This is a genomic window from Streptomyces sp. NPDC001663, assembly GCF_042893105.1.
Lineage (GTDB): Bacteria > Actinomycetota > Actinomycetes > Streptomycetales > Streptomycetaceae > Streptomyces.
On sequence record NZ_JBIAUR010000032.1, the window covers coordinates 1 to 57,671 of the forward strand.

Sequence of the window (57,671 nt, forward strand, 5' to 3'; positions counted from 1 at the left end):
ACCTCGCGCACCAAATGATCCGCCGCGGCGCACACAAGAACATCCAAGCCCTGGAAGCCGACATCCGTGCCTGGGTCAAGGACTGGAACGAAGACTCCAAGCCGTTCATCTGGACCAAGACAGCCGAAGAGATCCTCGACTCCCTCGCCCGCTTCTGCCGACGGATCTCTGGCGCAGGACACTAGCCGGGCGACGGGGGTAGTCGCCCACGGAGCGGGCGGGCCGCCGCGAGTCAGCCGGCCGCCGGGTACAACAGGGCACCGGAAGCCAGCCGCTGCGGGAGCCGGTCAGCAGCGGGAAGGCAGCTGACCGCCGGGGCCCGCCCGTCGTGACGGACCGCTCGCCCCAGGTCTCAGCTAACCCGCTGCTTCGTCTTCGGGCGGTCGACCTCGGGCTCGGGCTCGGGTTTTGCCTCGGCGTCGGCCTTCTCCAGGAACGATTCGGCGTCGGCGACGGCCTCTCGGGCCGGCAGGGTCTTGAAGACCCAGGTGCGGTAGGACCAGAAGCGGAACAGCGTGCCGAGGCCGATGCCGACGACCTTGAAGATGTTGCGCTCCAGCGAGCTGTCCCAGCCGAAGCCGTAGATCGCGGCGAACAGGATGCCGTTCTCGATCACCAGGCCCACCGCACTGAAGGCCAGGAACAGACTGAGCTCCTTCGTACGGGCACTCTTGTCGCGGTCCCGGTACGTGAAGTAGCGGAAGCCCAGATAGTTGACGCCGATCGCAACGACCGTGGCGATGACGTTGGCGCGCACCGCCTGCAGGCTGGTCAGATGCCACAGCAGGTTGGAGACGCCGAAGTTCACGACAGTGCCGAGCGCACCCACCGCACCGAACTTGGCGATCTCGTGCGCGAGCCTTCGAAGCCCCGAGGAACCACGTCCCATGGTTGTGAAGGCCCCCGTCCGGGTAGGTACCGACGTCGTTTATCGGTTTCGTCAACTCAGCCATGCTAACCACCCCCCTGCGCAAACGCCTGTGGATGAGCTCACAGGTCGGAAACAGGTCGGGAAGAGCGTGGAAAGAGGGGCGAAAGAGGGGAAAGGTCCGGGAAGGGGAGGGTAAGAACCCCAGAAAACGGCCGGAAATCGGTCGCCCCGGCGCGGCCGATACCCTAGGGGCGTGACGTTCCCGGTAGTCGGCATGGTCGGCGGGGGCCAGCTCGCTCGTATGACACACGAGGCAGGCATCCCGCTCGGCATCAGGTTCAAGCTCCTCAGTGACACCCCTCAGGATTCCGCGGCGCAGGTCGTCAGCGATGTCGTCATAGGCGACTATCGCGACCTCGACACGCTGCGCGAGTTCGCGAGGGGCTGCGACGTGATCACCTTCGATCACGAACACGTACCCACCGAGCACCTCAGGGCTCTGGAGGCGGACGGCATCCCCGTGCGCCCCGGCCCCGACGCGCTCGTGCACGCCCAGGACAAGGGCGTGATGCGCGCGAGGCTCGACGCGATCGGCGTGCCGTGCCCACGGCACCGCATCGTGACCGACCCGGCGGACGTGGCCGCCTTCGCGGCCGAAGGCCTTCCCGAAGGCGCCGAGGGAGACGGCTTCCCCGTCGTCCTCAAGACGGTCCGCGGCGGCTACGACGGCAAGGGCGTGTGGGTCGTCGACTCCGTGGCGGAGGCCGAGGACCCGTTCCGCGCGGGCGTCCCGGTGCTCGCAGAGGAGAAGGTCGACTACGTACGGGAACTTGCGGCGAACGTCGTCCGCTCCCCGCACGGCCAGGCGGTCGCGTACCCCGTCGTCGAGTCCCAGCAGGTCAACGGTGTGTGCGACACCGTGATCGCGCCCGCGCCCGACCTCGACGAGCCCCTCGCCCTGCAGGCCGAGGAGATGGCGCTGCGCATCGCCAAGGAACTGGACGTCGTCGGCCACCTCGCCGTCGAGCTGTTCCAGACCCGCGACGGCCGCATCCTCGTCAACGAGCTCGCGATGCGCCCGCACAACTCCGGCCACTGGACCCAGGACGGCGCGATCACCAGCCAGTTCGCCAACCACGTCCGCGCCGTCCTCGACCTCCCGCTCGGCGACCCGCGCCCCCGCGCCAGGTGGACCGTGATGGTCAACGTCCTCGGCGGCGACTACCCGGACATGTACTCCGCGTACCTGCACTGCATGGCCCGCGACCCCCAGCTCAAGATCCACATGTACGGCAAGGACGTGAAGCCCGGCCGCAAGGTCGGCCACGTCAACACCTACGGCGACGACCTGGACGACGTCCTCGAGCGCGCACGTCACGCAGCCGGCTACCTGAGAGGCACGATCACCGAATGAGCACCGCTGCCGGCCCCGTCGTGGGCATCGTCATGGGTTCCGACTCCGACTGGCCCGTGATGGAGGCCGCCGCCCAGGCCCTCGACGAGTTCGAGATCGACTACGAGGTCGACGTCGTCTCCGCGCACCGCATGCCGCGCGAGATGATCGCGTACGGCGAACAGGCCGCCGAGCGCGGTCTGAAGGTGATCATCGCGGGTGCCGGCGGCGCCGCCCACCTGCCGGGCATGCTCGCCTCCGTGACCCCGCTTCCGGTCATCGGCGTCCCGGTGCCGCTGAAGTACCTGGACGGCATGGACTCCCTGCTGTCGATCGTGCAGATGCCGGCCGGGGTGCCCGTCGCGACCGTGTCCGTCGCCGGTGCCCGCAACGCGGGCCTGCTCGCGGCCCGCATCCTCGCCACCCAGGACGAGGAACTCCTCGGCCGTATGCGGGAGTTCCAGCAGGAGCTGAACGACCAGGCCACCGAGAAGGGCAAGCGCCTGCGCGCCAAGGTCGAGGGCGCGAACGGCTTCGGCTTCGGCTCGGGGAAGTGACGGCGATGACCTCCGCCTCACTGGAGGCAGCCCGGGAGCTCCTGCGCGAGTTCCCGGTCGTCGACGGGCACAACGACCTGCCCTGGGCCCTGCGCAAGCAGGTCCGCTACGACCTCGACGCCCGCGACATCGCCGTACACCAGAACGCACATCTGCACACCGACATCCCGCGCCTGCGTGAGGGCGGCGTCGGCGCGCAGTACTGGTCGGTGTACGTGCGCTCCGACCTCCCGGACGCGGTGCCGGCGACGCTCGAACAGATCGACTGCGTACGGCAGTTGCTGGCGCGGTATCCGGCGGACCTGGCGCCCGCGCTGACGGCTGCCGACATGGAGTCGGCGCGCCGGGACGGCCGTATCGCCTCGCTCATGGGCGCGGAGGGCGGCCATTCCATCGCCGACTCCCTCGGCACGCTGCGGGGTTTGTACGCGCTCGGCGTCCGCTACATGACGCTCACCCACAACGACAACGTGGCGTGGGCGGACTCGGCGACGGACGAGCCGAACGTCGGCGGCCTGTCGGCCTTCGGCCGCGAGGTCGTCCGGGAGATGAACCGGCTCGGCATGCTGGTGGACCTCTCGCACGTGGCGGCGACGACGATGCGGGACGCGATGGACGCGACGAGCGCCCCGGTGGTCTTCTCGCACTCCTCGTCCCGGGCCGTCTGCGACCATCCCCGCAACATCCCGGACGACGTCCTCGAACGGCTCCCCGGCAACGGCGGCGTCGCGATGGTGACGTTCGTGCCGAAGTTCGTGCTCCAGGCGGCGGTGGACTGGACGGCCGAGGCCGACGAGAACATGCGCGCGCACGGCTTCCACCACCTCGACACCACCGCCGAGGCGATGAAGGTCCATCGCGCCTTCGAGGAGCGCACCCCGCGCCCCGTCGCCACGGTCTCGACGGTCGCCGACCACCTGGACCACATGCGCGAGGTCGCGGGCATCGACCACCTCGGCATCGGCGGCGACTACGACGGCACGGCCTTCACGCCCGACGGCCTGGGCGACGTCTCCGGCTACCCGAACCTGATCGCGGAGCTGCTGGACCGCGGCTGGTCGAAGCCCGACCTGGCCAAGCTGACCTGGCAGAACTCGGTACGGGTGCTGGGTGCCGCCGAGGACGTGGCACGGGGCCTTCAGGCGACCCGCCCGCCGTCCAACGCGACGATCGAGGAACTCGACGGCGAGAGCGAGTGAGCTTCGAGGGCGGGGTGGTCGGTGCAGCCGTCCGCCCCGCACGATCGCCGACCTGGTCCCCCCCGTCCGAGACGCCCTGGACGCGGCCCGGGGTCGCTGAACCGGCGGACCCCCGAACGCCGCACCCACCAGGAAGCCCCCTCGGCTCCGTGCGACGGTGACCGTACCCCCGGACGATCCCGACGTACGGAGCCAGCCATGGCAGACCTCCAGGACGAACGGCCCACCCGGACCGAGGTCAGCAAGCACGACGCCCTGCCCGTCTCGGAGCCGGACGCCGTCCCCCTGGAGCGCGCCCACGCCATCCTCGACGCGTATCCCGTCGCCGACGGGCACAGCGGACCGCCGTGGGCGTTGCGGAGCCTGCCCTGGTACGACCTGGAGCTCGGCGAGGGCGCCCTCGACACGGACGTGCCCCGGCTGCGCGAGAGCCATGTTGGCGCGCTGTTCTGGTCGCTGCACCTGCCGGAGGGCATCGACGGGCTCCGGGCCGTGGGTGCGACGCTGGAGCAGCTCGACCTCGTGAACACCGTCGTGCACGCCCATCCCGAGGGCCTGCGCCTCGTCCACACCGCCGGGCAGGCCACCGACGCCCGCAACTGCAGCCGCGTCGCCGTCCTGCTCGGCCCCGCCCAGGCCGCCGCCCTCGGCGACTCCCTCGGCATCCTGCGCGCCCTGCACACGCTCGGCCTGCGCGTCCTGACCCTGTCCGGCACGTCCTGGGCGGGCGAGAGCGGGCTGACCCGGTTCGGTGAGGAGGTCGTACGGGAGATGAACCGGCTCGGCGTCCTGGCCGATCTCTCCGGCGCCGCCGCGGCCACCGTCCGCCGCACGTTCGTGGTCTCCAAGGCGCCGGTCCTGTTCACCCGCTCCGCCGCCCGCGCCCTGCGCGCCCACCCGGCCAACCTCCCCGACGAACTGCTCGCCGAGCTCGGCGCCGCCAAGGGCCTGTGCATGGTGCCGCTCACCACCGAGCAGACCGGGCCGTCCGTCCGAGACGTCGCCGACCATCTGGACCACGTCCGCGAGGTGGCGGGACCGGAGTGCGTGGGGCTGTCCGGCACGTACGATGCCGACACCGCGCACCCCCAGGACCCGGGCGACGCCTCCCGTTATCCGCACCTCATCGCCGAACTCCTGCACCGCGGCTGGTCCGAGTCCGACATCACCCTGCTGACCTGGGGAAACGTCCAGCGCGTCCTGCGCAGCGCCGACTTCACGGCCCGCGCCACCCAGCAGCGCCGCGAGCCCTCGACGGCGAAGATCGCCGACCTGGACGGGTGACCAGGCCCTTCAGACGCGGTCGGCGGGCTCGACCCGGCAGAGGCAGAACGGATGCCCCGCGGGATCGGCGTACACCTGGAAGTCCTTCTTCTCCCGGTCCTCCAGGTCCAGCGGCCGCGCACCCAGCGCCAGCACCTTCTCGTGCGCCGCGTCGATCTCCGCCCAGGTCGCCCCGGCGTCGAAGTCGATGTGGAACTGCTGCGAGTTGCGGTCCGAGCGCGGCCACTCGGGCGGCGTGAGGTCCTCGGCCAGTTGGAAGGCGAGCCGCGGCCCGCCCGGGATCTGCAGGACCACCCAGTCGTCGTCCTCCTTCTCGGGAGTGCCGCCCGCGACACCGGCGTAGAAGCGGGCGAGCGCGCTCGGATCGGGGCAGTCGAGTACGACGGATCGGAAACGTGCCACAGTCACGACGGGTCCTCCCGGTTCAGCAGGCACAGAGGCAGAACGGGTGCCCCGCCGGGTCCGCGTACACACGCCAGCCGCGCGAGCGGTCCTCCGCGTCCAGCGGCTTAGCGCCGAGCGCCAGCGCGCCCGCCTCGGCCGCGTCCAGGTCCTCGACGGTCAGGTCCAGGTGGAACTGCTGCGAGTGGTCCGGGGCCGGCCACTGCGGGGCCACGAACCCGGGCGCGGCCTGGAAGGCGAGCGACTGACCGCCGGGCACCTTCAGGTCGACCCACTCGCCCTCGCCCTCCACCGCGCCGCCGAGCAGTTCGGCGTAGAAACCGGCCAGTGCGCGCGGGTCGGGACAGTCCAGGACGACCACGCCCAGCTTTGCGAGAGCCATGACTCCTCCTTGAGTTCTCGAAACCGACGTTACCCGTAGAGTCGAGTAACCGGTAACGGTTACTGCATGCTCCCGTATTGGAGGTAACGTCGCAAGGGAAATTCGGGAGGTGGCGTGCAGCCATGAGTGAGAGATCGGCGGCGCCGGGAGGCCTGGCCCTGCTGGAGTCCCTGGTCAACACCCTGAACATCGAGTCGGGCGCCGACGCGCTCGACACGGCGGACGGCCGCGCTCTCCTCGGACTCACGGAGGAGGAGGTGCCGGAAGCGCGCGAACTGCGTGAGTCACTGCGCGCGGTGCTGCTCGCCCACGCCGGTCACCCGCCGCACGCCACGGTGACGCCCCTGGGCGACCTGCTGGCCGCCGCGCCCCTGCAGGTGACGATCGACGCCGGGGACGGCTCGGCCGCCCTCGCCCCCGCAGACGTACGCCCGCTGCACTCCCGGGTCGCCGCCGCCGTCGCCGAGGCCCTGGTCGCCGGCACCTGGCTCAGGCTGAAGGCCTGCGAGGCCGAGACCTGCCACTGGGCGTACTACGACCGCAGCCCGGCCGGCCGCGGCCGCTGGTGCTCGATGCAGGTGTGCGGGGCGCGCGCCAAGATGCGCCGGTACCGGGCGAAGTAGTTCAGAAGGAGTTCACCGGCCGCGCCACAGCCCGGTGGTGCAGAATGCAACAAGACGCCGGTTCGGCCGACTGAGCCTCGGCCGAACCGGCGTCGTTCGCGTCTACGCGGTGGGGCGGCCCATCGCCCGGTACGTCCATCCGGCCTTGCGCCACAGCGCGGGGTCGAGCGCGTTGCGCCCGTCGAGGATCACCCGGGCCGCCGCGACCTCGCCCAGCGCCGCCGGGTCCAGCTCGCGGAACTCCCGCCACTCGGTGAGGTGCAGGACGACGTCGGCGCCCCGCACCGCGTCCAGCGCGGTGTCGGCGTAGCCGAGCGTCGGGAAGACCTTGCGGGCGTTGTCCAGGCCCTTCGGGTCGTAGACGGTGACCTGGCCGCCCTGGAGGTGGATCTGCCCGGCGACGTTCAGCGCGGGGGAGTCCCGCACGTCGTCCGAGTCGGGCTTGAACGTGGCGCCGAGCACCGCGACCCGCTTGCCCAGGAAGGGACCGCCCCCGAGCACCTGCCGGGCCAGCTCCACCATCTGCCCGCGCTGGCGCATGTTGATCGAGTCGATCTCGCGCAGGAAGGTCAGCGCCTGGTCGGCACCGAGCTCACCGGCCCGCGCCATGAACGCCCGGATGTCCTTGGGCAGACAGCCGCCGCCGAACCCGATGCCGGCCCGCAGGAACTTCTTCCCGATCCGGTCGTCGTGGCCGATCGCCTCGGCGAGCTTGGCGACGTCACCGCCCGAGGCCTCGCACATCTCCGCCATCGCGTTGATGAAGGAGATCTTGGTGGCGAGGAAGGAGTTGGCCGAGGTCTTCACCAGCTCGGAGGTCGGGAAGTCCGTGACGATGAACGGCGTCCCCTCGCTGATCGGCGTCGCGTACACCTCCCGCAGCAGCTTCTCGGCCCGCTCGCTGCGCACACCGGCGACGATCCGGTCCGGGTGCAACGTGTCCTGCACCGCGAACCCCTCGCGCAGGAACTCCGGGTTCCAGGCCAGCTCGGCGTCCTCGCCCGCCGGCGCGTTCGCGGCGAGGAAGGCGGCGAGGCGGTCGGCCGAGCCGACGGGCACCGTGGACTTGCCGACGACGAGGGCCGGACCCGTCAGATGCGGGGCCAGGGAGGCGAAGGCCGCGTCGACGTACGACATGTCGCAGGCGTACTCGCCGTGCTTCTGCGGGGTGTTGATGCACAGGAAGTGGACGTCGCCGAACGCCCCGACCTCGGCATAGTCCATGGTGAAGCGAAGCCGCCCGGTGGACCCCTCGAACCCGGCGACATGCTTGCGCAGCAGCTCCTCGAGACCGGGCTCGAACATCGGGGCCTCGGCCCGCTCCAGCTTCTCGATCTTCTCCCGTACGACGTCGAGAGCGAGCACCTCGAAGCCCAGCTCGGCCATGGCCGCGGCGTGTGTGGCGCCGAGGTAGCCGGTGCCGATCACGGTGATCTTGAGGCTCATGGGTGCTCCAGACGGGTACGGAGTTTGCTGCGCTGCCCGAGCATATCCGGGGCGTTCGAAGGGCTTCCCACGGGCAACTCACGGGCAGCCTGCCCGTTGTCGCCAAGCTCACGTATCACTCCCGTGAGCCGCCCCCTAAAATTTGAGTTACTTAACGGTAATTAGCGCCATCACCACAGTGCGTCAGAAGCGTCCTTGGAGCGTGAGAAACCTTGGCCGGATCGGCTGACTTCGACCTGTACCGCCCGTCCGAGGAGCACGACATGCTCCGCGACGCCATCCGTTCCCTGTCCGAGGCGAAGATCGCGCCCTACGCCGCCGCGGTGGACGAGGAGGCCCGCTTCCCGCAGGAGGCCCTGGAGGCGCTGGTCGCGAACGACCTGCACGCCGTGCACGTACCCGAGGAGTACGGCGGCGCGGGCGCGGACGCCCTTGCCACCGTGATCGTGATCGAGGAAGTGGCGCGCGCCTGCGTCTCCTCGTCGCTGATCCCGGCCGTGAACAAGCTGGGTTCGCTGCCCGTGATCCTCTCGGGCTCCGAGGACCTGAAGAAGAAGTACATGACACCGCTCGCCAAGGGCGACGCGATGTTCTCGTACTGCCTCTCCGAGCCGGACGCCGGCTCCGACGCGGCCGGCATGAAGACCAAGGCGGTCCGCGACGGCGACCACTGGATCCTCAACGGCGTGAAGCGCTGGATCACCAACGCGGGCGTCTCCGAGTACTACACGGTCATGGCCGTGACCGACCCGACCAAGCGCTCGAAGGGCATCTCCGCCTTCGTCGTCGAGAAGTCGGACGAGGGCGTCTCCTTCGGCGCCCCCGAGAAGAAGCTCGGCATCAAGGGCTCCCCGACCCGCGAGGTCTACTTCGACAACGTCCGCATCCCCGCCGACCGCATGATCGGCGAGGAGGGTACGGGCTTCGCCACGGCGATGAAGACCCTGGACCACACCCGCATCACCATCGCCGCCCAGGCGCTCGGTGTCGCCCAGGGCGCCCTCGACTACGCCAAGGGCTATGTCCAGGAGCGCAAGCAGTTCGGCAAGCCGATCGCCGACTTCCAGGGCATCCAGTTCATGCTCGCCGACATGGCCATGAAGGTCTCGGCCGCCCGCGCGCTGACGTACCAGGCCGCGGCGGCCTCGGAGCGCGGCGACAAGGACCTGACCTTCCAGGGCGCGGCGGCGAAGTGCTTCGCCTCGGACGTGGCGATGGAGGTCACCACGGACGCGGTGCAGCTGCTCGGCGGTTACGGCTACACCCGGGACTACCCGGTGGAGCGCATGATGCGCGACGCGAAGATCACGCAGATCTACGAGGGCACGAACCAGGTCCAGCGCATAGTCATGGCCCGCAACCTGCCGTAGCCGCGGCTTACCGATCGGCCTAGTGACGGCGGAGCCCCCGGAGTGATTCCGGGGGCTTTTGTCGCTTTGACGGTGGGTGGTTCGTAGCGGATTGTTCGTGTCCGCCCGATGGCGCCGGACTGCGGGCGGGCGTAGGACGGAAGGGCACGGGGCCCGCCCCGGACCCCTGAAGTCTCCCAGGAGGAGCCATGACCCAGACCGGACCCATGAGCGCCATGAGCAAGGAGATGCAGGACTGCGTCGAGGCCTGCATGTCGTGCCACAGCATCTGCGAGGAGACCATGAGCTCCTGCATGCAGATGGGCGGCCAGGCCCAGATGCAGATCATGCGCGCTCTCATCGACTGCTCCGAGATGACCCGTATGTGCGCGGACATGATGATGCGCCGCTCGCCCATGTCCGCCGAGATGTGCGCGATGTGCGCCAAGGCCTGCGACATGTGCGCCGAGGCGTGTATGTCCATGCCGGACGACCCCCAGATGATGCGCTGTGCGGAGGCGTGTCGTCGCTGCGCCGAGATGTGCCGCACGATGGCGGGCGCCACGATGTGACGACCGCGTGACCGCTTTCAGGGGCACCCCGCCGGGTGCCCCTGATCCGTGTCGGGCAGTCTGACCCCCATGACCGACTCCGATCCGCTGCCCGAATTCCCTTACCACCCGGACCCGTTGGCCACGGGATGCGTCATGGCCTCCGATGCGCTGTGCGTCTGCTGCGGGCGCCGACGGGGCTACGTCTACACCGGGCCCGTGTACGCCGTGGACGACGGCCTCGACGACGCCCTCTGCCCGTGGTGCCTGGCGGACGGCAGTGCCGCCGAGCGCTACGAGGCGCAGTTCACGGAGGTCGAGGGCCGGGTGCCGATGGAGATCGTGCGCGCGGTCGAGCAGCGCACCCCCGGCTTCGCCGGCTGGCAGCAGGAACGGTGGCTCACACACTGCGACGACGCGGCCGTCTTCCTCGGCCGCGCGGGAGCCCGCGAACTCCGGCCGTACCCCGACGCGTTGGAGCACCTCGCCGAGGAGTTCGACGAGACCTTCCTCACGGCCCTCGACGCCGACGACCAGCCCACCGCCTACCTCTTCCGCTGCCGGCACTGCGCCCGCCACCTGGCCTACGCGGACTTCACATGACCGGCGCGACCGAGGCCTTCGACGCGGCCGAGCGGGAGATGTGGGACGGACAGGCCGAGGCGTACGCGGGGAGCTTCGCGCGGCTGTGTGCCCACCCGGTGGAGGCGCTGCTGGACGCCGCCGGGGTGACGGCGGGGGCGTACGTCCTCGACGTCGGGACCGGGACCGGGGCGGCGGCGCTGGCGGCGCACGGGCGTGGGGCGCGAGTGGTGGCCGTGGACGCCGACGCGGGCATGGTCGAGGCGGCGAGGGCGCGAGGGGTCGACGCGCGGATCGCCGTACTGCCCGAACTGCCCTTCCCGGACGGCGAGTTCGGTGCCGTCGCCGGGAACTTCGTCCTCAACCACGTCGGCCGGCCACGTGCCGCACTGGCGGAGGTGCAGCGGGTACTGCGGCCTGGCGGGCGCGTCGCCCTGACCCTGTGGGGCGGGCGGAACGCCGGGATGGAGCTGCTGGGGCGGGCCTGCGAGGACGCGGGGGCCGTGCCGCCGGAGTGGCTGCCGCGGCTCGATCCCGGCGAGGACTTCGACCGTACGGCCGAGGGCGTGGCCCGGCTGCTCGCCGACGCCGGTCTCGCCGAGGCCCGGTGCGTCGGGGTCGGCTGGGAGCACCGCGCCGGAGTCGAGGAGTGGTGGAGCGGGGCCGCCGCCGGGATCGGCAACGTCGGGCGCGTCATCACCTCGCAGGCCCCCGCAACCGTCGTACGGATCAAGCAGGCCTACGAGCGCCTCAGTGCCGAATTCGCGGATGGCCAGGGGCAGTTGGTGCTGCCCTGTACCGCCTTGCTGGCCTCCGCGCGCGTCAGGTGAACAGCGGCTGCAGCGCCCGTTCCAGGTCCGCCGCCTCGTGGAAGTGCACCGCCTGCATGCCCAGCGCGGCCGCCGCCTCGGCGTTCTCCTCGCTGTCGTCGACGAACAGGCAGCGCTCGGGGCGGGCGCCGGCCGACTCCGCCGCCAGCCGGTAGATGCGCGGGTCCGGCTTGGCGAGGCCCACACGGGCGCTGTTGACGACGTCGTCCGCGAGATCGGCCAGGCCGAGCGTGGCGAGGTCGTCCTCCAGGCGGAGCGTGGCGTTGCTGACGAGGACCACCGGAACCCGGGTGCGGGCGCGGCGCAGCAGGGACACCACCGCCTCGTCGGCGGCGAACGGCGACTCCAGCAGGGCCGTGCCCAGCTCCCACGCCGTCGACTCCTCGGGCACGAGTCCGGACAGGCCCTCCGCGATCGACCGCACCCACTCCTGCTGGTCGATCCGCCCCAGCACCATCGGCTCGACCCGCTCCGGCGCGAAGGCGACCTTCGTGGTCGTGCCCTCGGCCAGCCCGGCGGCCCGCTCCAAGGCGTGCAGCCCGGAGGGGTCGTAGTGGCGGATCACGTTGTCCACGTCGCAGAGCACCGCGTCGAACGGTGCTCTGCCGGGCTGCTCACTCACTCGAGACCGTGACCTTCTGGTCGTTGTTCAGCTCGTTCACCAGCGTCTTCACCTTCGCCTTGTCCCAGACGAGGTTGCCGCCGGAGGAGCCGGAGATCGGCATGTTCATCGAGGTGCCGTCGCCGCCGCTGACGCCCTTCATCGCCCAGAACATGGACGCCAGGTCCCACAGGCTCATGTCCTTGTCGACCGTCAGCGAGTCCAGGCCGGCGCTCATCGTCGGGTACAGCTTGAAGGGGTTCAGGACCGTCGACGGGGTCGCCACCTGGTGGGCCAGCGCGGAGAGGAACTTCTGCTGGTTCTTCGTGCGCTGCAGGTCGCTCGCCGCGAAGGCGTGCCGGGTACGGACGAAGGCCAGCGCCTGCTCGCCGTTGAGCGTCTGCTTGCCCGCCTTGAAGTCGGCGCCCGAGTACTTGTCCTTGAACGCCTTGTCGATGGTGATGTCGACACCGCCGACCGCGTCCACGATGTTCGCGAAGCCGGCGAAGCCGATCTCCACGTAGTGGTCGATGTGCAGACCCATGTTGGCCTCGACCGTGCGCACGAGGAGCGTCGGGCCGTCCTCCGCGTAGGCCGCGTTCAGCTTCGTCTGCCGGCCGGTGCTCTGGTAGGTCTTGCCGGAGGTGGAGCCCTTGTACGTCGGTATCGTCACGTTCGAGTCGCGGGGCAGGGAGATCAGCGTGTCGCCGTTGTCGCCGACGTGCAGGATCATCATCGAGTCGGTCCGCTTGCCCTCCGCGGACCCCGTGTGCAGGTCCTTCTTCTGCTCGGAGGACAGCCCGGCCCGGCTGTCGGAGCCGACGATCAGGTAGTTGGTGCCGTCGCCCGCCTCCGGCCGGTCGATGACCGTGGACAGGTCGACGTCGCGGTGCAGCTTGGAGTCGGCCCAGAAGTAGGTCGCCACGGACGTCACGACCAGCACCGTCACCAGCGTGATCGCCGTCCACTTGATACGGCGCCGCCAGTTCGGCCGCGGCCGCAGGTCGCCGCCCGGGCCACCGTTCCCGCCGTTCCCGCCGCCGTACACCTGGCCGGTGTTGTAGCCGTCGTAGCCGTTGTCGGGCGCGGCGTCGTCGCCGTATCCGCCGCCGTACCCCTGGCCGTCGACGTAGTTCGGTTGCTGGGGAACCCGCCCGCCGTACGGCGGCGCGGACTGGCCGGAGCCCCCGTACGCGCCCGAGGAGGGCCGGCGGACCTGCCGCATCGCGCGCGCACCTTCAGGTGCGCCGGCGCTGCCGCGTCCGTACCGGTTGCGGTTGTCGTCGGACCATGCCTCGGGCCAGTCATTCATGGGCCCCAGTGTGCAGGGCGCGACTACGTCCATTACAAGGGTCGTAGGAAAATCAGGGCACTGCTGTTGCGAACCCAACACAAAGTCCGCAGATGTCGCCTCGGCATAAGGTGGAGGCCATGACAGACCAGGCCCCCGCCGCGGAATCGGACACTCCGGATATCCCCGGCAAGCCCACCTCGGCGTCCCGGACCACGCTCAGCCACATCATGACCCACAACGACACCAACCTCTTGGGCACGGTCCACGGCGGCGTGATCATGAAGCTGGTGGACGACGCCGCGGGCGCGGTGGCCGGCCGGCACAGCGGCGGACCCGCGGTCACGGCGTCCATGGACGAGATGGCGTTCCTGGAGCCGGTCCGTGTCGGCGACCTCGTGCATGTGAAGGCGCAGGTCAACTGGACCGGCCGGACGTCGATGGAGGTCGGGGTCCGGGTGCTGGCCGAGCGGTGGAACGAGTCGACCCCGCCCACCCAGGTCGGCTCGGCGTACCTGGTCTTCGCGGCCGTCGACGCCGACGGCAGGCCGCGCCCCGTGCCGCCGGTCCTGCCCGAGACGGAGAAGGACAAGCGCCGCTACCAGGAGGCCCAGATCCGCCGCACCCACCGGCTGGCGAGGCGGCGGGCGATCATGGAACTGCGGGAGAAGCGGGCCGCCGAGGGCCTCGACGACTGACCCGCACCGCTACTGCTGCTGCGGGCACGTCACCTGGTCCCCGGTCACCACCCCGGGCTCGCCCTGGTCCGGGTCCTCCGCCCGTACCTTCTGCACCTGCTTGAAGTCGGCGCCCGCGATCACCTTCAGCGTCGGCCCGAGGCCCTTCACCGGCCGGGTCTCGCTGCCGGGCAGCGCGGCGGCCAGCGACTTCGCCGAGCGGTCCCAGCGGGGGTCGTACTCGACGACCGTCCGCTTCACCGTGCGGTCGGCCGCGGGCGCCGGCATCCGGGTCGTCAGGAAGCCCGTCGCCGCCAGCGCAGCGTCCACGCGCTTGGCGAGCCCGTCCGTGCGCGTGCCGTTCTCGACCTGGACGTGGATCTGCCGAGGGTCCACGTCGACCTGCACCGTCTCGGGACGGCCGTGCCGCACGGCCAGCGGCTTGTCGTCGCGCAGGGACCGGAAGAGCTGGTCGGCCTTGGCGGTGTCCCATTTCACGGTCGAGCCGATGTCCTTGACCGGGTATCCCATCTGCCCGATGGGCACCGTCGTGAACTCCGAGGACGAGGGGGAGAAGTTGCGCATCGCCCGGCCCAGGTCCAGCAGTTCGTCGGTACCGAAGCCCTTGTCGGCGCGGACCGAGCCCAGCACCGCCCGCGTCACGTCCCGGAACTTCATCGGGTTCAGCAGGATCCCGGAGGAGGTGGCCCGCTCGATGAGCGCCGCCAGGAAGCGCTGCTGACGCTTCATACGGCCGAGGTCGGAGGCCCCGTCGAGGTGGCGGGCGCGCACGTACTGGAGGGCCTGGCCGCCCATCAGGGTGCGGGTGCCTGCGGGCAGGTCGAGTCCGGTGTACGAGTCCTTCAGGGGTACGGCGGTGCAGACCGCGACCCCGCCCAGCACGTCCACCGTCTTCATGAAGCTGGTGAAGTCGACCTCCAGATAGTGGTCGATCTTGACGTGGGTCGTGTCCTCGACGATCTGCACCGTGAGGTTCGGGCCGCCCTCCGCGTATGCCGCGTTGAGCTTGATGGGGTGGCCGGGCTGCTTCTTCCCGGTGGCCTCGTCGACGCGCTCGGGCGTCATGACGTACGAGTCGCGCGGCAGGCTCACCACGCTCGCCCGCTCCCGGTCCGCCGAGATGTGCACGATCATCATCGTGTCCGTGCAGTGGCAGGGGGCGCCGCCCAGGTGGTAGCGGTGCCGTTCCTGCCGGCTGATCTTGTCGCGGCCGTCCGTGCCGACCAGCAGGACGTTCATGCCGTGTCCGGCCTGCGGACGGTTCTTCATGTCCTTGAAGGGATCCACCCGCGCGATGTCCGCGTCGAGGCTGGAGACCACCGCGTGCCCGATCCCGGCGGAGGCGAGGACGACGACGGAGAGGGTCGTCACGGCCCGCATCGCCCAGCGCGGCCTCTTCCGCCGTACGGGGGGCCGCGGCGTGCGCTGCTGCGGGGTGCGCACGGGCTGGGGGCGGCGCTGCGGGCGGGCCGGGGCGGCGGACCGGGGCTGCGTGGGCAAGAGGGACACCTCCGGGCGGCGGCCGTACGTGGGATCGTGAGCACCGTAGGCCCATACGATCTGTGGCCCGGGCCACCGCCCCGGCGGGGCGCAAAGCTGTCCCCCGTTCGCGGTAACGTGAGCCCTCTATGAACGCCAATCCCGACGTGCAGCTCCCCGCCGTGTCTGTGATCATGCCGGTCCTCAACGAGGAGCGGCATCTGCGCGGAGCCGTCCAAGCGATCCTCGCGCAGGAGTACGCCGGCGAGATGGAGGTCGTGATCGCCCTCGGTCCGTCCACGGACCGTACGGACGAGATCGCCGCCGAGCTCGTGGCCGAAGACCCGCGCGTCCACACCGTCCCGAACCCGACCGGTCGCACGCCGGCCGCGCTGAACGCCGCGATCAAGGCCTCCCGCCATCCGATCGTCGTGCGCGTCGACGGCCACGGCATGCTCTCGCCGAACTACATCACCACCGCCGTACGGCTCCTGGAGGAGACCGGCGCGCAGAACGTCGGCGGCATTATGCACGCCGAGGGCGAGAACGACTGGGAGCACGCGGTCGCCGCCGCGATGACCTCGAAGATCGGGGTCGGCAACGCGGTCTTCCACACGGGAGGCGCCGCCGGTGAGGCGGAGACCGTGTACCTGGGTGTGTTCCGGCGTGCGGCGCTGGAGCAGCAGGGCGGGTACAACGAGGAGTTCATCCGCGCCCAGGACTGGGAGCTGAACTTCCGCATCCGCGAGGCCGGCGGGCTGATCTGGTTCTCGCCGGAGCTGAAGGTGTCGTACCGTCCGCGCCCGAGCGTGAAGGCGCTGGCCAAGCAGTACAAGGACTACGGCCGCTGGCGGCACGTCGTCGCGCGCTACCACGAGGGCTCCATCAACCTGCGCTACCTCGCGCCGCCGACGGCGTTCCTGGCGATAGCGGCGGGCATCGTCCTCGGTGCCTTGGTCACCCCGTGGGGCTTCGTGATCCCCGGTGGCTATCTCGCGGCCATCGCCCTCGGCTCGGTGCCGGCCGGCAAGGGGCTGCCGTTGAAGGCGCGGCTGCAGATCCCCGTCGCCCTCGCCACCATGCACATGTGCTGGGGCTGGGGCTTTCTCACCAGCCCGAAGTCGCTGGCGAAGAGGGTCATCGCGTCCCGGCGCCCCGCGGTGCTCGCCTCCAACTGAGCACCGCAGGGCCTCCGTCGACCCGTCCCGACCCGGACTACCAGGTGTAGTCCGGGTCGACGTGCATGCACGCCTTGGTGTTCGCGCCGTTGAGCGCGCTCGCCGACTCCGGTGTCGTGTCGTCTTCGTCCGCCGCGGTGTACTTGGTGCCGGAGCGCCAGTCCGCGCCCACGATCAGCGTGACGCCGCTCACGTCCGTGGACTTCTCCACCTGGCTCGTCGGGATGCCGAGGGCCTTGGCGACCCGCTGGGCGTCGCCCTCCAGGTCGGCGCTCGGGTAGCGGATGACCGTCTCGTCCTCGCTGAGCAGGGTCGAGGAGTCCGCCTTGGCCTCGTCGAAGCCCTTGCCGACGAGCAGTTGGGCGACGGCGCTCGCCCGCCCGCTCACCGGGGCGAGTGTGCTGCTCTTGGTGCCGTTCTGCACCTGCACCGCGATCTTGTCGTCCGCGGCGGCCGGGTCCGAGGACGTCGTGGTCTTCTTCGACTTCTTCTTGTCCTTGCCGTCCAGCGCGATGTCCTCACGGACCAGCCGGAACAGCTTCGACGCGTCGGTCGGCTTGGGCAGCACCCGGTTGCCGTCCGAGGAGTACACCCACGGCATCGTCGTCATGGTGATGCGCTTGGTGGGGACCTTCTTCAGTTCCTTGCTCAGGTCGTAGAGCTTCGTCACGGTCCCGAGCCCGTCGTCCACCGTCAGCGCCTTCGTGGCCGTCTCGGCGAGGCTGCGCAGCTTGCCCGGGTTGCTGAGGGTGGCGTTCTCGCGCAGCTGGCGGACCATCGAGTTCATGTACATGTGCTGCGCCTTGGTGCGCGCGATGTCGCTGCCGTCCTCGAAGCCGTAGCGCGTGCGCAGCCACTGCAGGGCCTGCTTGCCCTTGATCGAGGTGGTGCCCTTCTTCAGCTTCAGGCCCGAGCCGTGGCCGGATGAGGTGTGCGAGTAGATGTTGGCGTCCACGCACACCGGGACCCCGCCGATCGCGTCCGCCATGGACACCACGCCGGAGAAGTCGACCATCATGAAGTGGTCGACGTGGATGTCGGTCAGCTTCTCCCAGGTCGCCACCGTGCAGCCGGGGCCGCCGCGCTCCAGCGAGGCGTTGGTCATGGTGGAGGTGCTCGCCGCGTACGTCTTGCCGCTGTCGGGGTCCGTGCATTTGGGGATGGAGACCAGGGTGTCGCGCGGCATGCTGACGACCGACATGTTGGTGCGGTCGGCGGAGACGTGCAGCAGCATCTGCACGTCCGCGCGCGGGGCGGTGTTGTACGTGTCCTTCGCGCCGCCGAGCTTCTGGTTCTCCGCGGAGTCGCGGGCGTCGGAGCCGATCAGCAGGATGTTCAGCGGGGTCTGCCCGGCGGCGTTGGCCTTCGACTTGGCCGCGCGGTCCTTCTTGTCCCCGATGTTGAGGTCGTCCTTCTTGAGGTTGTCGTTGAGGTGCTGGTAGTAGAGGTAGCCGGCGCCCGCGGTGCCGACTATGACCAACGCCAGGATCGTCGCCGACCAGCGCAGTATCCGGCGTCTGCGGCGCTTGCGATCGCCGCCCTGACCGCCGCGTCTTCGTCGGCCCCCACCACTGCCGCGCCGCTGCTCCGGCACTCTCTCGCTGCCCTGCGGAGTGAGGGACATCGTGTCCTCGACCGCGGGAATGCTGCTCCGCGCCAACTCCCTGTCCTTTCAAACCCTTGCGCTCCGGGCTTTGGGACGTGAGCGCGCCTCATCATTCTGCAGCCACTTAGGAGTCAGCTGTGGGTCACCATGTGAAACCCGGATTAACGTGCATGCAGGCCTCGTCGTCCGCTCCGTTGAGGGCCTCGGCGGACTTCGGGGTCTTGTCGTCCTCCTTCGGCGCCCGGTACGCCGTACCCTCCCGCCAGTCGGCGCCCACGACGAGCGTGACGCCCGAGACGGCCGTCGACCGCTTCACCGAACTCAGTGGAATCCCGAGCGACTTGGCGACCGCCTGGGCATCGCCCTCCAGCTCGGCGCTGGGGTAGCGGACGATCGTCTTGGGCTCGCTCAGGACCACGCTCTGGTCGGCGGCGGCCTTGGCGAAGCCCTTGTCCAGGAGCAGTCCGGCCACCGTGCTCGCCCGCCCGCGGGCCGGGGCGAGGGTGTCGGTACGGGTGCCGTTCTGCACCTGGACCCCGATCTCACCGACGGGGGCGGCGGGGTCGTCCGAGCCCTTCTCCTCCGTCCTGCCGGCCCTCTTCTTGTCCTTGCCGTCCAGGGCGATGTCCTCGCGCACCAGCCGGAAGAGCTGCTCGGCGTCCTCCGTGGGCTCGACGCGGGCGCCCACGTACCGGTTCGGCATAGTGGTCATGGTGATCCGCTTCGGCTCCACCTTCCGCAGATCGTTGCCGAGGTCGTAGAGCTTCTTCACGGTGTCGAGGCCGGGGTCGACGGTGAGGGCCTCGGTGGCCCGCTCGGCGAGCGTGCGCAGCTTGCCCGGGTTGCTCAGGGTGGCGTTCTCGCGCAGCTCGCGGACCATCGAGTTCATGTACATGTGCTGTGCCTTGGCGCGGGCGAGGTCGCTGCCGTCCTCGAAGCCGTAACGGGTGCGCAGCCACTGCAGGGCCTGCTTGCCCTTGACCGGGTGCGTGCCCTCCTGAAGCTTCAGCCCGGAGCCGTGGCCCAGCCTGTCCCGGGAGAGGATGTTGGCGTCCACGCACACCGGGACCCCGCCGATCGCGTCCGCCATGGACACCACGCCGGAGAAGTCGACCATCATGAAGTGGTCGATGTGGATCCCGGTGAGCTCCTGCCAGGTGGCGACCGTGCAGCCGGGACCCCCGTGCCCGAGGCTCTGGTTCGTCATCACCCGCCCGTCGCTCGCCGCATACACCTTGTCGTCGTCGGGGTCGGTGCACTTCGGAATCCGTACGAGGGTGTCGCGCGGCATGCTGACGACCGACATGTTGGAGCGGTCGGCCGACAGGTGCACCAGCATCTGGACGTCCGCCAGCGGCGCGGAGCCGAAGGTCTCCTTCGCGCCGCCGAGTTGCTGGTTCTCCTTGGTGTCCCGGGCGTCGGAGCCGATCAGCAGGATGTTCAGCGGGGTCTGGCCCGCGGCGTTCGGCGTCGGTGCGGCGACCTTGTTGTCGCCCAGGTTCAGGTCGTCGTGCCGGATGTTGGCGTTGAGGTGCCGGTAGTAGAGGTAACCGGCACCCGCCGTGCCCAGTATCAGGACGGCCAGCGTGGTCGCAGTCCACCTCAGCAGGCGATGCTTGCGCGGCGCCCGGCGTGCGCCGTGCCGCGCGTCGCCGCCGTCGGCCGCCTGCGCCGGCTCCGCCTCCCGCACACTGTTCTGCGCCACTTCCCGTCCTCCCACCCCCTGGCGCGCCATGGAAGAGGCCCGCCGCACGTCATGGAGACATACGACGGGCCCATGAGGTTGCCCAACGGCCCGCGCTTCCAAGCGACGGGCGCGTCACGTCACTTGGCGCACTCGACCTTGTCCGCCGTGGTCTTGCTGTCGACCGCCGGTGCCGTCGACGAGGAGGTGAGCTTCTCCCCGGCCCCCTTGAAGTCCTTGCCCAGGGTGAGCGTCATCGTCGGCAGCCCCTGGGCGTTGGTCACGCTCTTGCCGGGCTTCAGCGCGGAGCCGGACAGGCCCATGATGTCCGCTAGCCTGCGCGCCTGGTCGGCCTGGTCGGGGGCGTACTCGAGCGTCGTCCTGGCGAGCGCCGCGTCCGCGTTGCCGGCGTTCTCGGACTTCAGTACGCCCGCCTCGTTCTGCAGGTACTGCAGCTCCGCCTGCGCGCTGCCCGCGGCCGCACCGCCGTTGAGGATCCGCACCCGCACCTCGGAGGCGGCTGACTTGGTGCCCTTGAGCCGGGCGGCCTGAGCGTCCTTCGCCGCCTTCTGCTTCTTCTTCACCTCGGTGAAGGAGACGTCGTTCTTGATCGCGTCGAAGACCGCGGGGGCCTTGGAGTCGTTCAGGACGACGGTGACCTTGACCTTCTCGGCGGGGTTGTCGACGACCGGGACGGTGGTGAAGGTCAGGTTCTTGGTGTTGAGCTTGCCCAGCTCCAGACCGAGGTCCTTCAGCTTGCCGATGCTGTCGAGCTTGGAGTCGACGGTCAGCGCCTTGGTGCCGGCCTCGGCCAGCTTCACCATCTTCGTCGGGTCACTGAGGGTGGAGTTCGACTTCAGCTTGCGCATCAGCGCGCTGAGGAAGTTCTGCTGCAACGTGATCCGGCTCAGGTCACCGCCCAGACCGACCGAGTGCCGGGTACGGACGAAGGCGAGCGCGTTCTCACCCGTGAGGTGGCGCATGCCCTTCTTCAGGTTGAGGTGCGAGTCGGGGTCGTCGATGTCCTTGCCGAGGCAGACGTCGACCCCGCCGACCGCGTCGGTCAGTGTCTTGACCGCGTTGAAGTCGGCGACCATGAAGTTGTCCGGCTTGATGCCGGTGAGCTCGGTGACGGTGCGCGCGGTGCAGCTGGGCGTGCGTTCGCCCTGGCCGAGGCTGGTGTTGAAGCGGACATCGGACGTGCCCTTGATGACCTTGGTCGTGCCGTCGGCCTGGGTCGTGGGGCAGTCCGGGATGTCGGTGATCAGGTCGCGCGGGATGCTCAGCGCGGTCGCGTTGGAGCGGTCCTTGGAGACGTGCAGCAGGATCGTCGTGTCCGCGTGCCCGACGCTGCCGGAGTCGCCGTAGCCCTCGTTGCCCTTGCCGGTGCGCTTGTCCGTGCCGATCAGCAGGATGTTGATCGCCTTGTCCTTGCTGAAGCCGCCGGTGCTCGCTCCGTCGTCCGAGACGGAGGTGATGTTGTCGTTGAGGTGCTTGATGTAGAGGTAGGCACCTCCCGCCGCGGCGACCAGGACGAAGGCCATGGTCCCGCCGGTCCACAGCACGACCTTCTTGGCCCTGCCCTTCTTCTGCACGGGCCGGCGACCGCGCCGCCCCGGCAGCGGCTCCTCGGGCGCGCCCCGGCGCCGGCGCTGCGGCGGGACCGGAGCCGTCCGGCCCGGCGCATCCGTACGGCTGCGCGCGGTGCCGGCGCGGGAGCCCGTGTTGCGGGGGCCGGATCTGCGCGGCCCGGGTACCGGCGACTGCGGTGCGGAAGGAGTCAGTCGCAGCTCGTATTCGCCGGTGTTCGGGTTGAGTACCCACTGGTCTGCGGGGTCGGTACTCTCCGCCCGCCCACGGCCTTGTACGTCCACGGTTGTATGAGTCCTCCGTCAAGGGCTGGATCGCCCACACTAACCGCACAGTTCGGCATCGAGTGGTGTCGACGAAGAATCCCGCACCCCTACAACCGGTCAATTCACCCTATTTCCTTGACGGTTCGCTACCAGCGGTAGGGCTTGTACACGTCCATGCACTGACCGCTGTCCGAGCCGTTGATGGCGTCGGCATTCCCGGGCAGGTCACCGGCCTTGGGCTTGGACTGCTTCGGATACGTGGTGCCCGTACGCCAGTCCGCTCCCACGACGACCGTGACACCGGACACGTCGGTGGACCGCTTCACCGAACTCAGCGGAATTCCCAGCGACTTCGCTATGCGCTGGGCGTCGCCCTCCAACTCGGCGCTCGGATAGCGCACGACCGTCCGGTCCTCGGAGAGTCCCGCCGTCACGTCCTTGGACGCCTTCGAGAAGCCCTTCTGCAGCAATTCCTCGGAGACGACGCCCGCGCGTCCGCTCACCGGGGCGAGCGTGGAGGTCCCGGTGGCGTTCTGCACGACGACACCGATCTGGTCGTCCGCCGCCGACGGGGCCTTGGTGGCCTCCTTCTCGGCGGTCGTCTTCTTCGCCCCCGACGCCTTGCCCTTGTTGTCGAGGGACACGTCGTCGCGGACCATCTCCCAGAGCTTGTCGGCGTTGGCGGGGTCCGGCACCACGTGGTCGGCGTTCCTCGGGTCCGTGACGTTCGGCATGGTCACCGAGGTGATGCGGTCCGTCGGCACCGACTTGAGCTGCATGCCCAGGTCGTACAGCTTCTTGACGGTGCCGATCTCCTCGGAGACCTTCAGGGACTTGGTGGCCGCCTCGGCCAGGTCCGTCAGCCGCCCGGTGTCGGTGAAGACGTTCTGCTTCTTCAGCGTGCGGATCATCGAGTTCAGGTACATGTGCTGCGCCCTGGCCCGCATCAGGTCACTGCCCCAGGCGTGCCGGGTGCGCAGCCACTGCAGGGCCTGCTTGCCCTCGACCGTGTGCGTGCCGGCCGTCAGCTTCAGGCCGGAGCCGCCGGGTACCGCGGCCGTCGGGTGGTCCCACACGTTCTGCCGCACACAGACGTCGACGCCGCCGATGGCGTCGGCCATCCGCACCACACCCGAGAAGTCGATCGTCATCCAGTGGTCGATGTAGACCCCGGTGAGGTTCTCCCAGGTGGCCAGCGTGCAGCCGGCGCCGCCGCGGGCCAGCGTGGTGTTGATGATGTCGGTGGTCGCCGGGTACACCTTGCCGGTGTCCGGGTCCGTGCACTTGGGGATGTCGACCCTGGTGTCGCGCGGGATGCTCACCATCGCGGCGCTCTTGCGGTCCGCGGACAGGTGGATGAGCATCTGCACGTCGCCGAGCGGCGGGCTGCCCCGGTCGTACTTGGCGCCGCCGAGCTTCACGTTCTCGTCGGAGTTACGGCTGTCCGAGCCGATCAGCAGGATGTTCAGCGGCGTCTGCCCGGCCGCGTTGGCCTTGGTCTTCTGCGCCTTGGCGTCGCCGCTGCTGCGCTCGCCCTTCTGGATGTTGCCGTTCAGGTGCTGGTAGTACAGGTATCCGGCGCCGGCCGTCCCGAGTATCAGCACCGACAGGGTGGTCGCCGACCAGCGCAGCACCCGGCGCCCGCGCCGGGGACCCTTGCGGCGGCGCCCGTGCCCGCCGCCCGGCGTCCCGCGTCTGCCGGAGCCGTCACCGTCCTGAGCGGCCTCGGGGCCGCCGTCCCCCCACCCCAGGTCACGGGAGTGCCGGACGCCCCCTCGCGCCCCCTCCTCGTGCACACTGCTCTGCGTCATTCCCCGTCCTCCCACCCCTCGCACCAATCAAACGGACCTGCCGTGCGCCCTGTTAGACGCACAACAGGCCCGTCAGGTCACTTGGCGCACTCGACCTTGTCGGCCGTGGTCTTGTCCACGTCCGGCGCCTTGGTCGCTGCGGAGTACGAATTCCCCGCCCCCGGGAAGTCCTTGCCCAGGGTCAGCGTTATCGCCGGCAGGCCCTGATCGTTGGTCACGCTCTTGCCGGGCTTCAGCTGCGAGCCGGACAGACCGAGGATGGCTGCCAGCCGTCGTGCCTGGTCGGCCTGGTCCGGGGCGTACTCGAGCGTGGTCTTCGCCTGCGTGGCGGGCGCGTTGCCGGCGTTCTCCGACTTCAGTACGCCCGCGTCGTTCTGCAGGTAGTTCAGCTCGGCCTGCGCGCTGCCGGCGACCGCGCCGCCGTTGAGGATCCGCACCCGCACCTCGGAGGCGGCGGACTTGGTGCCCTTGAGCCGGGCGGCGACCGCGGCGGCCTCCTTCTTCTTTTTCTCCTTGACCGCGGTGAAGGAGACGTCGTTCTTGATCGCGTCGAAGACCGGCTGCGCCGTGTTCGGGTTGAGGACGACGGTCGCGTGCACCTTCTCGGCCGGGTTGTCGATCACCGGCACGGTGGTGAACGTCAGGTTCTTCGGGTTGAGCTTGCCCATCTCCAGACCGAGGTCCTTCAGCTTGCCGATGCTGTCGAGGTTGGAGTCGACGGTCAGCGCCTTGGTGCCGGCCTCGGCGATCTTCACCATCTTCGTCGGGTCGGTGAGGGTGGAGTTGGACTTCAGCTTTCGCATCAGCGCGCTGAGGAACTGCTGCTGCAGCGTGATCCGGCTCAGGTCGCCGCCGAAGCCGACCGCGTGCCGGGTGCGCACGAAGGCGAGGGCCGTCTCGCCCGCGATGTGCTGCATGCCCTTCTTCAGATTGAGGTGCGAGTCCGGGTCGTTGATGTCCTTGCCCAGGCAGACGTCGACACCGCCCACGGCGGTGGTCAGCGTCTTGACCGCGTTGAAGTCGGCGACCATGAAGTCGTCCGGCTTGATCCCGGTGAGTTCGGTGACGGTGCGCGCGGTGCAGCTGGGCGTGCGGTCGTCCTGGCCGAGGCTGGTGTTGAAACGGACGTTGCTCGTACCGGCGATGACCTTCTCGCTGCCGTCGGCCTGCTGGGTCGGGCAGTCCGGGATGTCGGTGATCAGGTCGCGCGGGATGCTCAGCGCGGTCGCGTTCGACCGGTCCTTGGAGAGGTGCAGCAGGATGGTCGTGTCCGCGTGCCCGACGCTGCCGGAGTCGCCGTACTTCGTGTTGCCCTTGCCGGTGCGCTTGTCCGTGCCGATCAACAGGATGTTGATCGCCTTGTCCTTGTCGAAGCCGCCGGTGCTCGCGCCGTCGTCCGAGACGGCCGTGATGTTGTCGTTGAGGTGCTTGATGTAGAGGTAGGCGCCGCCGGCCGCGGCCACCAGGACGAAGGCCATGGTCCCGCCGGTCCACAGCAGGACCTTCTTGGCCTTGCCCTTCTTCTTGACCGGCCGGCGACCGCGCCGTCCCGGCAGCGGCTCCTCGGGCACACCCCGGCGTCGGCGCTGCGGCGGGACCTGACGTCCTGGCGCCTCCGGAACGGCCGTACGGCTGCGTACCGCGCCGGCATTACCGCGGGGAGTGGATCTGCGCGGCCCCGGCACCGCCGATTGCGGTGCGGAAGGGGTCAGTCGCAATTCGTATTCGCCGGTGTTCGGATTGAGCACCCATTGGTCTGCGGGATCGATGTCGTTCGCCCGCCCACGGCTTTGCGCGTCCACGGTTGTCCGATTCCTCCGTCGGGGCGCGCGCCTTCCCCCCTCAAGGCGCTCGGGTCTCGGTCACACAGTGCAAGACGCCAGGACGGACCTCGCGGATGGATGCACCGGATCGCTCACACTAACCGCCCTGTTCAGCGCCGAGGTGCGACGGTGACAAATTCCACGTCACCCCGCGGGGTAATTCGTCCTTTTTCTCGGACATAAGTGCGGTGATTTGGCAAGCGCTTTACTCGCACGTGTCTTCGGCGGCGGTGCTGCCCCGGAACGTGGGGGCGGGAGAAGTGGAGTTCGAGGGCTCGTCGCCCCGCTTTCCGCGGGACTTTCCGTCATCGCGCTCGTACTCCCAGTAGTCGTACGACCCAGTCAAATTGCCGCTCTTTGTGGCGGAATCCCGGGGAACTTCCTCGGCGACCGCCAGCGGCGCATCCCTGCGCAACCGTTCGAACAGCTTCTCCGCCTCGGGTTCCACGAGCTGGTCGCGATTGGCGTTGTAGACGTACGACTCCCGCGGAACCGTCAGGAACTGCACGCGTTCCGTGGGGATGTCACGCAGCCCGCGCACAAGTTGGTACAGGCCGCGCAGGCTCGCCAGATCCGGGTCGGTGGTGAGAGAGGACGTGGCCGCGTCCAGCACCGGGTAGAGCTTCACCGGATTCAGCAGTACGTCGTTGCTCTGCACCTTGTTGACCAGTGCCCCGAGGAACCGCTGCTGGCGGTCCATCCGGTCGGTGTCGCTGCCGTCGCCGAGCGTCTTGCGGGCGCGGACGTAGCCGAGGGCCTGCTCGCCGTCGAGCGTGACCCGGCCCGCGGGCAGCTTCAGCTTCGCGGCCTTGTCGTCGATCGGGCTGCGCAGGCACACCTGGACGCCGTCGACCGCGTCGACCATCTCCTTGAAGCCGTGGAAGTCGACGACGACGTGGTGGTCGACCCGGATGTCCGTGAGCTTCTCGACGGTCCGGATGGTGCAGCCCGAACCGCCCATCTGGAAGGCGTAGTTGAACATCGCGAACATCGGCTCGGAGCGGCTTCCGTCGGCGCGCAGACACGCGGGGACGTCCACCATCAGGTCGCGCGGCAGGGAGATCGCGGTGGCGGTGCGCCGGTCCGCGGCCAGGTGCAGCAGGATCGTCGTGTCGGACCGCTCGGTGCCGGAGTCCCGCCCGTAGTCGTCGTTGTCGTCCCCGGACCGTGTGTCCGATCCGATCAGCAGGATGTTCTGCGCGCCCTTGACGAGCGAGGTGGGCCGCTCCTTCTCGTACCGCGCGAGCTCGGCGGCAGCGGCCTCGTCGGGGGTGATGTTCGCGTCCAGCTTGGCGTACAGCACCCAACCCGTTCCGACGGCCGCGACGAGCCCCAGGGCGATCACCAGCCCCCCACCCCGGACCCACCGCCGCCGACGCCGCCGAGCCAGCCCCTTACCGCTCGCAGACGCCCCCGCCCCGCGCCCGGGCATGCCTACGTTGTCGGTCACGTGCGGCTCCACCCCTCATGGCGTACGGACGTACTCGTCCTACGACGATGCCTCGGAGGGGGTGGTGGAGGCGGCCGTTACTGGCCCATGTGGGTGACTGCAAGGCGTTCAACGGCGCACAGCCGTCACCCGCTCACTCTCGATCCGCTTGGCCAACGCCTCGTCCGAGAGTTGCTCGAGGTTCCGGCACAACACCACGGACCCCCCAGTCGCAAGCGCTCCGAACAACCCGGCGTTCAATCCGTCCCATGTGTCGTACGCCAACCCCGACAGAATCCGCGCCCCTGGCCCGGTCAGCCCCAACTCGGTCGCCTCGGCCCGAGCCCGCTCGACGACCTCGGCCCCGCTGAACTCCCGCCCGGCCACGATCAGCGCAGGCTCCTCCGGATCCACGGGAGCGAAGGGCGCGAACCGATCCCCCTGGCTCGGCACCTCGACCGCGTAGTCGACGAAGCCGTCCGGGACCTGCGGAAACCGCCCGCCGAGCGGCCGCAACGCCAGCGCGACCCGCTCCCCACGGCACGCCCGCGCCGCATCCAGCGAGTCCGGCCCGCTCACCACGACGTCGGCCGCCCCCGGATCCCCGGCGACATCCGCAACCGCCCCCACCGACGCACACGCCAGCAGCCACACCGCCGTCTGCCAGTGCGCGGGCAGCAACAGCGCGACCCGGTCGCCGGGCCCGGCGGCCAGGTCGCCCTGAAGCAGATTCGCGGTCTTGGCCACCCAATTGGCGAAGGTGGCCACGGACAATTCGACGCGCTCGCCCGTGGCGTCGTCGTAGAAGGTCACCAGGGGGCGTCCGGGGTCCGCGGCGAGCGCGGAAGACAGCAGGTCGGCAGGGGTGCGGTCGGTGGCGTTCACCCGCGCAAGCGTACGCGGGCGACCTGCCGCGCACCGAGTGGTGGTGCCACCGGTTCGGCGGAACGGCAGCCGACGGTCCGTCAGTTCCCGGATGGACAGATATGTATGACTATGTCCAAGATCAGGAGCATGCGTGGATTCCTTGCTTCCTCGATCGCGTCCTCGATCGGCGTCGCCTGCGCGGCCGCCCTCGCCCTCCCGCTGCCTCCGCCCGCAGCCGCGGTCGCGGCGACGGCGAGACAGGCGCCGGAGGGCGCGAGACCCGCGCAGGTGATCGCCGGCTCCCAGCTCCCCGGCAGTACGCAGTCGCTGCCCCTCGCGCCCATCGCAACCGTCGCCCCCCTCACCCGCAACCGCGCCCTCGCCCCCGTCTCCGCCCCCGAAATGGGCCTCACCCGCGAGGACGTGGCGCACTTCTCGATGGTCGGCGTCATCTGGGACGACCCGGCCGCCGAACTGCACGGCCAGGTCCAGGTCCGCACCCGGGCGACCGACAAGGGCGCCTGGTCCCGCTGGCAGAACCTCCAGACGCACAATGACGACGGGGCCGACCCCGGCTCCGCCGAGCGCACCTCGGGCCGCGTCCGCGGCTCCACCGCACCACTTTGGGTGGGCGATTCCGACGGCGTGGAGGTCCGGGTCCGGGCCGAGGGTGACCGCCCTAGTGGAGAGACCGCCCGCGGCACCCGCGCCGTCCCCGCCGCCTCCGCGCTCCCCTCGGGCCTGCGTCTGGAACTCGTGGACCCCGGCGGGGAGACCTCGACCCGAGGCGCGGCCCTGGCCGTGCCGTACAGCGGTCCGACGGATGCCGCGCAAGCGGCATCCCTGAAGACCGAGAACGCCGAGTCGGAGGAGTCCCTGGCCGCCTCCGCGGCCAACGCCGACCTCGTCCCGCTCGGTGCCACCGTGATTCCCGCACTGAGCCGCACCGCGACCGTTCGGGAGCTAATGGCCCTGCGCGGCAGCAAGTTGACGGCAAGTCAGCACAAGAAGCCGTACATCGGCCCGCGCCCGCGCATCATCACGCGCCGCGGCTGGGGCGCGAACGAGAGGCTGCGCGAGAAGGGCTTCGTCTACACGAAGAAGGTCAAGGCGGCCTTCGTGCACCACACGGCGACCGGCAACGGGTACCGCTGTTCGCAGGCCGCCTCCGTCATCCGCGGTATCTACCGCTACCACGTCAAGAGCATGGGCTGGCGCGACATCGGCTACAACTTCCTCGTCGACAAGTGCGGAAACATCTACGAGGGGCGTGCCGGGGGAGTGGCGAAGGCGGTCAAGGGCGCCCACACCCTCGGTTTCAACAACAACAGCATGGGGATCGCCGTCCTCGGCGGCTTCGGTTCGCACAAGCCGCCCGCTGCCGTACTGAAGGCCATCGCGCGCCTCACGGCCTGGAAACTCGGGCTCTACGGCGCCAATCCGCGCGGAAAGACATATCTGAAGTCGGGCGGTGGCAATCTCTACCGAAAGGGTAAGAACGTACGTCTGAATGTGATCTCCGGCCACCGTGACGGCTACGCCACGGACTGCCCGGGCAAGCAGCTCTACCGCAAGCTCGGCACGGCCCGCTCCACCGCGGCGCGCTACCAGGGTCGCTAGGGCCTGTCTTCGGACAGGTCCCGGACTCCGCGGGGGAGTTGGGCAAGGAGGTCACATTCACGCCAGGGGGCCTGAAACCGGGTGGAACCGCGGAACGCCGCACGGTCGTCGAAGGCGCCACACAACGGTCTGCATACACTGGCCGGCCGAAAGACAGTTCGGCCGGTCCCGGCAGGAAGCAGAGACGACAGGTGACAGAAGCGATCCTCCTGGTCGGCGGCAAGGGCACCCGGCTGCGCCCGCTCACGGTCCACACGCCGAAGCCCATGGTCCGCGCGGCCGGAGTCCCGTTCCTCACGCACCAACTGGCCAGAGCGAGAGCGGCGGGCGTGGACCACATCGTCCTGGCCACGTCCTATCTGGCCGAGGTCTTCGAGCCGTACTTCGGCGACGGCTCCTCGCTGGGCCTGCACATCGAGTACGTGACGGAGGAGGAGCCCCTGGGCACGGGCGGCGCCATCCGCAACGTGGCCTCCCGCCTCCACTCGGCCCCCGACGACCCGGTCCTGGTCTTCAACGGCGACATCCTCACGGGCCTCAACATCAGGGCCCTGGTGGACACCCACGAGAAGACGGGCGCCGACGTCTCCCTCCACCTCACCAAGGTCACCGACCCGCGTGCCTACGGCCTGGTCCCCACCGACGAGACGGGCCGCGTCCTCGCCTTCCTGGAGAAGCCGCAGACTCCCGAGGAGATCGTCACCGACCAGATCAACGCGGGGGCGTACGTCTTCCGCCGCTCGGTCATCGACACGATTCCCGCGGGCCGCCCGGTCTCGGTGGAGCGGGAGACCTTCCCCGACCTGCTGTCGGCCGGGGTCCACCTCCAGGGCCTGGTCGACTCGACGTACTGGCTGGACCTGGGCACCCCGGCGGCCTTCGTCCGGGGCTCCGCCGACCTGGTCCTGGGCCGTGCCCCGTCCCCCGCGGTCCCCGGCCGCTGCGGCGACCGCCTCATCCTCCCCACGGCCACGGTCGCCCCCGACGCAAAACTGACGGGCGGCACGGTGGTCGGCGAGGGCGCGTTCGTGGCCGAGGGCGCCCGGGTCTTCGGCTCCACGATCCTCCCCGGCGCCGTCATCGAACCCGGCGCCGTCATCACCGACTCCCTCATCGGCACCCGCGCCCGCGTCGGCGAACGCACCGTCCTGACCGGCACGGTCATCGGCGACGGCGCGATCGTCGGCCCCGACAACGAACTACGTGACGGCATGCGCGTGTGGTGCGACGCGCGGATCCCGGCGGGGGCGGTGCGGTTCTCCTCCGACCAGTAGCGGACCGGATGTCGAGCTGAGGGGCTGCGTGGCCTGCGGGCAGTCGTGCTGCTGGGGCGGCACGGGTGGGCGCAGGCTGCACCCCGCAGCGCCGGGCTGCGCGACCCACCCCCACGGCGCGACGCCGGGCGACTTCACAACCGCCCGATGTCGGTCCTCGGCATCTTCGGTGCCCGCCTCGGCGGCGTACGCCCGCTCAGCAGAATGAACCGCGCGGCCCGATGCCGCTGCCCCGCGTACGGCTCCAACAGCTCCAGCATCGCCGCATCGTCCGCGTTCCGGTCCCCGGCGAGCGCCCACCCCACGATGCCCGGCAGATGCAGATCCCCGACGGTCACCGCGTCCGGCGCCCCATGACTGCGCTGCACGACCTCCGCCGACGTCCACGGACCGATCCCCGGCACGACCTCCAACCGCGCCTGTGCGGCCGCCGGCTCCATCCCGACCGCCTCCTCCAGCCGCGCAGCGACCCGCACGGCACGAAGGATGGTCGACGCCCGCTTGTTGTCGACGCCCGCCCGGTGCCACTCCCAGGACGGGATCAACGCCCAGGTCCGCGGCCCGGGCATCACCCACAGCCGCCCGCCCGCGGCAGGCCCCGGCGCCGGCTCCCCGTACTTCCGCACCAGCAACCGCCACGCCCGATACGCCTCATCGGTGGTGACCTTCTGCTCCAGCACCGACGGAATCAGCGACTCCAGCACCAGCCCGGTCCGCGTCAGCCGCAGCCCCGGCCGCCGATGCCGCGCGAGCGCCACCAACCGGTGCCGCGGCACGAACGCGTCGGGCTCGTCCGCGCCCCCGAGCAGCTCAGGCAACTGCTCCAGCAACCACTCGGCCCCCGGCCCCCAAGCCTTCCCGCGCACCTCGCCCCCGCACACGGAGACCCGCAGCGTGCCGGGTCCGGCAGGAGTGAGAGTGGCCCGCCACACGGACCCGTCGGGCATCGCCCGGAACGTTGGATCTCCTCCGCCACGCCGAAGCGGCCCCAGCACGAGCCCGAGATCCAGCGGCCCGTCGGGCACCACGCTCCGCACCCGCCCCGGCGCGGAGGCCTGCCGCGGCACGCCGGCCGGCACGGAAACATGCCCACCGCGCACGGTCGCGCGGGTGGGCCGGGGAGCAAAACGTCCTGCCACAGTAGAGTTCCTGGGGGTGTCGGGGATGCCCCACGAGACTAGGCGGTACATACGACTGCCGGTGCGCACAACGCCCTAAAGGGGCGCGGGGCTGTATCTGTTTGCGGCTCCGCCGCGTGGGCGCGACAAGCCTCCACGATCCCGCAGTCGCAAACGAGACTCCGGCCCCCCACGAACCGCAGGCGCCCGGCGACCCCGACAGAGCGTCACCGAACCTCGATGAACGCCCCCGCATCCCGCTCCGCCCGAGGCCGCGGCTCCTCCGCCGGATGCCCGACAGCCACCGCCCCCATCGGATCCCACTCCGCCGGCAGCCCCAGCACCTCGCGCACCACGTCCCGGCAGAACATCGTCGACGAAACCCACGCGGACCCCAGCCGCTCCCCGGCCAGCGCCACCAGGAAGTTCTGTACGCCGGCGCCCGCGGCGACCACGAACATCTCCCGCTCGGCCCCGTCCCGCCGCGTATCCCCGTACGTGTGCGACCCGTCCATGACGAGACAGGGCACCACCAGATACGGCGCGTTCCGCAGCACATCGCCCCGGCGCACCCGCTTGGCGATGGACTCCTCGCTCTTGCCGTCCCGCCGCAGATCGGCGATCCAGGCATCGCGCATCGCGTCCAGCAGCTCTGCCCGCGCGCCCTCGGACTCCAGCAGTACGAACTGCCACGGCGTCGTGTGATGCGGCGCCGGCGCGGTGACGGCCGCGGCGACCGCCCGCCGTACGGCACCGGGGTCGACGGGTTCGTCGGTGAACGCCCGCACGGTGCGCCGCTGGGTCACCGCCGTCCGGATCGCCTCGGACGTACCCAGCCGGAACATGTCGTCGCGCCCGCCGCGCACCATGGCCCGCGCCCCCTCGCCGTGCTCCTCGGCCACCACGTGCGGCAGCCCGCGCACGACGGCGACGGGCAGCCCGGCGGCCTTGCCCTTGACCAGGTCACCGGCGGCGGCCAGCTCGTCCGCCGTCGCCACGACCGTCGCGCTGAGCGGATTGCCGTACGCGTCCGTGCCCCCGCGCAGATCGTCGAGTACGTGGACTCCGGCGGCGCCGATCGCGACATCCGTGAGCCCCGAGCGCCATGGCCGCCCGAAGGTGTCGGTGACGACGACCCCGACAGTGACGCCGAGTGCGTCCCGCAGCCCGTCCCGGATCGTGCGCGCGGACGCGTCCGGGTCCTCGGGCAGCAACAGCACGGTCCCGGAAGGGGTGTTGGAGGCGTCGACCCCGGCCGCGGCCATCACCAGCCCCTGCCGGTTCTCGACGATCCGGAGCGCCCCGCGCCGCGCCACGACCCGTACGGTCTCGGCGTCGATGGCGGCCTCCCGGTCGACCGCCCGGACGATCCGCCCCTCGGCCTTGGACACGATCTTCGAGGTGACGAGCAGCACGTCCCCGTCGACCAGGCCCGGCTCGGCGGCGGCGATCAGCTTGGCGAGATCGTCACCACGCTGCACCTCGGGCATCCCGGGCACGGCCCAGACCCGGTAACCGTCGCCAGATGCTTCGCTCAAGACGCCCGCACCTCCTCCGCCAGCGCCAGCGCCTCGCGCGCCATCTGCGCGGTCGCGTCCAGGTCGGTCATCATCAGCGGCACGGCCCGGCACCGGATCCCGGCCGTCTCGACCCGCTCCACGACACCCACGTCGACGCTGTCGACGAGCCAGCCGTCGAGCAGCCCCGAGCCGTAGTGCTCGGCGACCGCCGCCGCCGTGGACTCCACGCCGACGGCCGCGAGCACCTTGTCGGCCATCCCGCGCACGGGCGCGTCCCCGACGATGGGGGACAGGCCGACGACCGGCACCCCTGCCTCGGCGATCGCCTCGCGGATCCCGGGCACGGCAAGGATCGTGCCGACGGACACCACCGGATTCGACGGCGGGAACAGCACGACGTCCGCCTCCGCGATCGCCTCCAGCACACCCGGCGCCGGCTTCGCCTGCTCCGCACCGACCGGCACGACCGCCTCGGCCGGCACCGAGGCCCGCAGCCGTACCCAGTACTCCTGGAAGTGCACGGCCCTGCGCTCGCCGTCCAGCTCGACGGCGACATGGGTCTCGACCCGGTCGTCGGTCATCGGGATCAGCCGCACCCCCGGCTTCCACCGGTCGCACAGCGCCTGGGTCACCGCGCTCAGCGGATATCCGGCGCCGATCATCTGCGTCCGCACGATGTGCGTGGCGAAGTCCCGGTCGCCGAGCCCGAACCACTCCGGCCCCACGCCGTACGCCGCGAGTTCCTCCTTGAGATGGAAGGTCTCGTCGGCCCGGCCCCAGCCCTGCTCCTCGTTGATGCCGCCGCCGAGGGTGTACATCACCGTGTCGAGGTCCGGGCAGACCTTCAGTCCGAAGAGGTGGATGTCGTCCCCGGTGTTGCCGATGACGGTGACGTCCGCGTCCGGCACGGCCTTCTTCAGCCCGCGCAGGAACCGGGCACCACCGATGCCGCCTGCCAGAACCACAATGCGCATGGGCCAAGTCTTACAGGCGGGTACGACAACGCGTCAGGCGGTTACGACGTCGACCTCGTCGTGCGTCGCGGGGGCCGCCGTGCAGGCCGTGTGCATCGGCATCTCGGTGAGGCCCGGGTAGTAGACGTGCAGGCTGACCGCCGGCTCCAGCGCGTCGTTGACGACCTCGTGCACGTACCCCGGCGCGAACACCCGCTGCGCGCCCGCGGCCAACGCGCGCGTGCCCCGGTCGGTGCGCTCGGTCAGCGTGCCCTCCAGGACGGTCAGCACACCGGAGGAGCGGCCGTGGTCGTGCAGCCCGCTGCCCTGACCGGGCACCCAGGACAGCAGCCACACCTCGTAGCCCGGCCCCGTGCGCAGCCGGTGGTACCAGCGGGTCGTCGCGTCGTACTCGACGAGGTGCTCCCACTGCGAGCGGTCGGCGGAGATGGAGCGCGCCAGCCCGACGAACTCGGCCACGGTGGCCGGGTGCTCGCGCGGGGGCTGCAGCAGGTGCTGCACTTCGAGGATGTCGCCGGCGATCTGGAGGTCGTTGTCGCTGTTCATAGGGGTGTGCGGTTCCTCAGTGAAAGAAGGTCAGAGGGAACGGAAACCGGGTCGAGTAGACGCGGCCTTCAGCTGGAGCAGGTGTGGCTCAACAGCTGGAACAGCAACAACAGCTACGGCGAGCACGGGCAGCACCGTCGGACCCGGCGGAGCGGGTCGAGGTGAGTGCCAAGTTCGCGAGCATGCCCATAAGAACACCGGTTGACACCTTCGACTGTCAACTCGGCGCCCGGTATGTGGGACATGCTTCACCTCATCCGGTTCATGTCCGAGGCGAAAGGTTTGTTCTGGCGCCCCCCGGGACACATGGCGCACAACCGGGCGCTCAAACCTCGATGCGATCTTGTGATCCGACTGTGATCCGGTTCGCTCCGAGGTGCGAGTGGAACGAGATCGAACGTCCGGGCGTCCTTCCCCGTACAGGCTCTGCGCGGGGTCGGAGGCCCTTCCGGGTCTCGTCTGCATGTCAAGGTTTATGCCGATTTGAACACTTTCCGCATGGCCTTGGTTCCGCAGAGTGAATAAGGGGCTCAATAGCAGATCTCGGCTTGACTCGCCCGGAGCAGCACACTTGTAATTTCACTCGTGTCGTTCAGCCGAAATCGGTAACGGCTACATCACGGGGACGCGAAAGACAGACGAGGGGCGCACATGACCGAGCTGGTGCAGCAACTGCTGGTCGACGACGCGGACGAGGAACTCGGCTGGCAGGAGCGCGCGCTGTGCGCCCAGACCGACCCCGAGTCCTTCTTCCCCGAGAAGGGCGGCTCCACCCGCGAGGCCAAGAAGGTCTGCCTGGCCTGTGAAGTCCGCTCCGAGTGCCTCGAGTACGCCCTCGCCAACGACGAGCGCTTCGGCATCTGGGGCGGTTTGTCCGAACGCGAACGGCGCCGGCTGAAGAAGGCCGCCGTCTGACCGGACGGCCCGCGCTTCGCACACAGACACCCCACGGACACAACGCGCACGGACACGCGCGCGTACACGCACACACACGTCACGAACGGCCCGTCGCAGGTGGGTTATCCACAGGCGGCGGGCCGCCGCCATGCCCAGCCGATAGTGTGGGCGCTCGTCCGAGACGCCTCGCTGCCCCCAGTGGGCACAGACGTCCACCGCAGTCCATCGAACCGGGGCCCGTACCTCGATGTCCGTGCACAGCCACCCGGCAGCCCACCAAGACGTCGCTGCCACACCAGAGTTCCCGCGTCACGTGGTGACCGCGGTCGTCGTCTCGCACGACGGCGCCCGCTGGCTGCCCGACGCGCTCGCCGGGCTGCTCGGCCAGGAGCGCCCCGTCCAGTACGTCATGGCCGCCGACACCGGCAGCGCGGACGACTCCGCCCAGCTGGTCACCGGCGCCCTCGGCGCCGACCGCGTACTGCACCTCGCCCGGCGCACCGGCTTCGGCCAGGCCGTCGAGGAGGCGGCGCGTACCGCCCCCGTACTGACCCCGGACGAGCTGCCGTACCTGAAGCGCCCGAGCGGCTGGGACCCGGTCACGCGCACGTGGCGCGACGACGCCTACGACATGCCGGAGCTCCCGCACGGCGAGCCGGTCCAGTGGCTGTGGCTGCTGCACGACGACTGCGCCCCCGAACCCGACGCCCTGGCCCAGCTGCTGCGGGTCGTGGAGAACGAACTGGAGCTCGGCCGCGACGACGTGGCCGTGGTCGGCCCCAAGCTGCGCGGCTGGTACGACAAGCGGCAGCTCCTCGAGGTCGGCGTCTCCATCGCCAACTCCGGCCGCCGCTGGACCGGCCTGGACCGCCGCGAACAGGACCAGGGCCAGCACGACCACGTCCGCTCCGTGCTGTCGGTGTCCACCGCCGGCATGCTGATCCGGCGCGACGTGTTCGAGCAGCTCGGCGGCTTCGACAAGCGGCTGCCCCTGATGCGTGACGACGTCGACCTGTGCTGGCGCGCCACCGCCGCCGGCCACCGCGTCCTCATCGCTCCCGAGGCAGTCGTACGACACGCCGAGGCCGCCTCCCGCGAGCGCCGTATGGTCGACTGCGTGGGCCGCACCGCCGCCTCCCCGCACAAGGTCGACAAGGCCGGCGCCGTCTACACCCTCCTCGTCAACAGCCGTACGGCCGTGCTGCCCTGGGTGTTGCTGCGCCTGGTGGTCGGCACGCTCCTGCGTACGGTCGCCTACCTCGTCGGCAAGGTCCCCGGACAGGCCGTCGACGAGATCCGTGGTCTGCTGGGCACACTGCTGCGGCCCGAGCGGATCATCGCCGGACGGCGCAGGCGCGGGGTCCCGCAGATCGACAAGGGTGAGCTGCGCGCGCTGTTCCCGCTGCCGGGCGCGACCGTGCGAGCCACCGTCGAGCAGGTCGCGGGAAACTTCTTCAGCAGCTCCGACCCCGAGGCCACCACCGGAGCGGGACGGCACGGCGGTGCGGTCGAGTCCGGACCCGGCGGCGACGACGCCGAATTCCTGGAGATCGAGCAGTTCGCCCGCCTCAAGCGCATCGCCCGCAAGCCCGGCCCGATGCTCTTCCTGGTGCTGCTGCTCGTCTCGCTCGTGGCCTGCCGCGCACTGCTCGGCGGCGGCGCGCTAGCGGGCGGCGCCCTGCTGCCCGCCCCGGCCGACGCCAGTGAGCTCTGGTCGCGCTATCTGGACTCCTGGCACGCGGTGGGCGCCGGCGGCACCCCGTCCGCACCGCCGTACCTCGCGATCGTGGCACTGCTGGCCTCCGCGCTGTTCGGCTCGACCGGACTCGCGGTCACGATCCTGCTCGTCTGCTCGGTCCCGCTGGCCGGTGTCACCGCCTACTTCGTCTCCCGCCCGCTCGTCGAGTCGCGTCTGCTGCGCGCGTGGTCGGCCGTCGTCTACGCCTTCCTGCCCGCCGCCACGGGCGCGCTCGCGGGCGGCCGCATCGGCACCGCCGTCCTGGCCGTCCTGCTGCCGCTCATCGCGCGCGCGGGCATCGCCGCGAGCGGCCTCGCGAACACCTCGGGCGCGCGCGGCAGTTGGCGCGCCACCTGGGCGTACGCGCTGCTGCTGACGATCACCACGGCGTTCACGCCGATCGTGTGGCCCATCGCGCTGGTCCTCGGCATCGGCGTGCTGGCCGTGCGCCGCGCCGACATCACCGCCTACGGCCTGCGTTTCCTGGCCCAGTTCGGCGTCCCCCTGTTGGTCCTCGCGCCCTGGTCGCTGTCGCTGCTCCCGTTCGGCTTCTTCAAGGAAGCCGGCCTCGAGTACGGCCCCTCGGCCGCCTCCGCCCTCGACCTGCTCGGCGCGAGCCCCGGCGGCCCCGGCACGGTCAGCGGGCTGATGCTCATCGGCATCGTCCTGGCCGCGCTGGCCGCCCTGATGCGCTCGGAGCGCCAGTTCGGAATCTGGACGGCCTGGGCGGTCGCCCTGGTCGGCCTCGTCTTCGCGGTCCTGTCCAACAACTCCACGTGGGCCGGCCCGGCCACCCTCGTCTACGGCATCGCCCTCCTGGCGGCCGCCGCGCTCGGTGCCGACGGTGCACGCGCGCGCGTGGCCGAGCAGAGCTTCGGCTGGCGCCAGCCGGTGGCCGCACTGATCGCCTTCGCCTCGCTCGCGGGCCCGCTGCTCGTCGCCGCCGGCTGGATGATCCGCGGCGCCGACGGACCCATCGAGCGGCGCGACCCCGTGCAGGTGCCCGCATTCGTCGCCGAGGAGAGCGGCACCCGTGACCAGGCACGCACGCTCGTGCTCGACAGCGACTCCACCGCCCGCGTCGGCTACACCCTGGTCCGCGGCTCCGGCGCCCGCCTCGGCGATGCCGAGATCGCCGCGACCGACGGCGAGAACGCCAAGCTCGACAAGGTCGTCGCCAACCTCGTCGCCGGCTCCGGCGCCGACCAGACCGACCAGCTCGGCAAGTTCGCCGTGCGCTACGTCCTCGTCCACAAGGGCGCACCCCGCGAGGTCACCCGTGTCCTGGACGCCACACCGGGCCTGAGTCGCCTGAGCCAGCAGAACGGCAGCGCCCTGTGGCGGGTCGACCAGGAGGTCGCCCGCGCCACCATCGTGTCCGCCTCCGCCTCCGGCTCCGGCACGGCACAGCCCGTCGCCGCCGGACCCGTCGAGATCCACACCACGGTCCCGGCCGGTTCCGACGGCCGCATCCTGCGCCTCGCCGACACTGCGGCCGACGGCTGGACGGCCACCCTGGACGGCAAACCACTTACCCGCACCACCGTCGACGGCTGGGCCCAGGGCTTCCAACTCCCGTCCTCCGGCGGCAAGTTGGACGTCACCTACGACGACCCGATCACCCACACCGCCTGGCTGTGGGCGCAGGGCTCCCTCGCCGTCGTCCTCGTCGTCATGGCCCTGCCCGGCAGGCGCCGCGACGTCGACGACGACCTCCCCGAGGAGCCGGCCGTCCCCGCCCAGCCCGTCGCCGGCGAGGGCCGCCGCGCCCGCCGCCTGCGTGCCCAGGCGGAGGCGGAGGCCGAAGAGGCGGGCCGGAGCGAGGAGTTCGTGTCTCCTCCTCCGGAGGAGACACCGGTCGCCGTCCCGCAGCAGCAGTCCTACGGCGACTGGGACGCGACGGGTTACCAGGGCGCCGAGTACGGCGGCTACGGCAACGAGCAGTACCAGGGCACCCAGCAGTACCCGGCGGGCGCGTACGACCAGACGTACCAGGCCGACCCGTACCAGGGCGGCCAGTACGACCCGTACGCCTACGGCGGATCCTCCCAGGGGACGTACGACCAGACCGCGTACGACGCCTCGTACCAGCAGGGCTACGACCCCGCGTACGACCCGGCGCAGCATGACCCGCACGCCCCTGAGCGCCCCGACGGGAGTCAGCAGTGAACCGCACCACCCTGTCCCTGATCGCCGGCACGGCCGCGCTCGCCGCCATCACCGGGGTCGCCTCGCTCACCGCCCCGGGCGCCTCCGGCGCGGACACCGCCAAGGCTGCCGCCGAACTCCCCGTGGAGCGCACCACCCTGCTGTGCCCGGCGCCCAGCACCTCCGACATCGCCGACACCTCGTACACGTCGTTCACGCCCGTCACGAAGGGCGCGGGAAGCGACGGCAAGGCCGAACTCCGGTCCGCCACCGAGCAGTCGGCCGACGGGACGAGCGACGACGGGACGGGCGACAAGGGCAAGAAGGACGACAAGAAGAGCGACAAGAAGGCCGGCAAGAAGAAGGCCGACAAGCCCGTCCTCACTCCCGAGGAGCCCGGCAAGCCGGTCACGGGTGACACCTCCGGCTCCGACACCCCCGCGCTCGCGGGCACCGCCGAGGGCAAGTTCGCGCCCGGCTGGACGGTCCAGGAGACCACCGAGGTCGCCGCGGGCACGGGACGTGGCCTGCAGGGCGTCAACTGCACCGAGCCGGACACCGAGTTCTGGTTCCCGGGCGCCAGCACGGACGCCGCGCGCACCGACTACGTCCACCTGACCAACCCCGACGACTCCGCGGCCGTCGTCGACATCGAGCTCTACGGCAAGGACGGCGCCCTCAAGTCCACGGTGGGGGAGGGCATCACGGTCGCGCCGCACTCCAGCGACCCGGTCCTGCTGTCCACGCTCACCGACGAGAAGCAGACCAACCTCACGGTGCACGTGAACGTCCGCAGCGGCCGCGTGGGCGCCGCCGTGCAGGCCCTGGACGACAAGCTCGGCGGCGACTGGCTGGCCGCCTCCACGGACCCCTCCGGCAGCCTCGTCCTGCCCGGCATCCCGAAGGACGCCACCTCCGTACGGCTGATCGCCTTCACGCCCGGCGACGCGGACGCCGACCTGAAGGTGCGCCTCGCCTCTCCGTCCGGGCTGATCACGCCCGCAGGGAACGAGACGCTGCACGTGAAGGCGGGCATGACGACCGCCGTCGATCTCGGCGCCCTGACGCGCGGCGAGGCGGGCTCCCTGATCCTCACGCCCACCGACGACTCCGTGCCGGTCGTCGCCGCGCTGCGGGTCGTCCGCGGCAAGGGCGACAAGCAGGAGACGGCGTTCATCCCGGCCACGAGCCCGGTCGGCACGCGCGCGACCTCCGCCGACAACAGCGGCAAGGGCTCCACGCTGTCCCTCACGGCGCCGACCCGCACGGCCAAGGTGAAGGTCACCGCGTCGGCGGGCAGCGACGGCGGCACGGCGGTCTCCAAGACGTACACGATCAAGGCCGGCACCACCCAGGACGTCGAGGCCCCGGTCCCGAGCGGCTCGAAGGGCACGTACGCGCTGACGGTCGAGCCCCTGTCCGGCGGTCCGGTCTACGCGGCCCGGACCCTGGCGGCGACGGAGGACGGCGTACCGGGCTTCACGGTGCAGACGCTGCCGGACGACCGGGGGATGGTGGCGGTGCCGCAGGCGGACCAGGATCTGTCGGTGCTGCAGAAGTAGCGGCGACCTGGTGACGCCGGGCGGGCCTCAGTCCTCGCCGTACCGCGGATCCACCGTCTCCGGGGTCAGCCCCAGCAGTTCGGCGACCTGCTCGACGACGACCTCGTGCACGAGCGCCGCCCGTTCGTCGCGCCCCTTCGTGCGGATCTCCACCGGCCGCCGGTAGACGATCACCCGGGCCGGCCGCCCGTCCCGGGAGGGGACCGTGCCGCCCAGGGGGACCGCCTCGTCGTTCCAGGTCTGCCCAGGGCTGTCCAGGCGCGGCACCTCGAGGACCAGGAAATCGATGTCGGAGAGCTGCGGCCAGCGCCGTTCCAGACGCTCCACGGAGTCCTGCACCAGATCCGCGAACGCCTCGGCACGGCTCGCGGCGAGCGGCACCTGGGGCGGCGCGATCGGACCGCGCATGCCCCGGCCGTGGCGATCACGCCGACGGGGCCCGGGGCCGGCGGCACGGGGCGGTACAGGGTTGTCCATCACTGGTGAAGCGTAGTCCCTGCCGGGACCGCATGCCGTGCCCCACACGGCATGCCGGACAGCCTCGAACAGCCCGGCACGGCATGTCGAAGGATGACCATTCCAGCCAAGGTTGGGCTCGTTTCCGTATCTCTCCGAGACCGACGATCACGAGGCAAATGACGGGGTTTGTACGGACTGTTGACCGGACGCGGGAGTGCCCGACGCCCTGTGAATGCACATATGTGCAGGTCAGCAGGCTGTTCCGAGGGAGGTGTGTGGGGTGTTTCACACTACGACACGGTGGAGTGACCTGGGGGAGAGTCGTCGCGGCCCGCTCAAGAGTGCGGTACCGTCCAACGTCGTGAGCCCTGTACGTCGCTGTTCGCGCACCGCTTGCGGCCGCCCCGCCGTCGCGACGCTGACGTACGTCTACGCCGACTCGACCGCGGTCCTCGGCCCGCTCGCCACCTACGCCGAACCCCACTGCTACGACCTGTGCGCCGAACACTCCGAGCGCCTCACCGCCCCGCGCGGCTGGGAGGTCGTCCGGCTCCTCGACGGCTCCGCTCCGGCCCGCCCCAGCGGTGACGACCTGGAAGCGCTTGCCAACGCCGTGCGCGAGGCGGCTCGTCCGCAGGAGCGGGCGGCCGGCGGTGGCGGGCGCGGGGCGGACCCGATGGAGGTCGCGCGGCGCGGGCATCTGCGGGTGCTGCGCTCTCCGGACAACTGAGGGCGTTCGCCCTCTCCCCCTTTCCATCCAGCGGCGCACGCCCATTGACGCGCCCTTGTCGCGGACACGACCATTCCGGGAGACCGGCGGGAAATCGCTTTCCGCATGCCGGAATCCGGGGAGGCGCCCGTGTACGTCCAGGAACTGGAACCCGTCGCCGACTCGCTCGGCCTGTCCGCCCTCGTCGCGACCCTGCCCCTGGTGATCGTTCTGGTGCTGCTCGGCGGAGTGCGCATGAAGGCGCATCTGGCAGGCGCGACAGGCCTCCTGGCGGCCGTTCTGGTCGCCTGGCTCGCCTACGGCATGCCACTCGACCAGACGCTCTCCAGCGCCGCCCAGGGAGCCGTCTTCGGCCTCTTCCCCATCCTGTGGATCGTCGTCAACGCCCTGTGGGTGTACCGGATGACCGTCCGCACCCGGCACTTCGACATCCTGCGCCGCTCCTTCGGCCGCCTCTCCGACGACCCGCGCATCCAGGCGCTCGTCGTCGCCTTCTGCTTCGGCGCCCTCCTGGAGGCGCTCGCCGGATTCGGAGCGCCGGTCGCGATCTGCTCCGTCATGCTGGTCGCCCTCGGCTTCGACCCGGTGCGCGCGGCGGTCGTCGCGCTCGTCGCCAACACCGCGCCGGTCGCGTTCGGCGCGATGGGCACACCGGTCGTGACGCTCGCACAGGTGACGGGACTGCCGCTGGATTCCGTGGCCTCCGTGGTGGGGCGTCAAACACCCCTGCTGGCACTGGTGGTTCCGCTCGTCCTGGTCTGGCTGGTGGACGGCCGGCGCGGCCTGCGCGAGACCTGGGTGCCCGCCCTGGTGTGCGGAATCGCCTTCGCCGTGGCCCAGTTCGCCGCCTCCAACTACGTCTCCGCGCAACTCGCCGACATCGGCGCCTCCTTGGCGGGCGCGGGCGCCCTGGTCGCCGTACCGCACGCGCGTGTGCCCGCCACCGAGTCCGTACGCGCGTCCGTGCTGACCGGCGTGCGCAGCGAGGAGTTGGACGAAGAGGACCCGCGGCGCGAAGTCCTGCGCGCCTACGCCCCGTACGCGCTGATCGTCGCGATCTTCTCGGTCGCGCAGATCCCGGCGGTCAAGGACTGGCTGGCCGGGGCGACCCAGACGTACGACTGGCCGTTCCTGGATGTCGCGGGGCCGGACGGGAAGCCGGTCGGCGGCAACGTGTTCACCTGGCCGGTCGTGTCGACGGGCGGCACGCTCGTGCTCCTCGCCGGAGTGTGCACGGCGGTCGTGCTCGGCGTGCACGCGCGCGTGGCGGTCAGGGAATGGCTCGCGACCGTGCACGAGCTGAGGTTCGCGATCCTGACCGTGACCTCCGTACTGGCGCTCGCGTACGTCATGAACCTCTCCGGACAGGCGGGCACGATCGGCCACTTCGTGGCGGCGGCCGGAGCCGGACTCGCTTTCCTGTCACCCGTCCTGGGCTGGTTCGGGGTGGCGGTCTCCGGCTCGGACACGTCGGCCAACGCGCTGTTCGGGGCGTTGCAGGTGACCGCGGCCCGTGAGTCGGGTCTGTCGCCCGAACTCCTGGCCGCCGCGAACAGTTCGGGCGGCGTCCTCGGCAAGATGATCTCGCCGCAGAACCTCACCATCGCGTGCGCGGCCGTGGGCCTCGCGGGCCGCGAGGGGGACCTGCTGCGCAAGGTGCTGCCCTGGAGCGTGGGCCTGCTGCTGGTGATGTGCCTGATCGTGGTGGGCCAGAGCTCGCCCGTCCTGGACTGGATGCTGCCCTGACTCTTCCCGGTTTCTCACCCGGTTCTGACCTGTGAGGTTACGGCTGGGAGTCCACTCGGGATCACACGCCACACTGTCGGTCGGTACGGGTAGTTTGGGGCGACCGATAGGACTTTCAGGAGGGTTGGCCGTGGCTGCTGATCTGTCGCAGATCGTGAAGGCGTACGACGTACGCGGGGTGGTCCCGGACCAGTGGGACGAGTCGCTGGCCGAACTCTTCGGTGCGGCCTTCGTCCAGGTGACCGGCGCGCAGGCGATCGTGACCGGCCACGACATGCGACCGTCGTCCCCCGGCCTGTCGCGTGCCTTCGCGCGCGGGGCGGCCGCGCAGGGCGCCGACGTCACGGAGATCGGCCTGTGCTCGACGGACCAGCTGTACTACGCGTCGGGCGCTTTCGGCCTCCCGGGCGCGATGTTCACGGCCTCGCACAATCCGGCGCAGTACAACGGCATCAAGATGTGCCGGGCGGGCGCGGCGCCGGTGGGCCAGGACACCGGCCTGACGCAGATCCGCGAACTGGCCGAGCAGTGGACGGAGTCGGGCGCCCCGCAGCCCGGCGCAGAGCCGGGAACGATCACGCAGCGCGACACGTTGTCGGACTACGCGGCCCACCTCCGCTCCCTCGTCGACCTGACCTCCATCCGCCCCCTGAAGGTCGTCGTCGACGCGGGCAACGGCATGGGCGGCCACACGGTCCCCACGGTGTTCGAGGGCCTCCCCCTGACCCTCGTCCCGATGTACTTCGAACTCGACGGCACCTTCCCGAACCACGAGGCGAACCCGCTGGACCCGGCGAACATCGTCGACCTGCAGAAGCGCGTCCGTGAAGAGGGCGCCGACCTGGGCCTCGCCTTCGACGGCGACGCGGACCGCTGCTTCGTGGTCGACGAACACGGCGACCCCGTCTCCCCGTCCGCGATCACGGCCCTGGTGGCCGCGCGCGAGCTCGCCCGCAACGGCGGCAAGGGCGTGATCATCCACAACCTGATCACGTCGTGGTCGGTCCCCGAGGTGGTCCGTGAGCACGGCGGCACACCGGCCCGCACCCGCGTCGGCCACTCCTTCATCAAGGCGGAGATGGCGAACTCGGGCGCGATCTTCGGCGGCGAACACTCCGCCCACTACTACTTCAAGGACTTCTGGAACGCCGACACGGGCATGCTCGCCGCCCTGCACGTCCTCGCGGCCCTCGGCGGCCAGCAGGGCCCGCTCTCCACCCTGACCGCCGAGTACGACCGCTACGTGGGCTCCGGCGAGATCAACTCCACGGTCACCGACCAGGCCGACCGCCTGGCGGCCATCAAGTCGACGTACGGCACCCGAGAGGACGTCACCCTCGACGAACTCGACGGCCTGACGGTCACGTCCACCGACTGGTGGTTCAACGTCCGCCCGTCCAACACGGAACCGCTGCTGCGCCTGAACGCGGAGGCGAGGGACGAGGCGACGATGGCAAAGATCCGGGACGAGGCCTTGGCGATCATCCGAGCCTGAGGGTTCCGCAATTTCAGCCCGTCCGGCGTTTGAGGACGAGGCCGTTCAGGCCGACGGGGGTCCAGGGGGCAAGGCCCCTGGCGGGGTCGAAGGGGCAGCGCCCCTGGAGATGGGACGGGTAGGGGCGGCGGGGACGACCCCTCCCACGGCCACCCCCACCCCGCTCCCGCCCAACCCCGGCACCGCGCCCCCCACGGCGGTACCCTGACCAGGCACATCCGCACACGCACACACAGGCACGCGCCCGCGTACCCGCCCGAAGGGACACCCCATGCCGCTCGAAGCCGGCCTCCTGGAGATCCTCGCCTGCCCGGCCTGCCACGCCCCCCTCAAGGAGCAGGACACCGAGCTGATCTGCACCGGCCAGGACTGCGGCCTGGCATACCCCGTCCGCGACGGCATCCCCGTCCTGCTCGTCGACGAGGCCCGCCGCCCCGCGTAACGCCGAGCCCCGCGACCCGCGCGCAAAGCCACAGCGCTCAACCCACCGCGCACAAGGTCACCGCGCACAAAGCCCCCGGCGCGCGTACGACGCCGGCGCGCACACAAGGAACCCCCGGCGATCGGAGGCTGCCGCCCATGCTCGACGAATCGCTGCTCGACACCCCCGAGGCCCTCTCGGAGGCCGACCACCGCGGCCTGCTACGCGGCGCCGCCGAGGCAGGCGCCCGCGTCCGCACAGCGGCCCGGCACGCCGCCGAGGCAGGCGTCAGCGACCTCAAACCCGACGGCCGCCCCCGCGCCGTCCTCATCGCGGGCCCCGGCGCCGCAGCCATCTGCGCCGCCGACCTCCTCGGCACCCTCGCCGGACCCGGCAGCCCCGTCATCCGCCTCGCCCCGACCGGCGTGGCCCCCGCCGCGGGCGCCCTGCGCTGGGAACTGCCGGGCTGGGCCGGAAGCGTCGACCTGCTCCTGATCACCACCCCCGACGGCACCGAACCCGGCCTGTCCCTGCTCGCCGACGCGGCCTACCGCCGAGGCTGCACGGTCGTCGCGGTCGCCCCGGCCCGCACCCCGCTCACCGAGGCGGTGGAAGGCGCCCACGGCTTCTTCGTACCTATGGCGACGGCCCCCTACGACCAGGACGAGGAGCAGCTCGCAGCGTCCGCCCCGGGGGTCCTGTGGGCCCTGCTCACGCCCCTCCTCGCGCTCCTCGACCGCACCGGCCTGCTCACCGCCCCGCCGGACGCCATCGAGAAGGTCGCCGACCGCCTCGACCACATCGCCGAGCGCTGCGGTCCCGCCATCGCGACCTACAGCAACCCCGCCAAGACGCTCGCCGCCGAACTCGCCGACGCGCTGCCGGTCGTATGGACCGAAGGAGTCTCGGCAGGCCCCGCCGGCCGCCGCTTCGCCGCCGCCCTCGCCGAGCTCTCCGGCCGCCCGGCGGTCGTCGCGGAACTCCCCGAGGCGCTCGCCGCGCACAGCGCCCTCCTCGCCGGTCCGCTCGCCGCCAGCGCCGACCCGGACGACTTCTTCCGCGACCGCGTGGACGAAGCACCCGCCCTGCACGCACGCGTGGTGCTGCTCCGCGACCGTCCGATCGGTGGCCTCACGGCTGCTCCCGCCGCCCGTGACCTGGCCCTCAGCCACGACACGCCGATCAGCGAACTGGAGCCGGAGGAGGGCGACGAACTGGAGACCCTCGCCGAACTGATCGCCATCACGGATTTCGCCGCCGTTTACCTGGCGCTCGCCTCGGGGGCCTGACGTTGACCCGCGCAACCCGCGCCCACTGACCAGCGCCCGCCGAGCGGCGTACGTACGGAGACGAAGACACAGCATGGACCGCCTCGACAACACCATCCGCCCCTACGCCTGGGGTTCGACCACCGCGATCCCGCACCTGCTCGGCGTCGAACCGACCGGTGAACCGCAGGCGGAGATGTGGATGGGCGCCCACCCCGGCGCCCCCTCCCGGACGGAGCGCGGCACGCTCGTCGAGGTCATCGAGGCCGCCCCGGAGCAGGAGTTGGGCCCGCAGGCCGTGGCCAAGTTCGGCCCCCGTCTGCCCTTCCTCCTCAAGATCCTCGCCGCGGGCGCCCCCCTCTCCCTCCAGGTGCACCCCAACCTGGCGCAGGCGAAGGAGGGTTACGAGGACGAGGAGCGCCGCAGCATCCCGGTCGACGCCCCGCATCGCAACTACAAGGACGCCAACCACAAGCCCGAACTGATCTGCGCGCTCACCGAGTTCGACGGCCTGTGCGGCTTCCGCGACCCGCTCCAGGCGGCCGACCTGCTGGACGGCCTGGGCGTCGACTCCCTCAAGCCGTACGTCGACCTGCTGCACGCCCACCCCGAGGACGCGGCCCTGCGTGAGGTCCTCACGGCGATCCTGACCGCCGACCCCGAGGAGATGCACCACACGGTCGCAGCGGCCGCGGCCGCCTGCACCCGTCTCGGCGGCGAGTTCGAGCCCTACGCGGACATCGCACACCACTACCCGGGCGACCCCGGCGTCATCGCGGCCATGCTCCTCAACTACGTCCGCCTGCAGCCCGGCGAGGCCCTGTTCCTCGGCGCGGGCATCCCACACGCGTACCTGAACGGCCTCGGCGTCGAGATCATGGCCAACTCCGACAACGTACTGCGCTGCGGACTGACGCCCAAGCACGTCGACGTCCCCGAACTCCTGCGCATCGTCCACTTCGAGGCGAGCGACCCCGGAGTGCTGCGCCCCGAGGCGTCCCCGGACGGCGAGGAGGTCTACGAGACGCCGATCGACGAGTTCCGGCTGTCGCGTTACGTCCTCCCCGAGGGCGCCTCCGCCCACGACCTCACCCGCGCCACTCCGCAGATCCTGCTCTGCACGGCCGGTACGGTGCGGGCCGGTGAGCACGAACTGGGCCCCGGCCAGTCGGTCTTCGTACCCGCCGGCGAAAAGGCCGAAGTGTCCGGAGCGGGTACGGTCTTCCGGGCCACTGTGATCGTATGACCGGGGTTGTGGATACCTGACGCGCCGTCGCCGGGCAGGGCTGCAAGAATGGCCCACCGGCAAAGGACGGGCAAAGCCGCGACGAGGCAGGGCCCCGGACGGCGTACATACGAAGGCGAAGGGACAACGCGGACACATGAGCGCGTCAGGCGGCACCAGGGCGATCGTGGCGGCACTCGGCGCCAACCTCGCGATCGCGGCATCGAAGTTCGTGGCGTTCGCGTTCAGCGGTTCGTCGTCGATGCTCGCCGAGGGCGTCCACTCGCTCGCCGACTCCGGCAACCAGGCCCTGCTCCTGATCGGCGGAAAGAAGGCCCAGCGCGAGGCCACCCCGCAACACCCCTTCGGCTACGGCCGCGAGCGGTACATCTACGCCTTCCTCGTCTCGATCGTCCTCTTCTCCGTCGGCGGCATGTTCGCCATCTACGAGGGCTACGAGAAGATCCGCCACCCGCACGAGATCGAGCACTGGTACTGGCCGGTGGGCGTCCTCGTCTTCGCGATCATCGCCGAGGGCTTCTCGTTCCGCACGGCCATCAAGGAGTCGAACGAGCTGCGGGGCAAGCTGTCCTGGTCGCAGTTCATCCGCCGAGCCAAGGCGCCCGAGCTGCCCGTCGTCCTCCTGGAGGACTTCGGCGCGCTGATCGGTCTGGTCCTCGCCCTCGGCGGCGTCGGTCTGGCCCTGCTCACCGACGACGGCGTCTGGGACGGCATCGGCACGGTCTGCATCGGCATCCTGCTCGTCCTGATCGCGCTGGTGCTCGCCGCCGAGACCAAGTCCCTGCTGCTCGGCGAGGCCGCCGGCGTCGAGGACGTCCAGAAGATCGAGGCCGCCATCGTCGACGGTGACACGGTCACGCGCATCATCCACATGCGCACGCTCCACCTCGGCCCGGAGGAGCTGCTGATCGCCGCCAAGATCGCCGTCCAGCACGACGAAACGGCCGCCGAGGTCGCCTCCGCCATCAACGCCGCCGAGGCCCGCATCCGCGAGGCCGTCCCCATCGCCCGCGTCATCTACCTCGAGCCGGACATCTACAGCGAGGCCGAGGCGGCGAAGGGCCCGGACCGCGAGGCGACGCCCGGCGGACCGGCGCCGCACCCCGCCGGTCACTGACACCACTTCGACGTACGACGAAGGGGCCCGCCGAACGCCCGGTGGGCCCCTTCGTCAGACCTGCACGGCCCAGGGCGGGGGCGGAGGTACGACGACACGCTTGCGTACGGCCACGGCCGCGATCCCCAGCCCGAGCCCGGTGAGCGCCAGCAGCAGCCCCACCAGCGCGGCCACCCCGAGCAGCGCCGGCACGGTGTAGTCGTCCGTCACCCGACCCTGGACCGCGCTCACGGGCACCGTGCCTCCGTGATCGTCGGGGAAGGCCCGCGAGTCCCGCGAGTTCAACCGGTGATCACCGAGCACGAAGAGCCGGCCCTCGGGCACCTGCACGTCGTACGACTGGTGTGTGCCGTCGGCAATGCCGTCCGGCACGTACGGCTCGTCGAGCGACTTGCCGTTCACCAGGAGCCGCTCGTCCTCGCCTTCCCCCGTGCAGCAGACGATGTGATCACCGCCCACACCAATGACCCGCTGCATGACGACGGCGCCCTGATAGCGGTCCGGCGCCGAGTAGAGCACGACGTCGCCCCGCCGTACCCCGGTCCCGTCCATACGCTCGTACACCAACTGCTGCCCCTGCGTGTACGTCGGCGACATGCTGTCGCTCGCGACCGTGGTCCCGTGGTAGCCCGTCCACACGCTCACCAGAGCCACAACCACCAGCACCACCCCCAGCGGCCCCAGCACCCCTGCCCAGATCCCGAGCTTCCGCGCCCTGCTCATCGCCACTCCCTCCCCACACGGAACATCCGCGCCGCGCAGAGGGTAGCGACCCTCTGTGAACCGGCTGTGCGGGCCCGCGCCCCAGCACGGACGCGGGCCCCGAACCGGCTACCGGATCTCGCTCAGCACCCCGAGGACCGCCTGCTCGTCCCCGGCCGAGAGGAGCCGCTCCCGGAACCCGGCGTCCACCAACTTCCGCGACAACAACGCCAGAATCCGCAGGTGTTCATCGCCCGCGGCCGCCTCGGGTACGGCGATCATGAACACCAGCCGCGCCTTCGTACCGTCCAACGAGCCCCACTCGACGCCCTCGTCGGACCGCGCGAACCCGACGACCGGCGCGGTCACCGCATCCGTCTTGGCATGCGGAATCGCGATCTCCTCGCCGAGCCCGGTCGTGCCCTGCTCCTCACGCCGCAGCGCCGTCCGCACCAGCTCGTCCACATCCGCGACCTTGCCGCTGCGCGCCAGCAGTCCGGCCATCTCCCGGATGCCGGCCTCCTTGTTCCGCGCGTCGAGCCGAAGCTTCACGGTCTCGTCGGTGAGATGACCGGAGAGGACTTCGCCCCGGGCGTCTGACGGCTCGTCCGACGAGCCCTCGGCAGTCGTCGTGGCGGGAGCAGCGGTTGCGGAACCCGCACCGTCCGAGCCCGAGGCCGCGGGCCCGGATGCGCCCACTGCCTGCGCCGGTACGACAGCACTCCCGCCCGTCCCCGACAACACACCCACGCCCGCTGCGACCAGCGCCGGCTCGGCATCGGCGGCACCCGCGTCGGCCGCCGACGCGCCCCGCCGCCTCCGCTCACCGACATCGACAAGGGCGACCGTCGTGAGCGCGGTGACGACCGTGCCGATCACCACCGCCACGAAGAACATCGGCACGCCGCTCACCGCACCCAGCACGGCCACGATCGGCCCGCCGTGGGGCACCGCGTCCTTCACCCCGGCGACACCGGCGACCGCACCGGCCACCGCGCCGCCGAGCATGTTGGCCGGAATCACCTGGGCGGGCCGCGCCGCCGCGAACGGGATCGCACCCTCGGAGATGCCGAAGCAGCCCATGAACAGCGAGGCCAGGCCGGTCTCCCGCTCCTGCTCGGTGTACAGCCGCTTCCGTATCAAGGTCGCCAGACCCTGCCCCAGCGGCATGACCGGGATCGCGGCCGCACACATGCCCATGACCGTCTGGTTCCCGGTCGCGATGAGCCCGGCGCCGAACAGGAACGCCGTCTTGTTGACCGGCCCGCCCATGTCGAACGCGATCATCAGCCCCAGAATCGCACCGAGCAGAACCGCACTCGTGCCCGTCATCCCGCTGAGCCAGCTGGTCAGGTGCTCGAACACCCACGAGATCGGCTTCCCGATGACGTAGATGAAGAACATTCCGAGCGCCGTCGTCGCCACGATCGGGATCACGATGATCGGCATGATCGGCTGCACGAACTTCGGCACCCGGACCTTCTTGATCCACAGCACCAGATACCCGGCCAGGAACCCGGTCACGATCGCGCCGATGAACCCGGCGCCCGCCTTCGAGTCGTACAACGACCCGGTGTTGGCGATCCAGCCACCGATCATCCCCGGCACGAGCGCGGGCCGATCGCCGATGGCGTACGCGATGTACCCGGACAGGATCGGCACCATCAGCGTGAAGCCGATGACCCCGATGTTGTTCACGTCCATCCAGAAGGAGTCCTTCGGGATGACCAGACCGCCCGAGGGGTCCGTGTGCCCGCCGAGCGAGAGCGAGATGGCGATCAGCAGCCCGCCGACCACCACGAACGGGATCATGTAACTGACCCCGTTCATGAGCGCCTTGTACGCGACACTCCGTTCCTTGCCGCCGACTCCCGAGGACGCTGTCGTCGTACTCCCGGGCTCATGCACGGGCGCCGACCGTACCTGCTCGATCAGCCGCTCGGGGTGGTGAATGCCCTCGGCCACCCCGACCTTGAGAACCCGCTTGCCCGCGAAACGGCTCAGGTCCACGTCCTTGTCCGCGGCGACGATGACGCCGTCCGCGGTGTTGACATCGTTGTCATCGAGGACATTTTCGGCCCCGATCGATCCTTGGGTCTCCACCTTCATGTCGATGCCACGGCTCTCGGCAGCCTGCGCGAGCTTCTCCGCAGCCATGTATGTGTGGGCGATGCCGGTCGGGCATGCGGTCACCGCGAGCAGCTTCACATGCTTACCCTCGCTGTTGCCGCCGCCCGTGGGGGGAGGGCCGGCCGGACTGGTCACGTCGATCTCCTAACGCCTTTGTCGCACGAAGCGTCGTCCCGGACGCCCCGCAAGATCGATCAGCAGTTCCCGATCTGCAGGGCATCCTGCAACACCCGCTGGGTCGACTCAAAGGTGCAAAAGTCCTGTTCACCCTGGTGTGTTGACTCCTGTTCTCCCGTTCGTACGTGTCTTGTTATCGCTCTCCCCAGCCCTCGCAACCGCCACCCGCCGCCCGCCGCGATCGTCGAGATCTGTTCGGAGGCGGACTGGGGGCGGCAGGCCGACCGGTGTAGCTTGGGACGGAGCCAGACGTCGCTGCTGATGGCGGTCGGGCGGTCCCACCGCGGACCGACCGAGGGAGAGAGGGCCTCCGACGGACTGCGCTGCGCGCACCGGGCATGCCTGTGTCCTCTTCGGGCACCCCTGTGTCCGCCGCCGCGCAGACCAGCCGTACCCACCTCGCCCCAACCCCGAGGAGCAGCTCGCAATGACGACTGTCGACAACCGACAGGACTTCAAGGTCGCCGATCTCTCCCTGGCCGAGTTCGGCCGCAAGGAGATCACCCTCGCCGAGCACGAGATGCCCGGCCTGATGGCGATCCGCAAGGAGTACGCCGAGACGCAGCCGCTGGCCGGCGCCCGCGTCACCGGCTCCCTGCACATGACCGTGCAGACCGCCGTCCTCATCGAGACCCTGGTCGCCCTGGGCGCCGAGGTCCGCTGGGCCTCCTGCAACATCTTCTCCACCCAGGACCACGCGGCCGCCGCCATCGCCGTCGGCCCGAATGGCACCGTGGACAACCCCCAGGGCGTCCCGGTCTTCGCCTGGAAGGGCGAGACCCTGGAGGAGTACTGGTGGTGCACGGAGCAGGCGCTGACCTGGCCGAACACCCCCACCGGCGGCCCGAACATGATCCTCGACGACGGTGGTGACGCCACCCTCCTCGTCCACAAGGGCGTCGAGTACGAGAAGGACGGCAAAGTCCCCTCCGTCGACACCGCCGAGTCCGACGAGCACCGCGTCGTCCTCGAACTCCTGCAGCGCACCATCACGGACGGCTCGCAGAAGTGGACCCAGCTCGCCTCCGAGATCCGCGGCGTGACCGAGGAGACCACGACCGGCGTCCACCGCCTGTACGAGATGCAGCGCGACGGCGTCCTCCTGTTCCCGGCGATCAACGTGAACGACGCCGTCACCAAGTCGAAGTTCGACAACAAGTACGGCTGCCGCCACTCCCTGATCGACGGCATCAACCGCGCCACCGACGTCCTCATCGGCGGCAAGACCGCGGTCGTCTGCGGCTACGGCGACGTGGGCAAGGGCTGCGCGGAGTCCCTGCGCGGTCAGGGCGCCCGCGTCATCGTCACCGAGATCGACCCGATCTGCGCCCTTCAGGCGGCGATGGACGGCTACCAGGTCACGACCCTCGACGAGGTCATCGACAAGGCCGACATCTTCGTCACCACGACCGGCAACAAGGACATCATCATGGCCTCGGACATGGCCAAGATGAAGCACCAGGCGATCGTTGGCAACATCGGCCACTTCGACAACGAGATCGACATGGCCGGCCTCGCCAAGATCCCCGGCATCGTCAAGGACGAGGTCAAGCCGCAGGTCCACACCTGGACGTTCCCCGACGGCAAGGTCCTCATCGTGCTGTCCGAGGGCCGCCTGCTGAACCTGGGCAACGCGACCGGCCACCCGTCCTTCGTGATGTCCAACTCGTTCGCGGACCAGACCCTGGCCCAGATCGAGCTGTTCACCAAGCAGTCCGAGTACCCGACCGGCGTGTACACGCTGCCCAAGCACCTCGACGAGAAGGTCGCGCGCCTCCACCTGGACTCGCTCGGCGTGAAGCTGACCACGCTCCGCCCCGAGCAGGCCGCGTACATCGGCGTGAAGGTCGAGGGCCCGTACAAGTCGGACCACTACCGCTACTGAGCGGCTCGGCGCCGCTGCGGTGAGCGCGTCGGTGCGCTGACTCGCTCACCAGCAGCAGTTCCTCCGAGGCAGGCCCCCGCACCCCCGTGTCGGGGGCCTGCCCCTTTGGCCGCTGCGCCCGGATCAGCCCGTCAAGACCCAGGACCCCCATGCCCCGCGGCCGCTATTCGCTCCACGATCCGCACGATCACACCCCCCTCGCAGAAGAGCACTTCCACTGCGCCCCCGGCCCTTCCGGCTGGCGCTACGTCTCCCAACTGACCACCCCGACGGGTGAGCACGGCGGCTCCGTCGACCTCGCCCTCGACGAACTCGGCCGCCCCATCCGTCTCGAACTCCACGCAGCCGGCTGGCAGGTGCGCGGCGCCGCCCTCGACGGCGTCACCTGGGTCCGTACGGACCCGACCGGGTCTCATGTCACCGAAGGCAACGTCCGCGCCCACGCCTTCACCGGCACATCCCCCGCGTTCCTCATCGCCACCACCCGTCTCCTGCGCCTCACCCCTTCCGCCTCAGCAACCCGCGTACGCCTCGTCGCCTTCACAGACCCCGTCCTCGCCCCGCGCACCGTGGACCAGTCCTGGGCCTTGGTGAACAGAGAAACACACGCCACTGACAACGCCCCTCTGACCGTGGACGAATACCAGGTCACAGCCCTGGACACCGGCGAGCAGCACGCCGTACACATCGCGGGCGACGTGGTGCTCTCGGCACCCGGCATCGAACTCGAAGACCTCGAGTCGCCGCCGTCCACGTTCGTCTGAGCCAGGGGCGAGAAGAACCGAGCGGGTGGGAAGAGACGGCGGTCACCGCACGGATCCGACTGCTCATGCGGTATGCCACTGACGTCGAGGCATTGGCTATGCCGGCGGTACGAACCCCGTGGTCTGATCAGTCCCGCTCGCTCCGGCAGCGGGACGATCGCTCGTCGGCGCATCCCGCGGCACGGCAGGCGGGGGAGTCGCAACTACGGGAGTCCCCGCCGGAGGCACGTAACCGCCCGGAGCTCCAGCCGCCGGCACGCCGTCCACAGGCTGTGCACGCGCACTCAAGCCTGCCGCAACGGGCCCGCTCGCAGACGGACCGTTCGCGAAGGTTCGGCGCACCTCCCGGGCCTGCCGCTCCTGCACCACCGCCGCCAGGTAAGCCGTAGGCGGAACACCCTGCGGCACCGGCGTGCCCGTACGAGCCGCGAGGTCCGAGGCGAGTTGTTCCGCCATGGTCCAGCCGACCTGCGGGTCCAGCTGTTGCATCCGCGACAGATACTGCCGAACGGCGAGCCACAACCCGTCCGGAACCGCAGACAGATCAAGTTCCGAGAACCGCCCGGCCAACCAGGGCGGAGGCGGAGGCAGAAAACCCGTCCGCGCGACAGGCAGCCTTTCCCGTACAACAAGAGTCCCGGCGAACACATCACCGAGCCGCCGCCCGCGAGCGGACACGAAGGACGCGATGCAGGCGATGACCCCAAAGGTCATCAGGATCTCGACCACCCCGATGCCGCCCCTGACCAGCGCATGCCGGAACCGGATCGGCCCGCCGTCGTCCCGCACCACCCGCAGCCCGCACGCCATCTTCCCCAGTGACCGCCCGTGGCTGAGCGTCTCGACCGCAATCGGCCCGCCCACCAGTACCAACACGGAGGTTGCGATCGACACCGCGACCTGCGCCGCCTCGTCCAGCGAAGACGTGGAAGCGACCAGCGCGATGGTCAGAACGATGTAGACGACCACGGCCACGGCCAGGTCGAGCACTATCGCAAGCGCCCTGCTGGGCAGCCTCGCGGGGCGCAACTCCAGCGCCACCGCCTCGCCCGTCACCAGCTCACTCACGCCCGTCGTCCTTCCCCTGGCCTGCCCTGAGAACGGCCAGTCTGCCAAGCTGAGGGCGCATTGCGCCGCAGTACGACAAGCTGACATCCACGACGAGCCGCCGACGAACAGCCGAGGAGCAGGCAAACCGATGGACCTCGACGTCTTCGTCACCACCCACCGGGCCGAGTGGGACCGCCTCGAGGCCCTGCTCAGACGCCAACGTCGCCTCACCGGCGCCGAGGCCGACGAACTCGTCTCCCTTTACCAGCGCACGGCCACCCACCTCTCCTTGATCCAGTCCAGCGCTCCCGACCCTCAGCTGACCGGGCGGCTCAGCCAACTCGTCGCACGCGCGCGTAGTGCCGTGACTGGAACCCGGCGCGCCTCATGGAGAGACGTCACACGCTTCCTTGCGCACGGTTTCCCCGCCGCGGTCTACAGATCACGCCGCTGGTGGGTGCCCACCGCGCTCCTGTCCACCGTCGTTGCCGTCCTCCTGGGCTGGTGGATAGGCACCCATCCAGATGTGCAGGCCACCATCGCGGCCCCCAGCGAACTGCGCGAGCTCACTCGCCCCGGGGGCCAGTACGAGACGTACTACTCCAGCCACCCCGCAGCTTCCTTCGCCGCCCAGGTCTGGACGAACAACGCCTGGGCAGCAGCCCAGTGCCTGATCCTGGGCGTCTTCCTCGGTCTGCCTGTGCTCTGGATCCTCTTCCAGAACATGCTCAACCTTGGCGTCGGGTTCGGCCTGATGTCCTCGGCCGGGCGGCTCGACACCTTCCTCGGCCTTGTCCTCCCACACGGCCTGCTCGAGCTGACCGCCGTGTTCGTGGCCGCCGGCACCGGGCTCCGCCTCGGCTGGACGGTCATCGATCCGGGGCCGCGCTCCCGACGCACTGCCCTTGCCGAGGAGGGGCGCGCCGCCGTGGGCATGGCAATCGGCCTCGCGCTGGTCCTCTTCGTCTCCGGCGCCATCGAAGGGTTCGTCACCCCGTCCGGCCTGCCCACCTGGGCCCGAATAGGCATCGGAATCGCTGTCGAGCTGGCCTTCCTCACGTACGTCTTCGTCCTGGGCGGCCGAGCGGCCCGCGCCGGAGAGACGGGCGATGTAGATGCGGTCGAGCGCAGCGCCACGGTTCCAACGGCCGCCTGATGTGCGGACACGCCCGCTGAGCTGTTAGTCTCTCCTTCGCCCCACAGGAGCCGTTGACACGGACCAAGCGGGGAGGTAGATTCGAACAGTTGCCTGGAACTGGATCTAGTCCGGTCGGCAACGGTGAGCGTCTGTC

The 57,671-nt window shown here is 70.4% G+C and carries 48 protein-coding genes and 1 pseudogene; 27 read left to right on the top strand and 22 right to left on the bottom strand.

The window, feature by feature from the left end; translation table 11 throughout:
• Positions 1-185 (top strand): annotated as a pseudogene (locus tag ACFY1L_RS53440) (IS630 family transposase); the annotation flags it as partial.
• A gap of 167 nt (positions 186-352) precedes the next feature.
• Here ACFY1L_RS53440 and ACFY1L_RS53445 read toward each other — a convergent pair.
• A complete protein-coding gene (locus ACFY1L_RS53445; protein WP_388842837.1) occupies positions 353-889 on the bottom strand; it encodes a GtrA family protein in 537 nt (178 codons plus the stop codon).
• Positions 890-1,124: 235 nt separating this feature from the next.
• On the opposite strand from ACFY1L_RS53445, the gene ACFY1L_RS53450 reads away from it, so the two are divergent.
• The 4 genes from ACFY1L_RS53450 to ACFY1L_RS53465 all read left to right on the top strand — a co-directional run bounded on the left by ACFY1L_RS53450 (position 1,125) and on the right by ACFY1L_RS53465 (position 5,304).
• On the top strand, positions 1,125-2,285 hold the full coding sequence (locus ACFY1L_RS53450) for a 5-(carboxyamino)imidazole ribonucleotide synthase (protein ID WP_388842838.1): 1,161 nt from the start codon (positions 1,125-1,127) through the stop codon (positions 2,283-2,285).
• Complete coding sequence (purE, locus tag ACFY1L_RS53455; protein WP_388842839.1) at positions 2,282-2,821, top strand: 5-(carboxyamino)imidazole ribonucleotide mutase; 540 nt, start codon at positions 2,282-2,284, stop codon at positions 2,819-2,821. The genes ACFY1L_RS53450 and purE overlap by 4 nt, the downstream gene beginning before the upstream one ends.
• Positions 2,822-2,826: 5 nt before the next feature.
• Positions 2,827-4,020, top strand: coding sequence for a dipeptidase (locus ACFY1L_RS53460; protein WP_388842840.1), 1,194 nt, complete (start codon positions 2,827-2,829; stop codon positions 4,018-4,020).
• Between the two features lie 198 nt (positions 4,021-4,218).
• On the top strand, positions 4,219-5,304 hold the full coding sequence (locus ACFY1L_RS53465) for a dipeptidase (protein ID WP_388842841.1): 1,086 nt from the start codon (positions 4,219-4,221) through the stop codon (positions 5,302-5,304).
• 9 nt (positions 5,305-5,313) lie between these two features.
• Here the strand turns inward: ACFY1L_RS53465 and ACFY1L_RS53470 are convergent, their stop codons facing one another.
• The gene (locus tag ACFY1L_RS53470; protein ID WP_388842842.1) at positions 5,314-5,712 is read right to left on the bottom strand and encodes a VOC family protein; all 399 of its coding nucleotides are present in this window, start codon (positions 5,710-5,712) and stop codon (positions 5,314-5,316) included.
• Between the two features lie 16 nt (positions 5,713-5,728).
• Positions 5,729-6,088 (bottom strand): VOC family protein, encoded by a 360-nt coding sequence (locus ACFY1L_RS53475; RefSeq protein ID WP_388842843.1) that lies wholly within the window; start codon positions 6,086-6,088, stop codon positions 5,729-5,731.
• A 122-nt stretch (positions 6,089-6,210) separates the two neighbouring features.
• On the opposite strand from ACFY1L_RS53475, the gene ACFY1L_RS53480 reads away from it, so the two are divergent.
• Positions 6,211-6,711: a CGNR zinc finger domain-containing protein gene (locus ACFY1L_RS53480; protein WP_388842844.1), complete on the top strand. Its 501-nt coding sequence runs from the start codon at positions 6,211-6,213 to the stop codon at positions 6,709-6,711.
• A gap of 102 nt (positions 6,712-6,813) precedes the next feature.
• Here the strand turns inward: ACFY1L_RS53480 and ACFY1L_RS53485 are convergent, their stop codons facing one another.
• Positions 6,814-8,157 (bottom strand): UDP-glucose dehydrogenase family protein, encoded by a 1,344-nt coding sequence (locus ACFY1L_RS53485; protein WP_388842845.1) that lies wholly within the window; start codon positions 8,155-8,157, stop codon positions 6,814-6,816.
• Between the two features lie 212 nt (positions 8,158-8,369).
• Between ACFY1L_RS53485 and ACFY1L_RS53490 the strand changes: the two genes are divergently transcribed.
• The 4 genes from ACFY1L_RS53490 to ACFY1L_RS53505 all read left to right on the top strand — a co-directional run bounded on the left by ACFY1L_RS53490 (position 8,370) and on the right by ACFY1L_RS53505 (position 11,469).
• Positions 8,370-9,527: an acyl-CoA dehydrogenase gene (locus tag ACFY1L_RS53490; protein ID WP_388842846.1), complete on the top strand. Its 1,158-nt coding sequence runs from the start codon at positions 8,370-8,372 to the stop codon at positions 9,525-9,527.
• A 188-nt stretch (positions 9,528-9,715) separates the two neighbouring features.
• Complete coding sequence (locus ACFY1L_RS53495) at positions 9,716-10,078, top strand: four-helix bundle copper-binding protein (protein WP_388842847.1); 363 nt, start codon at positions 9,716-9,718, stop codon at positions 10,076-10,078.
• 69 nt (positions 10,079-10,147) lie between these two features.
• Complete coding sequence (locus ACFY1L_RS53500; protein ID WP_388842848.1) at positions 10,148-10,660, top strand: CbrC family protein; 513 nt, start codon at positions 10,148-10,150, stop codon at positions 10,658-10,660.
• Positions 10,657-11,469, top strand: a complete 813-nt coding sequence (locus ACFY1L_RS53505) for a class I SAM-dependent methyltransferase (protein WP_388842849.1) — start codon at positions 10,657-10,659, stop codon at positions 11,467-11,469. The genes ACFY1L_RS53500 and ACFY1L_RS53505 overlap by 4 nt, the downstream gene beginning before the upstream one ends.
• Here ACFY1L_RS53505 and ACFY1L_RS53510 read toward each other — a convergent pair.
• Both ACFY1L_RS53510 and ACFY1L_RS53515 read right to left on the bottom strand, forming a co-directional pair.
• Positions 11,462-12,091 (bottom strand): HAD family hydrolase, encoded by a 630-nt coding sequence (locus tag ACFY1L_RS53510; RefSeq protein ID WP_388842850.1) that lies wholly within the window; start codon positions 12,089-12,091, stop codon positions 11,462-11,464. The genes ACFY1L_RS53505 and ACFY1L_RS53510 overlap by 8 nt on opposite strands.
• Entirely contained in the window at positions 12,084-13,382 is a 1,299-nt protein-coding gene (locus ACFY1L_RS53515; RefSeq protein WP_388842851.1) for an LCP family protein, read from the bottom strand. The genes ACFY1L_RS53510 and ACFY1L_RS53515 overlap by 8 nt, the downstream gene beginning before the upstream one ends.
• A gap of 119 nt (positions 13,383-13,501) precedes the next feature.
• On the opposite strand from ACFY1L_RS53515, the gene ACFY1L_RS53520 reads away from it, so the two are divergent.
• Positions 13,502-14,059: an acyl-CoA thioesterase gene (locus tag ACFY1L_RS53520; RefSeq protein ID WP_388842852.1), complete on the top strand. Its 558-nt coding sequence runs from the start codon at positions 13,502-13,504 to the stop codon at positions 14,057-14,059.
• A gap of 9 nt (positions 14,060-14,068) precedes the next feature.
• Here the strand turns inward: ACFY1L_RS53520 and ACFY1L_RS53525 are convergent, their stop codons facing one another.
• Positions 14,069-15,439, bottom strand: a complete 1,371-nt coding sequence (locus ACFY1L_RS53525) for an LCP family protein (RefSeq protein WP_388842877.1) — start codon at positions 15,437-15,439, stop codon at positions 14,069-14,071.
• Positions 15,440-15,687: 248 nt separating this feature from the next.
• On the opposite strand from ACFY1L_RS53525, the gene ACFY1L_RS53530 reads away from it, so the two are divergent.
• Positions 15,688-16,716 (top strand): glycosyltransferase family 2 protein, encoded by a 1,029-nt coding sequence (locus ACFY1L_RS53530; RefSeq protein ID WP_388842853.1) that lies wholly within the window; start codon positions 15,688-15,690, stop codon positions 16,714-16,716.
• Positions 16,717-16,753: 37 nt separating this feature from the next.
• Here ACFY1L_RS53530 and ACFY1L_RS53535 read toward each other — a convergent pair whose 3' ends face one another.
• The 7 genes from ACFY1L_RS53535 to ACFY1L_RS53565 all read right to left on the bottom strand — a co-directional run bounded on the left by ACFY1L_RS53535 (position 16,754) and on the right by ACFY1L_RS53565 (position 27,810).
• The gene (locus tag ACFY1L_RS53535) at positions 16,754-18,340 is read right to left on the bottom strand and encodes an LCP family protein (protein WP_388842878.1); all 1,587 of its coding nucleotides are present in this window, start codon (positions 18,338-18,340) and stop codon (positions 16,754-16,756) included.
• A 124-nt stretch (positions 18,341-18,464) separates the two neighbouring features.
• Positions 18,465-20,057 carry an LCP family protein gene (locus tag ACFY1L_RS53540; protein ID WP_388842854.1) on the bottom strand — a complete coding sequence of 531 codons (1,593 nt, stop codon included), beginning with the start codon at positions 20,055-20,057 and terminating at the stop codon, positions 18,465-18,467.
• A gap of 89 nt (positions 20,058-20,146) precedes the next feature.
• Complete coding sequence (locus ACFY1L_RS53545; protein ID WP_388842855.1) at positions 20,147-21,880, bottom strand: LCP family protein; 1,734 nt, start codon at positions 21,878-21,880, stop codon at positions 20,147-20,149.
• A 128-nt stretch (positions 21,881-22,008) separates the two neighbouring features.
• Positions 22,009-23,673 carry an LCP family protein gene (locus ACFY1L_RS53550; protein ID WP_388842856.1) on the bottom strand — a complete coding sequence of 555 codons (1,665 nt, stop codon included), beginning with the start codon at positions 23,671-23,673 and terminating at the stop codon, positions 22,009-22,011.
• 77 nt (positions 23,674-23,750) lie between these two features.
• Positions 23,751-25,475, bottom strand: coding sequence for an LCP family protein (locus tag ACFY1L_RS53555; protein WP_388842857.1), 1,725 nt, complete (start codon positions 25,473-25,475; stop codon positions 23,751-23,753).
• A gap of 226 nt (positions 25,476-25,701) precedes the next feature.
• On the bottom strand, positions 25,702-26,928 hold the full coding sequence (locus tag ACFY1L_RS53560; protein WP_388842879.1) for an LCP family protein: 1,227 nt from the start codon (positions 26,926-26,928) through the stop codon (positions 25,702-25,704).
• A gap of 126 nt (positions 26,929-27,054) precedes the next feature.
• A complete protein-coding gene (locus tag ACFY1L_RS53565) occupies positions 27,055-27,810 on the bottom strand; it encodes a TIGR03089 family protein (RefSeq protein ID WP_388842858.1) in 756 nt (251 codons plus the stop codon).
• Positions 27,811-27,939: 129 nt separating this feature from the next.
• On the opposite strand from ACFY1L_RS53565, the gene ACFY1L_RS53570 reads away from it, so the two are divergent.
• Both ACFY1L_RS53570 and ACFY1L_RS53575 read left to right on the top strand, forming a co-directional pair.
• Entirely contained in the window at positions 27,940-29,412 is a 1,473-nt protein-coding gene (locus ACFY1L_RS53570; protein ID WP_388842859.1) for a peptidoglycan recognition protein, read from the top strand.
• A gap of 191 nt (positions 29,413-29,603) precedes the next feature.
• On the top strand, positions 29,604-30,686 hold the full coding sequence (locus tag ACFY1L_RS53575) for a sugar phosphate nucleotidyltransferase (RefSeq protein ID WP_388842860.1): 1,083 nt from the start codon (positions 29,604-29,606) through the stop codon (positions 30,684-30,686).
• A gap of 134 nt (positions 30,687-30,820) precedes the next feature.
• Here the strand turns inward: ACFY1L_RS53575 and ACFY1L_RS53580 are convergent, their stop codons facing one another.
• The 4 genes from ACFY1L_RS53580 to ACFY1L_RS53595 form a co-directional block, all read right to left on the bottom strand.
• On the bottom strand, positions 30,821-31,825 hold the full coding sequence (locus ACFY1L_RS53580) for a DNA-3-methyladenine glycosylase family protein (RefSeq protein ID WP_388842861.1): 1,005 nt from the start codon (positions 31,823-31,825) through the stop codon (positions 30,821-30,823).
• A gap of 206 nt (positions 31,826-32,031) precedes the next feature.
• Positions 32,032-33,342, bottom strand: coding sequence for a coenzyme F420-0:L-glutamate ligase (locus ACFY1L_RS53585; RefSeq protein ID WP_388842862.1), 1,311 nt, complete (start codon positions 33,340-33,342; stop codon positions 32,032-32,034).
• Complete coding sequence (gene cofD / locus ACFY1L_RS53590; RefSeq protein WP_388842863.1) at positions 33,339-34,298, bottom strand: 2-phospho-L-lactate transferase; 960 nt, start codon at positions 34,296-34,298, stop codon at positions 33,339-33,341. Before cofD ends, ACFY1L_RS53585 begins: the two co-directional genes overlap by 4 nt.
• Before the next feature lie 33 nt (positions 34,299-34,331).
• Positions 34,332-34,844, bottom strand: coding sequence for a cysteine dioxygenase (locus tag ACFY1L_RS53595; RefSeq protein ID WP_388842864.1), 513 nt, complete (start codon positions 34,842-34,844; stop codon positions 34,332-34,334).
• A 651-nt stretch (positions 34,845-35,495) separates the two neighbouring features.
• Here ACFY1L_RS53595 and ACFY1L_RS53600 point away from each other — a divergent pair.
• From ACFY1L_RS53600 to ACFY1L_RS53610, 3 genes are all read left to right on the top strand, one after another.
• Positions 35,496-35,759: a WhiB family transcriptional regulator gene (locus ACFY1L_RS53600; RefSeq protein WP_003975777.1), complete on the top strand. Its 264-nt coding sequence runs from the start codon at positions 35,496-35,498 to the stop codon at positions 35,757-35,759.
• A gap of 229 nt (positions 35,760-35,988) precedes the next feature.
• The gene (locus ACFY1L_RS53605; protein ID WP_388842865.1) at positions 35,989-39,648 is read left to right on the top strand and encodes a glycosyltransferase; all 3,660 of its coding nucleotides are present in this window, start codon (positions 35,989-35,991) and stop codon (positions 39,646-39,648) included.
• Positions 39,645-41,189: a DUF5719 family protein gene (locus ACFY1L_RS53610; RefSeq protein WP_388842866.1), complete on the top strand. Its 1,545-nt coding sequence runs from the start codon at positions 39,645-39,647 to the stop codon at positions 41,187-41,189. Before ACFY1L_RS53605 ends, ACFY1L_RS53610 begins: the two co-directional genes overlap by 4 nt.
• 27 nt (positions 41,190-41,216) lie before the next feature.
• Here ACFY1L_RS53610 and ACFY1L_RS53615 read toward each other — a convergent pair whose 3' ends face one another.
• Entirely contained in the window at positions 41,217-41,666 is a 450-nt protein-coding gene (locus ACFY1L_RS53615; protein ID WP_388842880.1) for a metallopeptidase family protein, read from the bottom strand.
• 292 nt (positions 41,667-41,958) lie between these two features.
• Between ACFY1L_RS53615 and ACFY1L_RS53620 the strand changes: the two genes are divergently transcribed.
• The 7 genes from ACFY1L_RS53620 to ACFY1L_RS53650 all read left to right on the top strand — a co-directional run bounded on the left by ACFY1L_RS53620 (position 41,959) and on the right by ACFY1L_RS53650 (position 49,671).
• Positions 41,959-42,378: a DUF3499 domain-containing protein gene (locus tag ACFY1L_RS53620; RefSeq protein ID WP_107906244.1), complete on the top strand. Its 420-nt coding sequence runs from the start codon at positions 41,959-41,961 to the stop codon at positions 42,376-42,378.
• A 129-nt stretch (positions 42,379-42,507) separates the two neighbouring features.
• On the top strand, positions 42,508-44,124 hold the full coding sequence (locus ACFY1L_RS53625) for an L-lactate permease (protein WP_388842881.1): 1,617 nt from the start codon (positions 42,508-42,510) through the stop codon (positions 44,122-44,124).
• Positions 44,125-44,254: 130 nt separating this feature from the next.
• A complete protein-coding gene (locus ACFY1L_RS53630; protein ID WP_388842867.1) occupies positions 44,255-45,619 on the top strand; it encodes a phosphomannomutase/phosphoglucomutase in 1,365 nt (454 codons plus the stop codon).
• Positions 45,620-45,890: 271 nt separating this feature from the next.
• Positions 45,891-46,061, top strand: a complete 171-nt coding sequence (locus tag ACFY1L_RS53635) for a Trm112 family protein (RefSeq protein WP_007382472.1) — start codon at positions 45,891-45,893, stop codon at positions 46,059-46,061.
• A 137-nt stretch (positions 46,062-46,198) separates the two neighbouring features.
• Positions 46,199-47,329: an SIS domain-containing protein gene (locus ACFY1L_RS53640; protein WP_388842868.1), complete on the top strand. Its 1,131-nt coding sequence runs from the start codon at positions 46,199-46,201 to the stop codon at positions 47,327-47,329.
• Positions 47,330-47,402: 73 nt separating this feature from the next.
• Positions 47,403-48,554, top strand: a complete 1,152-nt coding sequence (manA, locus tag ACFY1L_RS53645; protein WP_388842869.1) for a mannose-6-phosphate isomerase, class I — start codon at positions 47,403-47,405, stop codon at positions 48,552-48,554.
• Positions 48,555-48,690: 136 nt separating this feature from the next.
• A complete protein-coding gene (locus ACFY1L_RS53650) occupies positions 48,691-49,671 on the top strand; it encodes a cation diffusion facilitator family transporter (RefSeq protein ID WP_388842870.1) in 981 nt (326 codons plus the stop codon).
• Between the two features lie 54 nt (positions 49,672-49,725).
• Here ACFY1L_RS53650 and lepB read toward each other — a convergent pair whose 3' ends face one another.
• Both lepB and ACFY1L_RS53660 read right to left on the bottom strand, forming a co-directional pair.
• Positions 49,726-50,394 (bottom strand): signal peptidase I, encoded by a 669-nt coding sequence (gene lepB / locus ACFY1L_RS53655; protein ID WP_388842871.1) that lies wholly within the window; start codon positions 50,392-50,394, stop codon positions 49,726-49,728.
• Between the two features lie 108 nt (positions 50,395-50,502).
• Entirely contained in the window at positions 50,503-52,638 is a 2,136-nt protein-coding gene (locus tag ACFY1L_RS53660) for a fructose-specific PTS transporter subunit EIIC (protein ID WP_388842872.1), read from the bottom strand.
• 469 nt (positions 52,639-53,107) lie between these two features.
• Here ACFY1L_RS53660 and ahcY point away from each other — a divergent pair, with 469 nt between their 5' ends.
• Complete coding sequence (ahcY, locus tag ACFY1L_RS53665; protein WP_388842873.1) at positions 53,108-54,565, top strand: adenosylhomocysteinase; 1,458 nt, start codon at positions 53,108-53,110, stop codon at positions 54,563-54,565.
• Between the two features lie 149 nt (positions 54,566-54,714).
• A complete protein-coding gene (locus ACFY1L_RS53670; RefSeq protein WP_388842874.1) occupies positions 54,715-55,329 on the top strand; it encodes a hypothetical protein in 615 nt (204 codons plus the stop codon).
• Positions 55,330-55,425: 96 nt separating this feature from the next.
• Here the strand turns inward: ACFY1L_RS53670 and ACFY1L_RS53675 are convergent, their stop codons facing one another.
• Entirely contained in the window at positions 55,426-56,397 is a 972-nt protein-coding gene (locus ACFY1L_RS53675; protein WP_388842875.1) for an RDD family protein, read from the bottom strand.
• Positions 56,398-56,527: 130 nt separating this feature from the next.
• Between ACFY1L_RS53675 and ACFY1L_RS53680 the strand changes: the two genes are divergently transcribed.
• Positions 56,528-57,535 carry a stage II sporulation protein M gene (locus ACFY1L_RS53680; protein WP_388842876.1) on the top strand — a complete coding sequence of 336 codons (1,008 nt, stop codon included), beginning with the start codon at positions 56,528-56,530 and terminating at the stop codon, positions 57,533-57,535.
• Positions 57,536-57,671: the final 136 nt, after the last annotated feature.

Coding starts and splice junctions, on each gene's coding strand:
- ACFY1L_RS53445 (WP_388842837.1), bottom strand. CDS start 889: ATGGGACGTGGTTCCTCGGGGCTTCGAAGGCTCGCGCACGAGATCGCC.
- ACFY1L_RS53605 (WP_388842865.1), top strand. CDS start 35,989: ATGTCCGTGCACAGCCACCCGGCAGCCCACCAAGACGTCGCTGCCACA.
- ACFY1L_RS53515 (WP_388842851.1), bottom strand. CDS start 13,382: ATGAATGACTGGCCCGAGGCATGGTCCGACGACAACCGCAACCGGTAC.
- lepB (WP_388842871.1), bottom strand. CDS start 50,394: ATGAGCAGGGCGCGGAAGCTCGGGATCTGGGCAGGGGTGCTGGGGCCG.
- ACFY1L_RS53550 (WP_388842856.1), bottom strand. CDS start 23,673: ATGACGCAGAGCAGTGTGCACGAGGAGGGGGCGCGAGGGGGCGTCCGG.
- ACFY1L_RS53680 (WP_388842876.1), top strand. CDS start 56,528: ATGGACCTCGACGTCTTCGTCACCACCCACCGGGCCGAGTGGGACCGC.
- ACFY1L_RS53670 (WP_388842874.1), top strand. CDS start 54,715: ATGCCCCGCGGCCGCTATTCGCTCCACGATCCGCACGATCACACCCCC.
- ACFY1L_RS53640 (WP_388842868.1), top strand. CDS start 46,199: ATGCTCGACGAATCGCTGCTCGACACCCCCGAGGCCCTCTCGGAGGCC.
- ACFY1L_RS53560 (WP_388842879.1), bottom strand. CDS start 26,928: ATGCCCGGGCGCGGGGCGGGGGCGTCTGCGAGCGGTAAGGGGCTGGCT.
- manA (WP_388842869.1), top strand. CDS start 47,403: ATGGACCGCCTCGACAACACCATCCGCCCCTACGCCTGGGGTTCGACC.
- ACFY1L_RS53520 (WP_388842852.1), top strand. CDS start 13,502: ATGACAGACCAGGCCCCCGCCGCGGAATCGGACACTCCGGATATCCCC.
- ACFY1L_RS53500 (WP_388842848.1), top strand. CDS start 10,148: ATGACCGACTCCGATCCGCTGCCCGAATTCCCTTACCACCCGGACCCG.
- ACFY1L_RS53465 (WP_388842841.1), top strand. CDS start 4,219: ATGGCAGACCTCCAGGACGAACGGCCCACCCGGACCGAGGTCAGCAAG.
- ACFY1L_RS53600 (WP_003975777.1), top strand. CDS start 35,496: ATGACCGAGCTGGTGCAGCAACTGCTGGTCGACGACGCGGACGAGGAA.
- ahcY (WP_388842873.1), top strand. CDS start 53,108: ATGACGACTGTCGACAACCGACAGGACTTCAAGGTCGCCGATCTCTCC.
- ACFY1L_RS53635 (WP_007382472.1), top strand. CDS start 45,891: ATGCCGCTCGAAGCCGGCCTCCTGGAGATCCTCGCCTGCCCGGCCTGC.
- ACFY1L_RS53535 (WP_388842878.1), bottom strand. CDS start 18,340: ATGTCCCTCACTCCGCAGGGCAGCGAGAGAGTGCCGGAGCAGCGGCGC.
- ACFY1L_RS53495 (WP_388842847.1), top strand. CDS start 9,716: ATGACCCAGACCGGACCCATGAGCGCCATGAGCAAGGAGATGCAGGAC.
- ACFY1L_RS53570 (WP_388842859.1), top strand. CDS start 27,940: ATGCGTGGATTCCTTGCTTCCTCGATCGCGTCCTCGATCGGCGTCGCC.
- ACFY1L_RS53525 (WP_388842877.1), bottom strand. CDS start 15,439: ATGCGGGCCGTGACGACCCTCTCCGTCGTCGTCCTCGCCTCCGCCGGG.
- cofD (WP_388842863.1), bottom strand. CDS start 34,298: ATGCGCATTGTGGTTCTGGCAGGCGGCATCGGTGGTGCCCGGTTCCTG.
- ACFY1L_RS53615 (WP_388842880.1), bottom strand. CDS start 41,666: ATGGACAACCCTGTACCGCCCCGTGCCGCCGGCCCCGGGCCCCGTCGG.
- ACFY1L_RS53540 (WP_388842854.1), bottom strand. CDS start 20,057: ATGGCGCGCCAGGGGGTGGGAGGACGGGAAGTGGCGCAGAACAGTGTG.
- ACFY1L_RS53505 (WP_388842849.1), top strand. CDS start 10,657: ATGACCGGCGCGACCGAGGCCTTCGACGCGGCCGAGCGGGAGATGTGG.
- ACFY1L_RS53485 (WP_388842845.1), bottom strand. CDS start 8,157: ATGAGCCTCAAGATCACCGTGATCGGCACCGGCTACCTCGGCGCCACA.
- ACFY1L_RS53475 (WP_388842843.1), bottom strand. CDS start 6,088: ATGGCTCTCGCAAAGCTGGGCGTGGTCGTCCTGGACTGTCCCGACCCG.
- purE (WP_388842839.1), top strand. CDS start 2,282: ATGAGCACCGCTGCCGGCCCCGTCGTGGGCATCGTCATGGGTTCCGAC.
- ACFY1L_RS53530 (WP_388842853.1), top strand. CDS start 15,688: ATGAACGCCAATCCCGACGTGCAGCTCCCCGCCGTGTCTGTGATCATG.
- ACFY1L_RS53480 (WP_388842844.1), top strand. CDS start 6,211: ATGAGTGAGAGATCGGCGGCGCCGGGAGGCCTGGCCCTGCTGGAGTCC.
- ACFY1L_RS53650 (WP_388842870.1), top strand. CDS start 48,691: ATGAGCGCGTCAGGCGGCACCAGGGCGATCGTGGCGGCACTCGGCGCC.
- ACFY1L_RS53595 (WP_388842864.1), bottom strand. CDS start 34,844: ATGAACAGCGACAACGACCTCCAGATCGCCGGCGACATCCTCGAAGTG.
- ACFY1L_RS53460 (WP_388842840.1), top strand. CDS start 2,827: ATGACCTCCGCCTCACTGGAGGCAGCCCGGGAGCTCCTGCGCGAGTTC.